Origin of the sequence: Erwinia sp. B116, from assembly GCF_002865965.1 — a bacterium.
Taxonomy (GTDB): Bacteria; Pseudomonadota; Gammaproteobacteria; order Enterobacterales; family Enterobacteriaceae; genus Erwinia.
The window spans coordinates 34,924-77,590 of sequence record NZ_JRZZ01000020.1; the positions used below are offsets into that span (position 1 = coordinate 34,924).

Here is a 42,667-nt window from a genome sequence, read left to right on the forward strand (position 1 = left end):
TGTCGATCGGTTGCTTAACCGCCTGCTGAGCGGCGAACGGCCGCTGGCGGTGCGGCTGCTGGTGATTTACGGCAACCCGCACGCGCTGCGGCAAAACAGGCGCTATCTTGATGTCGATATGAACCGGCTGTTCGGCGGCCGCTGGCAGAAGGTGGCCGACTGCACCGAGGCGCGGCGTGCGCTGCGCCTTGAGCAGGCGGTTGAACAGTTCTGGCAGGCGGGTGAGTCAGCCGGGACGCGCTGGCACCTGGATATGCATACCGCCATTCGCGGGTCTTTGCACCCGCGTTTTGGCGTGATGCCGCAGCGCGTTGGCCCCTGGCCTGCGGATTTTCTGTGCTGGCTGGCCGCCGCCGGGCTGGAGGCGCTGGTGTTCCACCGCGCGCCGGGTGGCACTTTTACCCACTTCACCGGTGAACATTTTCAGGCGGCCAGCTGTACGCTGGAGCTGGGTAAGGCGCTGCCGTTTGGTGCCAACGACCTGGCGCAGTTCAACGCCGCGGACGCCGCGCTGAGCGCGCTGCTGTCGGGTGAAGCCTGGCCGCTGGCGGAGGCCACGCCGGTACGCTATCGCGTGGTGCAGCAGATCACCCGGGCGTCAGAGGCGTTTACCCTGCATATGGGACCGGAGACGCTGAACTTTACCGCCTTCGGGCAGGGTACGCTGCTGGCCGAAGCGGGAGAGCAGCGCTGGGTGGTGGAGCAGCCGCGTGAGAGGGTGCTGTTCCCTAATCCGGCGGTAGCCATCGGCCAGCGGGCCGGGCTGATGCTGGTGGAGGAGAGTGATTATCCGCCGGACCCGCTTTAGCCGGTGCGGTTACCCAGGGCACGTTAAGTCCGACTAAGGAAAAACCATCACTTTTTTCTTCCGTCGGACTTACGGACCTATTACACTCCTCCTTAATTTCTGCACAAACCCGCCACTGATTCATACTCTTTTTCAATTCTTATCATTAATCTTCGTAATCTCTCCACGATCGGCGTGAAGTTGTCTTTTATGCTTGCAGGGCTTTACCTACCCTCTGACTGATTGACGTTCAGCACCGTAAACTTGCTTTCGACATCGCGACAATACGGTCGCCAGAGAACTGAAAAGTAAGGATAAATAATATGCGTAAATTAACTTCTCTCTTCGTTGCTGCTTCACTGGCTCTGGGCGCGGCCAATATTGTTCATGCCGCCGCAGACAACCTGACGCCGCCGCCGGCCGGGGCTGAAAAACCGATGAACCATAAGCCGCCGCGTCCGGACGGCCTGCATCAGTTTAAAGGCCTCAACCTGACCGACGCGCAGAAACAGCAGATGCGTGACATTCTGAAAACGGCGCACAAAGATTTTAAACGTCCTTCGCTGGAGGAGCGCCGTGCGCTGCACAGCATCGTCGCGGCGGACAGCTTCGATAAGGCTAAAGCGGAAGCCCAGGCGGAGAAAATGACGGTCAACGGCAAAGCGATGGCGCTGGCGCGTCTGGAAACCGAAAACAAGCTGTATAACGTGCTGACCGCCGATCAGAAAAAACAGTTCAACCAGAATTTTGAGAAACGTCTGACTGAAAAGCCGCGTCATGAAGGTAAAATGCTGCCAGCCGAAGACTAAACTTCGCGCCGTAAGCAGTCCGGTGCCGCGCTGAAGCCTTAGCCTCGCGCGGCATTAATTGAAACCGCCGGTGTTGCCCACCCGTCCGAGGACGGTGGTCAGCCCCGGCGGTTTTTTTTAACGTTTACCCGAGGGGGATAACCGGCAGCCTGCCGCTGATTAACGGCTTGCAGAGGATTTTATAGCCGTCGCTGTCAAAGCCCGGCGGCGTGCTGGTCAGCGCCGTGGCGTCCGCCAGCTCGCTGACCGAACCGAGGTAGAGCCAGTTGTTAATGACGTGGATCTGCTTCTGACCCGGCCGCTCTTCCACCACGCCCACCGCCCCCGGCCACGGCCAGCACTGCACGCGCAGCGCGTCAAGCGCGACACGCAGCCGCTGCTGGTGGGCCTCCACGCTCTCTTTGCCGCAGCAGGCACCGGCACAGCGCTTCAGCGCCGCGCGGAAGCAGCCGCGCCCGGCGGTCACCGACTCCAGCCCGAGCAGGCCATAGCAGAGCTGGTGCTGGTCGGCGATCTTCTGCAGTGCCTCCAGCGCCGCCCGCCGGCTGGCAAACAGGCCGAACAGATTGGGGGTGTGCGAGAAATCGACCTCGCGTGCCGACACCACCTGCGGGCGCTGGTCATCCAGCCGCAGCGAGCAGAGCTGGCGGTTTTTGCGCAGGCGTTTGTTAAACAGCGGCTGCTGCAGCTTGATCATCTGCGCCTCGAGCAGCAGCGCGCCCAGCTCCCCGGCGGTGGGGATCCAGCTGATGCGCAGCGCCTGCCGCAGCATGCGCGCTTCGTCCGGGGTACGCAGGTGCGACAGCACCCGGCTGCGGATATTGACGCTCTTACCGATATACAGCGGCAGGGTTTCACTTTCACCGTGGAAGATATAGACGCCGGGCAGGGTGGGCAGGTCTTCCAGCCACGGCCGCAGGTGCTCAGGATACTGATAAATGGCCGCTGCCTCGAACGCCAGGCGGGGGCTTGTGGCTCTTCTACTCACACATCACTCCGATTACTGTTTGCCTGTACAGTATAGCAGCAAAAATGCGCGGTGGCAGGCTATGCCGGGTGGCGAAGCGGGCATCGACGATCGTAATGGATTGCGGATTGCGGATTGCGGATTGCGAATGCTGATGACAGATGACAGATGACAGATGACAGATGACGGGTGACACAGGCTGGGGAAGAGATAGCGTGATGCAACGCCGGACACAGGAGCGGCATGGAGGAGGCGAATGGGTAATCTGGCTGAGAGAAGTACGCAGGGCAGAAATTTCCGCCCTGCACAACGTGTTACTGTTTCCAGAAATCGTCAAATACCGTGATCGGCGTGCGGCGCTTATGCTCGGTTTTCAGATACCAGCCTTCGATGGTCTTCGCGGCGTCCGGCTCGATGCTTTCACCCTGCAGATAGCGGTCAATCTGCTGGTAGGTGACGCCGAGCGCCACTTCATCCTGCAGCCCCGGACGATCGTCTTCCAGATCGGCGGTCGGCTGTTTCAGGTACAGGTGCTCCGGGCAGCCCAGCGCCTGCAGCAGCTGTTTACCCTGGCCCTTGTTGAGGCGGAAAATCGGGTTGATATCGGTGCCGCCGTCGCCGTACTTGGTGAAGAAGCCGGTGACCGCCTCCGCCGCGTGATCGGTGCCGACCACCACGCCCGCCGTCATGCCGGCGATGCTGTACTGGGTTTTCATCCGTTCACGGGCTTTCTCGTTGCCGCGCACAAAATCGGACAGGACGATGCCCGCCTCGCGCAGCGCCTGCTCACTGGCCTGCACCGCCGCCTTAATATTGACCGTCAGCACGCGATCGGGCTGGATAAAGGCGATGGCGTCCTGGCAGTCCTGCTCGTCGGCCTGCACGCCAAACGGCAGGCGCACGGCGATAAACTGATAGTCGCCGTTGCCGCTCTCTGCGCGCAGTTCGGTAATTGCCGTCTGGCACAGCTTACCGGTCAGGGTCGAATCCTGCCCGCCGCTGATGCCCAGCACCAGCGACCTCAGGAACGGGTATCTTTTCAGGTAAGCCTTAAGAAAATCGACGCTGGTGCGGATTTCGGCGTCAACGTCGATGGCCGGTTTAACGCCGAGCGCGGTGATAATTTCCTGTTGCAGAGACATCTGATACTCCTCAGATTCAGCGCCACCGGCGGTGGCGGTAAGCAGTTGCGTCTGATTAAGCTAACGCGCATGACGCGAAACAACAATCATCAATCCCTTATGTCTCGCGTCGGTTGCTGAAAAATCAGGCGGACCTGGGCTTTTGCGCCAGCAGGGTGAACATCAGGATCGCCAGCGTGTAGCAGCCGAAGATGGTGGCGGTCATGGTCATCACCGAGGTGCCGCCAATGCCGGTGACCGGCACGCTGATGCCGCCGAGGGTGAACATGGTGACGCCCAGCACCGCCGAGGCGCTGCCTGCCCGGTGGCCCTGGCTCTGCATCGCCAGCGACGAGGCGGTTACCGAAATGACGCCGTTGCTGGCCACGCTGCAGAACAGCGCGATCAGCACTACCGGCAGCGCCGCGCCGCTGATGCCGGCCAGCAGCAGGCTGGCAGAGGCGACAAACGCCAGCGTCAGGCCGGCTTTCAGCACCCTGTACTCACCAAAATGGCGGCTGAGGCGGGCAGCGGTCTGCGAGGCGATAATCAGGCCGATGCCGTTGGCGGCGAAGCAGAAGCTGAACTGCTGCGGAGTCAGCTGGTAGATCTCCTGCAGCACGAAGGGTGACGCGCCGATGTAGGCAAACATCCCCGCCATCATAAAGCCCTGGGTCAGGCAGAAGCCCATAAACGGCCGACAGCTAACCACCTGGCCGAGCGCGGCCCACGCCGAGAAGATGCTGCCCTGGCTGCGCCGCTCGACGGGTAGCGTCTCATGCAGCTTGACGCGGGCGAGGATAAACAGCAGCACCGCAATCGCGCCGATGGTCATAAACAGGCCGCGCCAGTCGAGGAAGGCCATCAGCGCGCCACCCATCACCGGGGCGGCGATCGGAGCCAGGCCGTTGACCAGCATCAGCAGCGCAAAGAAGCGGGTCAGATCGTGGCCGCTGTACATGTCGCGGGCGATGGCGCGCGACAGTACGGCTCCGCCGGCACCCGACAGCCCTTCAAACAGGCGTGCCAGCAGCAGCTGGTTAATATCCTGTGCCAGCGCACAGCCAATCGATGCGATCAGCAGCAGTACCAGCGACAGCAGCAGCGGGCGCAGGCGTCCGTATTTGTCGCTCAGCGGGCCGAAAAACAGCTGACCTACGCCAAGGCCCAGCAGCCCGGCGGTCAGGCTCAGCTGGGCGCTGGCGGTGGAGGTCTGCAGGTCGCTGGCCAGGGAAGGCAGGGCGGGCAGGTACAGGTCAATGCAGAGCGGGCCAAGGGCTGCCAGCAGGCCAAGCGTAATGGCGTAACCCATACGGTTAGGGTGTGCAGATGTCATGATGCCTCGGAATCAAATAGCAGGTGATAAAACTGTTGGTAGAGCGGGTAGAGCTGTTCCGGTGATGCCTTCTGCGGCATCAGCCGCCGCCACGAGGTGCCTTCCACCATCACCGCCAGCAGCTCGACGCAGGCGCGCGCACGTTCATCGCTGAGGTGCGGGTGCTGCTGCTGCACTTTCTGGCAGGCGTGGCTGAACAGGCGGGCGTCGGCGTCGGCCATCATCTGCGCCACCGCCGGGTTGCGGGTGCTTTCAGCGGCGACCTCGAACATCAGCGCCTCATCGTCTTCGTTAAGCACCTGCCGCCAGGCCAGCAGCTCGCACAGGTGGCTGCTGTCGCTGGTGCTCTTCATCTCCTGCAGGCGGAAGTCGATAATCCGCGTAATCATCTCGGCGATGATTGCGTCTTTACTGGTGAAGTAGCGATAGATCTGGCCGACGCTGAGCCGCGCCTCCGTTGCCAGCTGGGCCATGCTGGCGGCGTGAAAGCCGTGCTGGCGGAAGCAGCGGCGGGCGGCGGTAATGATTTCGTCTTTGCGCAGGCGATGGCGTTCATCGCGTGCTTCAGCGGGGGTAACCATCGGTAATGCGCTCCTGCTGGGGGCCGCCCACGCTGAGGCCGCAGCGGCCAGCATGATGCGAACGATCGTTCTCATTTTTTTATTATAAACATCGTGCCGCGCGTGCGATATCATTTTCTGTAACAGATTTGATTAATCTGAATTTGTATTCCAGGATTAGTGGGACATGGATAAAAATGAGGAATAACAAATGCGTAAAATGACGGGATTGATCGGTGCCGCAGTCACTCTGGCAATTTTATCGGGCTGTACTGCCTACGACCGCGCCGAAAGCTATGTCACCAAGCCGGTGGTGCAGGACGTTAAAAAGGGCATGACGCGTGCGCAGGTGCGTGACCTCGCCGGGCCTCCGGCCACCGAGATAACCATGGTTCACGCCCGCGGCACCTGCCAGACCTACGTGCTGAAAGAGCGCGATGGCAAAACCCAGACCTACTTTGTCAGCTACAACGACACCGGTCGGGTGATGAACTACGGCTTCCAGAGCTGTAAAGAGTACGATACCGACCCGCAGACCAATCAGTAACCGCACTCGTCGGTACGTCGCTGAATCCGCGCCGTGCCGCCGTCAGAGCATAAAAATGGCCGCTGTAAGTTCAGCGGCCATTTTTTTATGCCTGTGAATTATAAACCCGGCGGGCGCGGCACTTCCAGATACTGGCCGTCGATATTGCGCCGGTAGTAGTGGCCATCTTCGACGTAGAAGCGTTCGCCGTTGTAGTCCAGCGCGTGCATGCTGCCGCCCCTGTAACGTTCAACCGGTCGGTCAACCACCACGTAGCTGTTATCACGCTCACGCTGATAATATGTGCCGTTCAGCACGTAATAGGTCAGGCCGCCGATCAGCACCGCCGCAGCGGCATCCGGCAGAAATGAGAGCCGTCCCGGGCCGCCGTGGCGCCATTCCGGCCCGCCATGGCCGCCGTCGTGCCAGCCCGGTCCGGGTCCCCAGCCGCCGGGGTGGGCAGTGGCGAGCGTCGGGGCCAGCAGCGTGAAGGCGAGTAGCGTAGTCATCACCTTTTTCATAGGGGGTTCTCCTGTTGCAACTGTCGCCAGCATCGGCGCTTGCCGGCCAAAACACAAGCGCTAACCTTACCGCATTATCTGCTGCTTACAGCGCTTAACGATTCCTTTACCTGACCGCCACGATTGGGCGAAATTAAGATATAAAAAAGCCCGGATGGCGATCCGGGCTGGAGGATAATGCTGTGCGGATAAGGCGATTAACGCTGCGCCAGTTCGGCTTCGTTATCGGCATCGGTCAGCAGGATCTGCTTATCGGTCTGCTTCAGCCACTGGCTGGTCAGGGTACCGGCGGTCATCGAGCCGTTGACGTTCAGCGCGGTACGGCCCATATCGATCAGCGGTTCGATGGAGATCAGCAGCGCCACCAGGGTGACCGGCAGGCCCATCGCCGGCAGCACGATCAGTGCGGCGAAGGTGGCACCGCCGCCCACGCCAGCCACGCCGGCCGAGCTGAGGGTGACAATGCCGATCAGGGTGGCGATCCACAGCGGGTCAAACGGGTTGATGCCGACGGTCGGGGCGACCATTACCGCCAGCATGGTTGGATAGAGGCCGGCACAGCCGTTCTGGCCGATGGTGGCACCAAATGAGGCGGCAAAGCTGGCGATCGACTCGGGCACGCCCAGACGACGCGTCTGCGCTTCCACGCTCAGCGGGATGGTGGCGGCGCTGGAGCGGCTGGTAAAGGCGAAGGTGATCACCGGCCACACTTTACGGAAGAAGCGCAGCGGGTTGACGCCGTTAACCGACAGCAGCAGCGCGTGCACGGCAAACATAATCGCCAGGCCGAGGTAGGAGGCCAGTACAAAGCTGCCGAGCTTGATGATGTCGCTGAGGTTAGAGCTGGCGACCACTTTGGTCATCAGCGCCATCACGCCGTACGGCGTCAGCTTCATAATCAGGCGTACCAGCTTCATCACCCACGACTGCAGGGTATCGATGGCTTTCAGCACCCGCTGGCCTTTCTCTGCGTCATCCTTCAGCAGCTGCAGGGCAGCCACGCCGAGGAAGGCGGCGAAAATCACCACGCTGATGATTGAAGTGGGGTTGGCTCCGGTCAGATCGGCAAACGGATTCTTTGGAATAAAGGAGAGCAGCAGCTGCGGCGCGCTGAGGTCGGCCACTTTGCCGGCGTAGTTAGTCTGGATCGCGGTGAGACGTGCGGTCTCCTGCACGCCCTGCACCAGCCCGCTGGCGTTGAGGCCAAACAGCCAGGTGACAAACACGCCGACAGCGGCAGAGATTGCGGTAGTGAACAGCAGCACGCCGATGGTCAGCACGCTGATTTTACCCAGTGAAGAGGCGTTATGCAGGCGGGCGACGGCGCTGAGAATCGAGGCGAACACCAGCGGCATCACGATCATCTGCAGCAGCTGGACGTAGCCGTTACCGACCAGGTTAAACCAGCTGACGGACTGTTTAATCACGTCGCTGCCTTCGCCATAGACGGTGTGCAGGGCGAGGCCGAACAGTACGCCGACCACAAGGCCAAACAGCACTTTCTTCGACAGGCTCCAGCCCTTACGGCCGGCTTTGCCGACCAGCAGCAGCAGCGCGATAAAGGCGACGAGGTTAACGATCAGAGGAAAATTCATTTCCGGTTCTCCAGAAGGGTGTGCAAAGCAGGTCACGGCTGGCGGCAGTTGATTTGTGCCGCGCAGCAAGTCGTACAGGGGCGGGATGGTATCAGCTTGTTAGCGCATGGCTTATATCCAAAAGGAATTGATTATAACTTTTTGTATTTAATCGCCGAATTATTGCGCTTTCTGGTGATTAATCAGGCTGCTGACGCTGTTCTGCACGCTGCTGACCATGCCGCTGGCCCAGCCATTCTGACCAAAAGGCGCAACCCCCGGTGGAAACCACATCGCGTAGCCGACCAGCGCCAGGCACAGTACCCGCTCCAGCTGGTTGCCTTTCTGGCTGCGCAGGATCGGCAGGCGAAAGCGCCAGCGGCAGGGCCACAGCAGCGGTACGCCGGCCGGGGTCAGCATATCCGCCACGATATGGCTGAGGTAGCCCAGCACCAGCCCCTGAAAGGCATCGGCAGGGATCAGCCAGCCTGCCGGCAGCGGCGTCTGCAGCAGCATCACGCCACCGGCCACCGCCAGCAGGCTGTGGGTAAAGCCGCGGTGGCCAAACGCGCGGGCGATCGGTTTCGACAGCCAGGCCAGCCGCTGCCCGAGCAGTGACTTCGGATGGTCGATATCCGGCAGCAGGCAGGTGAGCAGCGCCGCCGGAATAATATGCCACCAGTCGGCGCTGGCCAGCACCGGCGTCAGTTCAGCGCGCTTGGCAAAGATGGCGCTGGCAATGGCAAAAATAAGATGGCCTTCGGCCGTCATGGGGATCCCTGGCTACATAGCTGTCGATGTATCCAGTATAGGGAATATATACAGTAGAATAAATATGTGACGCTGTAACGAAGAGCAAATATTTTAAGGAGATGTTTCTTAGATTTGCACTGGAGTGACAGCGATGATCCTGGCCACCACCGGGGGTAGTGGCCAGATAATGCCAGCGTGATGCGGTCGCAGCGGCTGACGCTTAGCCTTTCAGGTGCGCGGCGGTCAGCTCGGCCAGCGAACCCAGCTGCACGTCGGCCAGCGCCCAGCGCGCATCCTGACGGTTCTCCGCCGCCGGCACCACGATGGAGCGCATCCGCGCCGCTTTGGTCGCGATCATGCCGTTAAAGGAATCTTCCAGCGTCACGCAGTTGAGCGGATCGATCCCCAGCCCGCGTGCGGCGTCCAGGTAGACCTGCGGATGCGGCTTGCTGTACGGCAGTTCACCGGCGGAGGCCAGTACGTCAAAGTAGCCGCGCAGGTCAAACAGCGCCATCATCCGCTCAAGCATATACAGCGGGGATGCAGAGGCGAGGCCGATTTTCAGGCCTTCGCGTTTGCAAAGCTCCAGCGCCTCTCGCACGCCGGGCAGCAAGGGGCGGGTTTCTTCTACCCGGGCAATCACGCGGGCGATAATCCGTTCGGCCACCTCGGCCTGGGACGGGCCGCTCCACGGCATCGCGTCGTACCACAGGCTGACCACCTGATCGATGCGCAGGCCAAGGGTATCGGGCATACCCTCGGCTTCCGTCAGTGACAGCCCCAGTTCGCTGAAAATTTCCAGCTCGGACTGGTGCCAGAACGGCTCGGAATCGATCAGTAACCCATCCATATCAAAAATTGCGGCCTGTACCGGGCGACGATGTGACATTTTACGGCTCCATTTAACGGTTTGCGTCACCTTAGCACGAAGCGGGCGTTGAAAAAATGCACTGGCGGCGGCTCCCGACGCGGGTGCCGCGTAAAAACAGGCTTTTAGCGGGCACTTTTCTGCCAGTGCAGGTAGACTTACTGCCAGACAACGGACCGACTGGAGAAAGCATGACCTATCAACAGGCTGGCAGGGTTGCGCTGTTAAAGCGCATCGCAGGCTGGATCATTTTTATCCCGGCACTGATATCAACGGTGATTTCACTGCTGGGGTTTATGGAAAAAAGCCGTGAACAACGGGAAGGGATCAACGCGGTGATGCAGGATTTTGCGCACGTGATGATCGATATGATTCGCTTCAACACCGGCTTTCTGCAGGGTTTCTGGGATAATTCGCCGGTGCCGGACTTCAACTCCGGATTGAACGTGCTGTTCTGGGTGATTTACTGGCTGATTTTTGTCGGGCTGGCGCTGCAGGCCTCAGGGGCCCGGATGGGCCGTCAGGCACGCTATCTGCGTGAAGGGCTTGAAGATCAAATGATTCTGGAAAAAGCGCGCGGTGCCGATGGTCAGAGCCGCCAGCAGCTGGAAGAGAAGATTGTCGTGCCGCGCCACACCATCTTCCTGCAGTTCTTCCCGCTCTATATCCTGCCGCTGGTTATCGCCGTTGCCGGCTACTTCCTGTTTAAGCTGTTAGGCTTTATCTGGTAGCCACTGCGCCATGTCAGCCCTCATGCAGAGGGCGCATGGCGTTGCTGTTTCCCCCCTTCATCCGCATCCAGCAGCGCGCCGACGGCCTGTTGCGCTTCACTCATCCAGCTGCCGCCGAACACGTTAGCGCGGTTAAGCAGGTAATAAAGCTGATAGATCGGCTGCCGCTTCCGGTAGTCCGCGGGTAACGGCCACACCGAGTCATAGCCTTCTGCAATCTGCGCCGGCAGGTCGCTGAACCAGGACAACATTGCCAGGTCACATTCACGATCTCCCCAGTAGCAGGCAGGGTCAAACAGCCAGGGACCTTCAGCGCTGCCGCTGCAGTTGGCTGGCCACAGATCACCGTGCAGCAGCGAGGGTTCAGGATGGTGGTTGCTGAGCGCCGCCTGCGCGCAGCTGACAATCAGCTCTGAATTACCATACTGAATGCCTTTTTCCGCGGCCAGCTGCAGCTGCCAGCCGATACGCTGTTCGGCAAAGAATACCGACCAGCGCTTCAGCCAGCTGTTAGGCTGCGGGGAGGTCGTGATGTTGTTATCGAAGTCGAGGCCAAACTGCGGCTGCTCGCTCCACTGATGAAGGCGGGCCAGCTGCGCACCAAGCTGCCAGGCGTTTTCTGCGTTAAGTGGGGTGGGAGCAATGAACTCCAGCAGCAGGAAACTGTGGTCCCGCGAGCTGCCGACGCCGTACACTTCCGGCACGCGCACGGTGCCGGTGCGCGCCAGCAGCTGCAGCTGATCGGCCTCCCAGGTGAAGAGGTCCAGCATCTCGCGCTGGTTGCACTTCACGAACACCTCGCGCTCTCCATATCGCAGTTGCCAGGCCGAATGGACTTCTCCTCCCGGGAGTTCGCGGCGGGCGCTGATTTCCGCCTGACCAAACTGCTCACTCAACAGACGATCGATGGCTGACCACATAGGGCACTCCTTATGATTCGTGAGATTGCACCATCCTAACGCTTAAAGAATAACCAAAACCAGAACTTATGCACGACCCGCACAACTCGTTGCAAAATATCAGCCGCGATCCTGCCGGTAAAAATCCTGCCACAGCTGCACGTCCACGTCGGGCGCGCTCTCCAGCACACGTTCGCCAAGCCCGCGCGCCAGCTGCTGCACCTCTTCTGACGGCAGAGCGGTAATCAGGCCAAAGTTGTTGCTGCCCAGCTCATGCGGGTGACCCTGCGCATCGTTCAGGGTGGTGGTAAAACCGGCAGCGAGCAGCGTGCTGTTCAGCTCCAGCAGGTCGGCAAGGCCACGCTCCTGATAGCGCAAGGTAACGACGTACTGCTGAATGTTCTCCTGGCTCATGATTCACCTCATTGTTAATAAAGATGTTTCCAGCATAGACCATGCGGGCACCCTGCGCAGAAATTTGGCGTTTTTTGCAGCAAGTTGCGAAGGGAAAGGGGGGCGTGATGAGAGCAGATAATTCTTATCAGCCGGCAGGTGTTTTCCTGGTCATTACCCTCTATAATGCGCGCCGTAAATTGGAATGCTCTCATTCCTCAGGTTATTCAGTGAAGATGCTTAGTAAAAAGAGCGATTTAACATATTGTTACGAAACTTACCGTAAATTGCGTTGATCGTCCTTCAAAAAACTTCAGACTCACTCTCTTTTAAAACACTGTCGTACGGGTCACATTTAATGAAAGCGATCAATAAACTGTCTGTAGTTCTGCTGCTCTCCGGTGGCGTGCTGTGTCAACAGGCGCTGGCGGACAATAACGTCTTTACGGTTATGGATGACCCAAGCACGGCGAAGAAAGATTTCGAAGGTAACGCCGCCGCCGGCTACCTGGCGCAGACCGGTAATACCACCAGCTCCTCGGTGACCGCTAACACCAACATGACGTGGTATCAGCCGAGCACCGCCTACAGCCTGTGGGGCAACGCCAGCAACACCTCCTCAAACGACGAACGCGCCTCCGAAACCTATCAGGTTGGCGCGCGTACCCGTTACAACATGAACACCGCTGACTACCTGTTTGGTCAGGCCAGCTGGCTGAGCGACCGCTTCAACGGCTACGATGGTCGTTCTATTCTGGCCGCCGGTTACGGTCGCCAGCTGCTGAACGGCCCGGTGCATTCACTGCGTGTGGAAGCCGGTCCTGGCGTGCGTTATGACGAGTACCACGAAGGTGGCCATGAGACTCAGGCGCTGGCCTACGGTGCGCTGAGCTACCAGTGGCAGCTGACCGATAACACCCGGTTCATTCAGGGTGTCTCCGTGCTGGGCAGCGACGATACCACCGTCAACTCCGAAACCGGCCTGCAGGTCGGTATCAATGAGCACTTTGCGCTGAAAGTGGCTTACAACGTCACCTGGAACCAGAATCCGCCAGCCTCCGCGCCGGACAGAACGGATACCAAAACCACCGTGACGCTGTCGTACGCGATGTAATCTCAGACGGGCCGGATTTCCGGCCCGTTTTGCACTGGCTGTGCTGCCTTTACCCTCCGTCTACCTTCGCACGAGCGTTTCACCGCCTTGCTGCAGCTTTTACGCAATCGACTACGCTTTACTGACTAACGTCAGAGGAGGCTGCTATGTCCCAACATCCGTCAAAAGAGAAGCGCGAAGACCATCATCCGGCGAAGGACGACCCGCAGGATCACGGCGAAATTCCGCGCACCCGCGACGACAGCGAGGATGACAAAAAAGACCCGTATCAGGACCGTTAGTCTGTCCACCTCCACGCCTTTAACCGGGTGGAGGATCTTCCTAAAATCGCCGTGCCTTCCGCGTTGATTCATCCTCCGCTTGTGCCATTCGCGGCGCTGACCGTGCAATTTATCCTTATGAAGTGTAAGATACTTCCTCTTCAAAAGTTCGGCCCTTTCCCGCTTTTGAATCTGTGTACCAGGCTGCGTACCGGATTAGCAATTGTGAGCTAATTCACAGGGCTAGATGTCTGATACTAAAAGAAAACTCGATTATGTAAGTAGCCTCGCGTATGGGTTACCACTGCAATTAAGGATGTTACATGCCAGTTATTACTCTTCCTGATGGAAGCCAGCGTTCGTTTGATCACGCCGTAAGCGTGATGGAGATTGCCCAGGATATCGGGCCAGGTCTGGCGAAAGCCTGTATTGCCGGCCGCGTTAACGGCGAGCTGGTGGATGCGGTTGACCCGATTACCGAAGATGCCCATGTTGCCATCATCACCGCAAAAGATGATGCCGGCCTGGAAATCATCCGTCACTCCTGTGCCCACCTGTTAGGGCACGCGATCAAGCAGCTGTGGCCCGATACCAAAATGGCTATCGGCCCGGTGATCGACAACGGTTTCTACTACGATGTGGATATCGATCGCACCCTGACGCAGGAAGATATTGAGCAGCTGGAAAAGCGTATGCACCAGCTGGCCGAGACCAACTACGACGTCATCAAGAAGAAAGTGAGCTGGCAGGAAGCGCGTGACGCCTTTGCCGCACGCGGTGAAGAGTACAAAATCACTATTCTGGATGAGAACATCAGCCGTGACGATCGTCCGGGCCTGTATCATCATGAAGAGTACGTGGACATGTGCCGCGGCCCGCACGTGCCAAATATGCGTTTCTGCCACCACTTCAAGCTGCAGAAGATTTCTGGCGCTTACTGGCGTGGCGACAGCAACAATAAAATGTTGCAGCGTATCTACGGTACCGCGTGGGGCGATAAGAAGCAGCTGGCAGCCTATCTGCAGCGCCTGGAAGAGGCCGCGAAACGCGACCACCGTAAAATCGGTAAGCAGCTTGACCTGTACCACATGCAGGAAGAAGCGCCGGGCATGGTTTTCTGGCATAATGACGGCTGGACCATCTTCCGCGAGCTGGAAGTGTTTGTCCGTACCAAGCTGAAAGAGTACGAGTACCAGGAAGTGAAGGGTCCGTTTATGATGGATCGCGTGCTGTGGGAAAAAACCGGCCACTGGGAAAACTACAAAGAGGCGATGTTCACCACCTCGTCTGAAAACCGCGAGTACTGCATCAAGCCGATGAACTGCCCGGGTCACGTGCAGATCTTCAACCAGGGCCTGAAATCGTACCGCGACCTGCCGCTGCGTATGGCAGAGTTCGGCAGCTGCCACCGTAACGAACCCTCGGGTGCCCTGCACGGCCTGATGCGCGTGCGTGGCTTCACTCAGGACGACGCGCATATCTTCTGTACCGAAGAGCAGGTGCGCGACGAAGTAAACAGCTGCATCAAGATGGTTTACGACGTCTACAGCACCTTTGGCTTTGAAAAGATCGTGGTGAAACTCTCCACGCGTCCGGAAAAGCGCATCGGCGCTGATGAACTGTGGGATCGCTCCGAGGCTGACCTGGCCGCTGCGCTGAAAGAGAACGGTATTCCGTTTGACTATCAGCCGGGTGAGGGCGCGTTCTACGGTCCGAAAATTGAATTTACCCTGTATGACTGCCTCGACCGCGCATGGCAGTGTGGTACCGTTCAGCTGGACTTCTCGCTGCCGGGCCGCCTGAGCGCGTCATACATTGGCGAAAATAATGACCGTCAGGTGCCGGTGATGATTCACCGTGCGATTCTGGGGTCAATGGAGCGCTTCATCGGGATTTTAACCGAAGAATTTGCCGGTTTCTTCCCGACCTGGCTGGCTCCTGTACAGGTAGTGGTAATGAATATTACCGATAGTCAGTCTGAATATGTTGCAGAACTGACACGAAAACTGCAAAATGCGGGCATTCGCGTAAAAGCAGACTTGAGAAACGAGAAGATTGGCTTTAAAATCCGTGAACATACGTTGCGTCGTGTGCCTTATATGTTGGTCTGTGGCGATAAAGAGGTGGAAGCTGGCAAAGTGGCCGTTCGCACCCGCCGCGGTAAAGACCTGGGCAGCATGGACGTTAACGAAGTGATCGCGAAGCTGCAGAATGAAATTCGCAGTCGCAATCTTCATCAATTGGAGGAATAAAGTATTAAAGGCGGAAAACGAGTTCAACCGGCGCGTCCTAATCGCATTAACAGAGAAATTCGCGCCACTGAGGTTCGTCTGACAGGCGTCGATGGCGAACAGATTGGTATTGTCAGTCTGAATGAAGCTTTAGAAAAAGCTGAAGAAGCAGGTGTTGATCTGGTCGAGATCAGCCCTAACGCCGAGCCGCCCGTATGTCGTATCATGGACTACGGCAAGTTCCTTTACGAAAAAAGCAAATCTTCTAAGGAACAGAAGAAGAAGCAAAAAGTTATCCAGGTTAAGGAAATCAAATTCCGTCCTGGAACCGATGATGGCGACTATCAGGTCAAACTACGCAACCTGATTCGCTTTCTGGAAGATGGCGATAAAGCCAAAATCACGCTGCGTTTCCGCGGTCGTGAGATGGCGCACCAGCAGATCGGTATGGAAGTGCTTAACCGCGTCCGTAAAGACCTGTGTGAAGATATTGATCTGGCGATTGTCGAGTCCTTCCCTACGAAGATCGAAGGCCGTCAGATGATTATGGTGCTCGCTCCCAAGAAGAAACAGTAGGCCCTCAAGTAGTCGTGCCGCGTGCTGAAAGGCGCGCGGCGTGATTCGCCTGTCTGATTCATTTTATTAACAATGCGAAGTGGATATTTTTTAAATGCCAAAGATTAAAACTGTACGTGGCGCGGCCAAGCGCTTCAAGAAGACCGCTTCTGGCGGCTTCAAGCGTAAACACGCTAACCTGCGTCATATTCTGACTAAAAAATCTACTAAGCGTAAACGTCACCTGCGTCCGAAAGGCATGGTGTCTAAAGGCGATCTGGGTCTGGTTATCGCCTGCCTGCCGTACGCATAAGTAATTTTTTAATTCATTCAGAATATTAACAGGAGAGCGTAATGGCTCGTGTAAAACGTGGTGTAGTTGCTCGCGCACGTCACAAAAAAATCTTAAAACAAGCTAAAGGCTACTACGGTGCACGTTCACGTGTATACCGCGTTGCTTTCCAGGCTGTTATCAAAGCTGGTCAGTATGCTTACCGTGACCGTCGTCAGCGTAAGCGTCAGTTCCGTCAGCTGTGGATCGCGCGTATCAACGCCGCAGCCCGCACTAACGGTATCTCTTACAGCCGCTTCATCAATGGCCTGAAAAAGGCTTCTATTGAGATCGACCGTAAGATTCTGGCTGACATCGCAGTATTCGACAAAGCGGTATTTGCTGCTCTGGTAGAAAAAGCGAAATCAGCTCTGGCGTAAGTCAGACTCCCTGAAATATTTCGTCGCGAAGCGCAAGCAGGCTGACGGAAGATGAAGGGAAGAAAGGGGGGCTTGCCCCCCTTTTTTATTGCTCCTAACCGCAGCAAATGATTGACTTTTATTCCATATAACCTTTCAATAGAGCGGTTGATTGTGCCACCGGGTATTACCATGATAAATGCGAACTTCCGTTTCTTTTTTTACTTTAGCACCTGAATGTCGGGGGCTTTTGCGCAGAGAAAAGAAACGAAAATTCGCGCTGAAAGCCTCCCATGTGGAGGCTTTTTTCGTTTTTACACCCGATTACCGGACGAACGGGATCTCCCGTCCTGACCAAAAACAGACCGGCCACCCTGGCTGGAAGAAGAGGAAAGCATGTCACATCTCGCAGACCTGGTGGCGCAGGCGAAAGCCGCCATCAACGGTTCCCAGGATGTCGCCGCGTTAGAAAACGTTCGCGTCGAATTTCTGGGGAAAAAAGGGCATCTCACGCTGCAGATGACCACCTTACGTGAACTGCCGGCCGACGAACGCCCGGCGGCAGGCGCGGTGATCAATGACGCCAAGCAACAGGTGCAGGACGCGCTGGCCCTGCAGAAGGACGCCCTGGAATCTGCCGAAATGAACGCTCGCCTGGCACAGGAGACCATTGATGTCTCACTGCCGGGCCGCCGCATCGAAAATGGCGGCCTGCATCCGGTTACCCGCACCATTGACCGTATTGAGACCTTCTTTGGCGAACTGGGCTTTTCCGTCGAAACCGGCCCGGAAATTGAAGATGACTATCACAACTTCGATGCGCTGAATATTCCGAGCCACCACCCGGCACGCGCCGATCACGATACCTTCTGGTTCGACGCCACCCGTCTGCTGCGCACGCAGACCTCCGGCGTGCAGATCCGTACCATGAAAGAGGGTGAGCCGCCGATCCGCATTATCGCGCCGGGCCGCGTCTACCGTAACGATTACGATCAGACCCACACCCCGATGTTCCATCAGATGGAAGGGCTGATCGTTGATAAAAATATCAGCTTTACCAATCTGAAAGGCACGCTGCACGATTTCCTGAACAACTTCTTTGAGGCTGACCTGCAGGTTCGTTTCCGTCCGTCCTACTTCCCGTTCACCGAACCCTCCGCAGAAGTGGACGTGATGGGTAAAAACGGTAAGTGGCTGGAAGTGCTGGGCTGCGGCATGGTGCATCCGAGCGTGCTGCGCAACGTCGGCATCGATCCGGAAGTTTACTCCGGCTTCGCCTTCGGCATGGGCATGGAGCGTCTGACCATGCTGCGCTATGGCGTCACCGATCTGCGCGCTTTCTTCGAAAACGATCTTCGTTTCCTCAAACAGTTTAAATAAGGACCGGTAAACCAATGAAATTCAGCGAACTCTGGTTACGTGAATGGGTCAACCCGGCCGTTAGCAGCGAACAGCTTTCCGACCAGGTCACCATGGCCGGCCTGGAAGTGGATGGTGTGGATGCGGTTGCCGGTGCCTTCCACGGCGTGGTGGTGGGTGAAGTGGTTGAGTGCGGCCAGCACCCGAACGCCGATAAACTGCGCGTGACCAAAATCAACGTCGGCGGCGAGCGCCTGCTGGATATCGTCTGTGGCGCGGCCAACTGCCGCCAGGGTCTGAAGGTGGCGGTGGCCACCGTCGGCGCGGTACTGCCGGGCGATTTCAAAATCAAAGCGGCGAAACTGCGCGGTGAACCTTCTGAAGGCATGCTCTGCTCATTCTCCGAGCTGGGTATTTCCGACGATCACAACGGCATTATCGAACTGCCGCAGGATGCACCGATCGGCAGCGATATTCGCGACTATCTCAGGCTGGACGACAGCACCATCGAGATTAGCGTCACGCCTAACCGTGCCGACTGCCTGAGCATTCTCGGCGTGGCGCGTGACGTGGCGGTAGTTAACCGTCTGCCGCTGACCGCCCCGGACATCGCGCCGGTAGCGGCTACCATTACCGATACCTTCCCGATCCGCGTTGAAGCCACCCAGGCCTGTCCGCGTTACCTGGGCCGGGTAGTTAAAGGCGTTAACGTCACCGCGGCAACGCCGCTGTGGATGAAAGAGAAGCTGCGTCGTTGCGGCGTGCGCTCGATCGATCCGGTGGTGGACGTCACCAACTATGTGCTGCTGGAACTGGGGCAGCCGATGCACGCCTTCGATCTGGACCGCATCAGCGGCGGCATCGTGGTGCGCCTGGCGGAAGAGGGCGAGACGCTGACTCTGCTGGACGGCAGCGAAGCGAAGCTCAACGCCGACACGCTGGTGATCGCCGATGAGCAGAAAGCGCTGGCGATGGGCGGCATTTTCGGCGGTGAACACTCCGGTGTGAACGCTGAAACTAAGAACGTGCTGCTGGAGTGCGCCTTCTTCAGCCCGCTGTCGATCGTTGGCCGCGCGCGCCGTCACGGCCTGCATACCGATGCTTCCCACCGCTACGAGCGCGGCGTCGATCCGACCCTGCAGCATCAGGCGATGGAACGTGCCACCCGCCTGCTGCTGGACATCTGCGGCGGTGAAGCTGGCCCGGTGATCGACGTGACCGATACCGCTCAGCTGCCACAGCGTGCCTCTATTACCCTGCGTCGTGAAAAGCTGGATCGTCTGGTCGGCCACGTGATTGCCGATGAAGAGGTCAGCGATATTCTGACCCGCCTCGGGTGTGTCGTCACCGGCGGCAACGGTGAGTGGCAGGCCATGGCACCGGGCTGGCGCTTCGATATGGAGATCGAAGAGGACCTCGTGGAAGAGGTTGCCCGTATTTACGGCTACAACAACATCCCTGACGTACCGGTGCAGGCGGGTCTGGTGATGACCCGTCACCGTGAAGCGACGCTGTCGCTGAAGCGCGTGAAGTCGCTGCTGGTGGACAAAGGCTATCAGGAAGCGATCACCTACAGCTTCGTCGACCCGAAAATTCAGGCGCTGCTGCACCCGGGCGAAGAGAACCTGGTGCTGCCAAGCCCGATCTCCGTTGAGATGTCGGCGATGCGTCTGTCGCTGTGGAGCGGCCTGCTGGGCGCGGTGGTCTATAACCAGAACCGCCAGCAGGCGCGCGTGCGTCTGTTTGAGAGCGGCCTGCGCTTTGTGCCTGATACCCAGGCAAATCTTGGCATCCGTCAGGATGTTATGCTGGCCGGGGTCATCGCCGGCAGCCGTATTGAGGAGCACTGGGCTCAGGCACGCGAGACGGTCGACTTCTACGATCTGAAGGGCGATCTGGAGTCGCTGCTGGAATTAACCGGCGAACTGGACGCGATCCGCTTCGTGGCCGAAAGCCATTCTGCGCTGCATCCTGGGCAGAGCGCGGCGATTTATTTACGCGATGAGCGGGTTGGATTTATTGGCGTGGTGCACCCGGAAGTTGAGCGTAAACTGGATCTTAACGGCCGTACGGTGGTGTTCGAACTGGAGTGGAATAAGGTCGCAAACCGCGTCCTGCCTGACGCCAGCGCGATTTCCCGCTTCCCGGCCAACCGTCGTGATATCGCCGTGGTGGTGGCTGAAAACGTCCCTGCAGCAGATATCATCGCGGAGTGTAAGAAAGTTGGCGTAAATCAGGTAGTTGGCGTAAACTTGTTTGACGTGTACCGTGGTAAGGGCGTAAATGATGGTTTTAAGAGCCTCGCTATCAGCCTGATTTTGCAAGATACCAGCCGGACACTCGAAGAAGAGGAGATTGCCGCTACCGTTGCAAAATGCGTAGAGGCACTGAAAGAGCGATTCCAAGCATCCTTGAGGGATTGAACCTATGGCGCTTACAAAAGCTGAAATGTCTGAATACCTGTTTGAGAAGCTGGGGCTGAGCAAACGGGATGCCAAAGAACTGGTAGAACTGTTTTTTGAAGAAGTGCGTCGTGCTTTGGAAAACGGTGAGCAGGTGAAACTGTCAGGATTTGGCAACTTCGACCTTCGCGACAAGAATCAACGTCCGGGTCGTAACCCGAAAACGGGTGAAGATATCCCGATTACGGCTCGCCGTGTGGTGACCTTCAGGCCTGGACAGAAGCTGAAAAGCCGGGTAGAAAACGCCACACCGAAAGAAGAGTGATTTCTGCTATTTAAAAGGCCGCGCAAGCGGCCTTTTTTACATCAGCAATATCAGTATGTTGCTTTAAAATTCAACGATTTAAATGCAATACAAATCCTGATAAGGCCGGGCCAATCCTGATGTTTTGTGCAGAATGTGGACAACTTTAGGGCGGTTGCCACACTGTGGGACAGTGTGGCAGAAGGAAGAGAAGAAGAGTTAAAAAAGGAATTTGGCAGTGGTCATGCAAAGAGCGGCTACACCAATGATGGTGGCTGCAATCCATTTGGTTTGGGATGCGATCTCTTTGTGCATGTCAGTCCTGATGAGCTGCATATCTTCTTTTGTTGCAAAGGTTTCAGAACGCGCTGTAAATTTGGCCGTGTCCAAACGAATTTGGGTCGTATCTTTCTCAAGCTGTTCAACGCGCTTCTCTAATCTTTCCAACATACCTCCGCCTCCGTTGCCTCCGCCATGCTCTGGGAGTGCCGTGCTGTTTGTTAAGTCTGTATCTATTTTATCACCAAAAAGGCTCACAAGGTTATCTGGTGCGTTGTTCATTTTTTGCCTCCCGTTTTTTCAACGGGAAACAGATCGGCTTCTAACCAGAGTACTACCAGGCTTGCCCAATAATAACTTGTAAAGCCGCATTCACTACAAATAACCCGGTACTCACAGTTATCAGGTGATGCAGGTTTTGATTCACTGATTTTATACCAGATAACGTATTTTTTTTCTGCGAAAGACGACGAACCCGCCAGGCTCGCACTGTATGCAGCGTCGTCAGTTTCAGGTACGACCAGGCGCGAACCACCGCAAGACATACAACACTGAGCAACTTTTTTAGCTCTCAGGAATGTCGCAAAAACCTCCGGAGAAACCCGTTCAAGTCGTTTCGTTTCTTCCCTGTCGTGATTCATCGCATATTCTCCAGCGGATTCATTTTACAGCAAAATTCTGACAGTCTGAGCTAACGCGCAGATAGACCATCGTTTAGAGGATGGTGCTGTGTCCCGGGTTTTTTTGCAATACAATGATGTGGCCGCCTTAATCATAAAGTGCGATGCGAATTCGTGGCGGATCACACCGGACAGAACCGTGAATTACAGCGCCTGCTCGGCAGGAAAACCATGGAGGCGGATACCCTCAATGAAGCCGTGGAGTACGGCCGGGCAAAAAAGGACTGCACATGTGCGCTTGTTGCCCGAGGACGACGAATAACCGACGTTTGCCGGAGCATCGGTGTCGCATGTGCAGATGAGTCTACGAGTTAACCGCCGGCCGTGCTGGGAAGATGGTCGCCGATGGCGTCAACCTAAAGACGAAGACGTGATATCACGCGTTCGTGAAGCCGTTACGGACCTTCCGACTTATAGGTTAGAGACTAGGCTGGATCCTGCTGTTAAGGCGGTCAGGGGAAACGTCTCTGCCCGTCGTGAACGTAAAGCGGGTCTATTGGATTATACGCGTGCACAACCTTCTGCTGGAGCGAAAACCGACCACTCCGGCCCGAAAACGGGCACATAAACGGCGCGTGGCCATTGCGGAAAGCAACCGCCGCTGGTTCTCAGGCGGTTTCGAGTTCCGTTGTGACAACAGTGAGGAACTGCGCGTCACGTTGGTACAGGATTGTTTCTATCGCGAAATCATTGACTGGGCCGTAGGAGCAGGTGGCTACGATAAATAAACGGTACAGGACGTAATGCTGCGCGCGGTTGTACGTCAGTTCGGTCAGCAGCTTCGGCTCACGGCGATCGAATGGCTGACAGACAACGGCTCGGCCTATCGTGTCAGGAAAACACGTGCGCTCGCGAGGTTGCTGGTGCTGGATCCATGAACAACGGCGGTGTGAATTCCGGAAAGCTACGGCATAGCATGTAGCTTCGTCGATACAATCAAACTTGACTATATCAGGGGTGATGCCCAAGCCGGACAGCGAAACGGCGGTGCTGAATCTGTCAATAGAGTTCTGTCAATACAATGAGCATCACCCGCACAGTGCACTGGGATATTGCTCACCACGAGAACTTATACGCAGGAAATTCTGCAATCATAAGAGAGAAAAACAATCTTGATATAAATGGGCAAATCAAGGTTTTGATTTAAAATCATTGCATGATTTTTTATAGATGGTAAGATTCGTGGTAAACCTCCAAAACCTTTTTCTTAAATGATTTTTCTTGTCATGAATAATTGGGCGGTATTTTAATATAGCAGGCTATGCATGTGGAGACGAAAAATGTCAGGTAAAGGTATTGATGAAAATGAAATCGAAGAGTGGTTTCAAGAAGAAATTGAAGATTCTGATAAAGATATTTTAACTACAGAAGTGACCATTGAGGAGAAGTTTTCAATCTCTCAATTAAAAGTCATTAGAACATCAATGGATTTTACGCTTCACCATCTGAAACAGTCTTTAGAGGAGGGTGATTATATCAATGCGTCGCCTAAATATCAGCGCCGGCATCGGTGGGATATAAAGAAAAGATCTCAACTAATTGAGTCTTTTTTGATGAATATTCCTGTCCCACCAATTTTTCTTTATGAAAATGATTATAATCAATACGAAATAATGGATGGCAGGCAGCGTATTGATACGCTGAGAAGTTTTATGAATAATGAGTTTTCATTGCGTGGGTTGGAGTTTTGGAATGAATTAGATGGTAAAAGATATAGTGATTTACCGCTGTTAATTCAGAGGGGGTTGGCAAGGAGAACTATAAATGCGGTTGTGCTATTAGCTGAAACAAATGCATATTCAGATGATGATGTTGATATACGTCAAATTCTGTTCAAGCGGCTTAATACGGGTGGTGTTCAACTTAACCCTCAAGAGTTAAGGAATGCACTCTATCCTGGGCGGTTTAATGAATTAATTTCCAAGCTGTCACGTAATATGGTTTTCACGAAAGCTTGGGGTATACCTCCAAAAACTCCCAATGAGAGTACGGATCCATCACAAGAACTTTTAAAAAATACTTTGTTTAGAAGTATGGCCGATTGTGAGCTTGTGCTAAGATTTTTTGGAATAAGGTCGTTAATCACTCAAGGGACACTAGGATCGTTGAGGAGAGTTTTGGATAAAACAGCTAAGCTGTATCAATCTGCGGATGAAGAAGAAATAAACATGTTAGAAGAAATTTTTCTGAAAAGTTTAAATGGACTTCATGACATGTTTGGTGAGGATCTGTTTATCATACCTAAAACTGGTAAATTGAGTCGTCCATTGTATGATGCTTTAATGGTTGCTTATAGTTTAATAAATCCTTTGACCCTTTCTCCTCATGATAGAGTAAGAGAATCGCTAAACTCAATTGCACCAAATTCAGATGAATATAATATCTTAATCGGTAAGGGAAATACAACTGAAGCCATCAAGGAACGTGTTGAGTTGGCTAAGCATATATTGACAAGCTAGGGGGTCAGTGAAATGTATACTACATTATCAGATTTTCATGCTGACCTTGATAAAGTTTCTCGTTTACTTGAACTTACCGGGCAAATTAAAGAGTTCTCTGGGCTTCAAAGTTTGTATCAGCAATCGTCTGGCATGGGTTTTCAATGCGTAAAAAGCGAAATCCAGAGTGTCGAAGTAATCGGAGAAGAAGTTTTAAATGAAAATGGATCTGAGCAGACCAATAAGTCTAGTGCACCAATGGATAGTAATGCTCAGGATATTGCTGCGACATCAGGTGAAGATTTTACTATTAATCAGAGTCAAAAGGAAGTTGATTTGGTGGTTAAGCTTCATTCAACATCGAGAAATAACCATTCTAACTTAGTGATATTAAATGGCACGTTACTTTTATTCATTACTGGGCGATTCGAATCTTTTGTACGTGATACTTTTGAAGAATATTGCAAAAACTTAACAGAAAGAGTGGATAAGTTTTCGGATTTACCTAATGATATGAAGGTGAATCTGATGAAATATACTTCAGAAGTTATATCTAATCCTAGAAGGTATGGGCATGCAGATAATGGCGTTAAGGCTTTCGTTAGAGTAATGAATAACAACTTGCATGATATTTCCCCAGTAGAAATAAACTATCAATGCTTATCTATTACTTCTGAGAATATGAGGGCAGGAGTCCTCTCTGATTTATTTCAACGTGCAGGTGTTAAAAATATTTTGGAGAAGCTATCTCAACAATCAAAACTTCAATTGCATTGGGGTAGTAAAGATTCAGCACTCGTTTCAAAAAGTTCAGAAAAGTATTTGAATTCTTTGATGGAATTAAGGAACTCAATCGCGCATCCGTCAACATCAATTACTTGGCCAGATTCTGAAGCGATAAATAAAGCTCTTGATTTTTTTAGAGTTTTTAGTACTGTTCTGATTGATGTTCTGCCAGTGTTCGAGTTGGATGTCGGTAGTGTACACACGGTGTAAGTTTTAGGGGTGCGTGCTAGTTTGCACCCTATTAAAGACTATATTGATTTGGTTGGATTTAATATTTCAATGTTAAATTATTTTTAAAGCTCAATGACTCCAAGTTGATTTTTAAGAAAAGAACTAATCAAGCAGAGTGTGAAAATCTCTCCGATTAAGGTATCCTTTTTAAGGGCGTCAATGAATTTCAAAAAAACTTTTCTTGATGCGAAGTTAAAGTGTTTTAATTATGGTGGGCATGACTGCTATTTAATTAAAATCATCAGGTTAGAGTTTATTTTATGATAATGATGTGATTTTTTGAAAAAAGTAGTGTGTGGGATTTGTATTTTTATTATGATGTTTGTGGGGTGTTGTTTTAAATTACATAAAGTCATTTTTAATTGGTAATTTGTTATTTTCCTCTAAAATAACTGTTCCTAATTGGTATATTATTCAGAGGGAGCTCAGCCCAGATTTTGCGATGTTGTCGATTGCGAAACCAAACCAAACCAAACCAAACCAAACCAAACCAAACCAAACCTATCACAAACTGTACTGAACGATAACGCTTATATCTTTATTCCCGTAGTGAACGATGTCTGATACAGATAGAAATTTTTTTAAAACTACGATAAAAATCACGTCTGTTAACTTATCGCTGTGCTTATATTGCACTGGGGTGAACGTGTCAGCGTGGTGGACAGAGTACTATGTATTAACCTTTGTTCGATAGAGGGCCTAATTAATAGGTTTGTATTCTACGGTTCCGAAGGTATCGAGTAACTACGAGCAGAACACGGATTACAGCGTATTTTTGAACAGATAATCGGCATGCTTAAGCGATTTGTTGAGTGTTTTCCGGTGACTTCAGTTATGAGTGCACACAGCAGTACTGAATTACTGGAGATGAAGATCAACCAGAAACAGGATGTGAGTTGCATCCCTCTATAGTGTATAGAAGGGCTGCACAAACCAGTGTATCTGCAATTCTCATCGGTAGGAAAAATTGTAGCGATAATTACGGCATTGGCTCTGTGCTGTAAAGATCATCCGATTTTTTACGAAGATAAATGGATATCCATCTGAACCCTAGAATCGCGATGAATTGTTGTTTCGCGCTCAATAAAAGCTGGTGGCCTCTATGGGACAAAATGAAAAACACCACCTTGCAGATGCTTCGAACTATGTCACAGGGCGGGTCAGAGATGTCGTTAGTGGTAGTATAAAATTCGATATTGTTCATCAAATTGTCGCGGCACAAGAGAGCGAGTTACCTGTGGACCAAAACGACCAAGCTCATCATGGATAACATCATTCAAAAAAACTATCAAACGCTGCGTTGGATGACGGCCAAATGCGATTTTTAGCGTGGTATCTCAGCAGTGTATTTACCTCGAATAAATTATATTTAACGGCTCTTGTAGGTGCTGCATGGAATTGACTTCAACGCCAGAATGATGAAATCGATAATGTTAGGTACGTCAGTAGCGTGCGGTGATCTCATTATGGCCGTGTAGGAGGCTGTTGGTATCAGGTAACCACGCTGTATGTGAGTTGCATAGGTTGCCTTAGCCGGAGATGGCGGCGATTCAACAAATCTGCAATCCTTTAATGGGATAAAGGAAGCGTTGTCTTGACAAAAATCAGGGGTAGTTAGATGAAAATAGCTTTTAGAGGTCAGCGATCATCTCCTGATCCAACCCTTCCGGGTTGTTTCGCGTTGTATCTGCGTTAAATTGCTGCCTGTGCATCCTGCAGCGGGCGTACATCCATCTGCTCATTCAGCTAAAGCAATAAGATTATTCAGAATTTTGAGTGTGGATTAGAACTGCTTATAGCACTAAAATGACTTCAAAGGTTGACTTCATATCTCGTCATGTAATCATCGCCAGATACTGACAAAGGCGCGGTTGTTAACCTGCGTGACTGGCTTGAAAGCACAGGAGTTAAGCCATGATCAAAGCATCGACACTCAAAACATCGACCCCCAATACCATGCAGATAGCCGGGCAATCGGCCATTATCACCTATGTAGCGGAGCTAGGCGCGTTTCGCGGGAAGTTCCTGGGTCTGACCGGCTATTGTGACTTTGTCTCGGACAGTATTCAGGGGTTGTTAACAGAAGGCGAGATATCGCTACATGAGTATCTGGAGGATTGCAGTGCAGCGGGTATTGAACCTTATGTACGTCAGGAAAAGGTCAGGACGTTCACGTTGCGCTATCCGGAGTCGTTCGGGGAACGTCTTAATCAGTTCGCCGCGGCGCATGAGACATCGGTCAATACCTTCATTATCGAGACACTCAGTGAGCGCATGAAACACGCCTGACCTTTCTTCGTGTCGTGCAGCAGAAGCGGGGGTTATTCTGTCCTGATTTCATCAACAGCTGCACAATGTTCTCGTCATAGTTCAGGCCCGGTCCCTCTGCTGCCGGGCGGCCTGGCCCTGAAGCGGCAACGGCAAAAAAACGAAGGGAATGTCTCGCACAGGTGGCGGGGGAATAGCCCACGAGGGCTGAGGATGCCCGCAGTGGCCTATTATGCTCATCATTCAGTTCATCCTTTTCCATGTCAATTCAGAGAAAACCTCTCTACAATTAACCCACTGTTTTCTTGCCATAAATCACCATGACGCTGACCCCGTATCTGCAACGCGCTCGCCACCGTGCCCGGCTCTGGCTGCTGGGGCTGGGGCTGTTTTGCCTGCTGATGATCCTGCTCAGCCTGTCTGCCGGTGAGCGCTGGATCCTGCCCGATGCGTGGCTCGGCGACGACGCGCGGCTGTTTGTCTGGCAGCTGCGCCTGCCGCGCACGCTGGCGGTGCTGCTGGTGGGGGCGTCGCTGGCGGTGGCCGGGGCCGTCATGCAGGCGCTGTTCAGCAACCCGCTGGCAGAGCCGGGGTTGCTTGGCGTCTCCGCCGGGGCGGGCGTTGGCCTGGTGGCCTGTATTTTCTTTGGCACGGACAACCCGTGGCTGATGAGCGTCTGCGCTATCGCCGGCGCGCTGCTGGTAACGCTGCTGCTGCTGCGTTTTGCCCGCCGCCACCTTTCGTCCGCTAAACTGCTGCTGGCGGGCGTGGCGCTGGGGATTATCTGCAGCGCGGTGATGACCTGGGCAGTCTACTTCAGCAGCAGCCTCGACCTGCGCCAGTTAATGTACTGGATAATGGGTGGGTTCAGCGGCGTTGACTGGCGCTACCGCTGGCTGATGCTGGCGCTGCTGCCGGTGCTGGTGTGGCTGTGCAGCCGCAGCCGGGTGCTCAATCTGCTGGCGCTGGGGGAGGTTTCCGCGCAACAGCTGGGCCTGCCGCTGCTGCTGTGGCGCAACCTGCTGGTTGCGGCTATCGGCTGGCTGGTCGGGGTTAGCGTGGCGCTGGCCGGGGCGATCGGCTTTATCGGGCTGGTTATTCCGCATATTTTGCGCCTCAACGGGCTGAGCGATCACCGTACGCTGTTACCGGCCTGCGCGCTGGCCGGGGCGGGCGTGCTGCTGCTGGCCGACGTGATTGCCCGCGTGGCGCTGACCGCCGCCGAGCTGCCGGTCGGCGTGGTGACCGCCACGCTGGGCGCGCCGGTATTTATCTGGTTATTATTGAACAACCGTTAAACGGTTACCCTCAACGATGTTCTCGCTGAAACAGGAAAAGATGATGACGATTTATGATACGCAACTGACCACTCTGGATGGGGAAGCTACCACGCTGGCGCAGTGGCAGGGTGAGGTGCTGCTGGTGGTGAACGTGGCCTCTAAGTGCGGCCTGACGCCGCAGTACGAGCAGCTGGAAGCGCTGCATAAGGCGTGGCACGCGCAGGGCTTCAGCGTGCTCGGCTTCCCCTGCAACGCCTTCCTCGGCCAGGAGCCGGGCAGTGATGAAGAGATCAAAACCTTTTGCAGCACCACCTACGGCGTGACCTTCCCGATGTTCAGCAAAATTGAGGTTAACGGTGAACAGCGCCATCCGCTGTATGCGCAGCTGGTGGCGGCTCAACCGCAGGCGCTGGCACCCGAGGGCAGTGGTTTCCTGGAGCGCATGACCAGCAAAGGGCGTGCGCCAGAAGCGCCTGGTGATATTCTGTGGAATTTCGAGAAGTTTCTGATCGGCCGTGACGGTAAGGTACTGGCTCGTTTCTCGCCGGATATGACCCCTGACGACGCGCAGATCGTCACCGCCGTGCAGCAGGCGTTGGCAGAGTAAGTGCTGCTGGAGATCGACAGGGCGGCCATCGAGCGGCGGCTGTTTCCGTTCAGCGCCCGGGTCGGGGCCGGCGAGCTTATCCATCTGGTCGGGCCGAACGGCGCCGGGAAGAGTTCGCTGCTGGCCGCGCTGTCCGGGTTGCAGCCGGCCCGCGGTGACATCCGGCTGTGCGGGCGACCGCTGGGCGACTGGTCGGGCAGCGCGCTGGCGCGCCGGCGGGCGTATCTGCCGCAGCAGCAGCTGGCCCCCGCGCAGATGCCGGTATGGCACTATCTGTCGATGCATCATGGCCCTGGCGCTCAGGCTGACGCGTTTTCGCTGCGCGAGCTGAGCGCAGCGCTGCGGCTGGATGACAAGCTGCAGCGCCCGCTCGGGCAGCTGTCCGGCGGTGAGTGGCAACGGGTGCGGCTGGCGGCGGTGCTGCTGCAGGTCAGTCAGCCCGACGGCGCGCTGCTGCTGCTGGATGAGCCGCTGACCGGTCTGGATATCGCCCAGCAGCACGCCTTCGATGGTCTGCTGAGCCGCGTTATCGCCAGCGGTATTAGCGTGGTGATGAGCAGCCATGACCTTAACCACAGCCTGCAGCAGGCCAGCAGCGTCTGGCTGATGCGTCCGGGTCAGCCCGCGCTGGTCGGCGCAGCGCGTGAAATACTCACCTGCGACAACCTGACGGCGTTATATCAGGTCGCGTTCCGCGAACTGCAGGTTGACGATCGTATTTTTTTAACCACCGGGGGCTGACCGTCCGGCCCGTTTTACCTCCGCGGCGTGGCACAGACAGCGGTGATGAATTCTTTTAGGGAGCGTTTATGCGTTACTGGCTGTTACTGATGGTTATTCTTCTGGCAGGCTGTAGCAGCCGTGCTCCCGCACCGAAAAGCCAGTTGGCCGATCGTATAATGGTCATCGCCCAGCTGAACGATCAGCTTGCCCAGTGGCACGGCACGCCGTATCGCTATGGCGGCATGACGCGGCGCGGTATCGACTGTTCCGGCTTTGTGCTGCTGACCTTTCGCGATCGTTTCGATCTGCAGCTGCCGCGCAGCACCGAGGCGCAAACCGACGTCGGCACGCGCATTGATAAGTCCGATCTGTTGCCCGGCGATCTGGTGTTTTTCAAAACCGGCAGCGGTGAAAATGGGTTGCACGTGGGCATTTACGACACCGATAACTATTTTATTCATGCTTCGACCAGCCGCGGCGTGGTGCGTTCATCGCTCGATAACGTTTACTGGCGTAAAGTATTCTGGCAGGCGAGACGTATCTGATCGCTCTGCCGCTGAAAAAAGTGACAGAATGCTGTTTTAAACAGCATTTGATTTAACAGCACTTATTCAGAAATTTATGAGATTTATTCGCCAGGTGGTCCGATCTCTTCATAAGGATGTTAATTTTTCTTACTTAACTCATATTTCAGTGAAAATCACATTAATCCGAGAAAAGGATTATTTACCCGCTCTGTATATGGATTTTTATTCAGCGTTTTTAGCAGAAAATCTGTGGTAGTCTGACCAGTAGAGACCAGCGTAAGCTGATTAACAGGGTGTCTGAACGGGCCTGAAGCCTGCGCTGGCGCGGTGGGGTGGTCAAATCGACACCGGTAAGGCTGTGGTTACCCTCGCGGAATAATGGCAAAAATCAATGAACATCCATCTGGAAACGGAGTATCGCACCCACCCCCAGTTTTATCCGGTGTACAGCCCGGAGGGGCGGTTACTTTGTACCGAATTACGGGTGAATTTCTGTCACCCGCAGAGCAACGTGGCCATTCCGCAGGCGATGCTGACGCCGCAGCTGGATATATCACAGCGCATTTTACTGCTGCAGAGTCAAATTAACCTGATTGAAAGCGGTGCGCGTTTCTTTAGCATAAATAATATTAAGGTTTCAATTAGCGTCGACGGACTGCTGGCTGATACGCTGCTTGAGAGTGACTTTCTGCTGAAAAAAATGAGCCTGCTGGCAGGGCTGCAGCTGGATATTGCGGAGAGTTTCCCCGGCCTGCATGAAGGCGCAGACAATCCGCGGCTGCGGGCGCTGAGCGACCATTTTTCACTGGCGCTCAGCCACTACGGCGCAGGAAACTTGAGTTCGAAAGCGGTGTTTGACAGCCTGTTTGAACGCATCACGCTGGATCGGGCGCTGATGCAGCGGATGATGAAGCGCGCGTCATTCAGCGCGCTGGCAGGGGTGATCGTTGAGCAGATTACCCCTTACTGCGGCCTGCTGGTGCTGGCCGGCGCTGACGATCTCAGCGACCTGCAAAAGATACGTCATCTGCCGCTTGGCGGCATTGAGAGCGCGCTGTTTCCGGCGGTTCCGGTGGAGTGCCTTGACCAGTTGCTGACCCCACCGCCGTGGCTGGGGTAGCCCGTAACGTCAATAACCCTGATTATTGTCCGTATTTACCCGGCCCCTGGCGCTTTACACTGTCCCTCCTGCCGCGGCGTTGAGTTAAGTCTGCCCGGCCGTCCTGATGGAGGCGTTATGCACTTTGATAATACCTGGCACGATGAACTGCAGGGCTTTTACCGGCCGCTGGCACCCACGCCGCTGAAAAATGCCCGACTGCTGTACCACAGCGCGCCGCTGGCGCAGGAGCTGCAGATCACCTCGCTGTTCAGCGCCGGGGCCGATGCGGTGCTGAGCGGAGAGCGGCTGTTGCCCGGCATGCAGCCGCTGGCCCAGGTCTACAGCGGCCATCAGTTTGGCGTGTGGGCCGGGCAGCTGGGTGACGGGCGCGGCCTGCTGCTGGGGGAGCAGCGGCTGGACGACGGCCGCAAGTTCGACTGGCACCTGAAGGGCGTCGGGCTGACCCCTTATTCGCGAATGGGCGACGGCAGGGCGGTGCTGCGCTCCACGCTGCGCGAGTTTCTGGCTTCGGAAGCGATGCACGCCCTCGGCATTCCCACCTCCCGCGCGCTGAGCGTGGTCACCAGCGATGAACCGGTGTATCGCGAAACCACCGAGCGCGGCGCGATGCTGCTGCGGGTGGCGGAGAGCCATCTGCGCTTTGGCCACTTTGAGCATTTCTACTACCTGGGGCAGCAGGAGCAGGTGCAGCAGCTGGCGGATTACGCTATTCGCCACCACTGGCCTGAACTGCAGCAGGAGGCGGATAAGTATCTGCTGTGGTTCACCGACGTGGTGCAACGTACCGCACGGCTGATCGCCGGCTGGCAGAGCGTCGGCTTTGCCCACGGCGTGATGAACACCGACAATATGTCGATTCTCGGCCTGACGCTGGACTACGGCCCTTACGGCTTCCTCGACGATTACCAGCCGCAGTTTATCTGCAACCACTCCGATCACCAGGGGCGCTACAGCTTTGAAAACCAGCCGATGATCGGGCTGTGGAACCTCAACCGGCTGGCGCATGCGCTCTCCGGCCTGCTGAGCACCGACCAGCTGAAACAGGCGCTGGCCCACTATGAAACCACGCTGATGCAGGCGTGGGGCGAGAGGATGCGCGCGAAGCTGGGGCTGTTCACCGCCGATAAGCATGACAACGATATTCTCACCGGCCTGCTGTCGCTGATGACCCGTGAAGGCAGCGACTATACGCGTACTTTCCGCCTGCTCAGCGACACCGAGGCGCAGCAGTCGGCGTCACCGCTGCGCGACGAGTTTATCGACCGTGAGGCGTTCGACGGCTGGTATAACGTCTACCGCCAGCGGCTGCTGCAGGAGGAGGTCAGCGACGCGCAGCGCCAGCAGGCGATGAAGCAGGTCAACCCGACACGCATTCTGCGCAATTACCTGGCACAGCAGGCGATTGAGCAGGCGGAGCAGGACGAGGTGGGAGAGCTGGCACGGCTGCATCAGGCGCTGTTGCAGCCGTTTACAGACGTGCCAGAGTATGACGATCTGTCGCGCCGCCCGCCGGAGTGGGGCAAAACGCTGGAGGTCAGCTGCTCCAGCTAGCGGCGCAGCGCCACCTGCGGTACGCCTTCAGTCTGGTGCGGGTGCACCATCACGTCGGCGTGATACCAGCGGGCCAGCGTCGCTTCGTCCAGCACCCCGGCCGGGGTGCCTTCCGCTACCAGCCGGCCCTGCGCCAGCAGCATCACCCGATCGGACCACAGTGACGCGAGGTTCAGATCGTGCAATACGCAGCAGACGCTTAACGCGTGCTGCTGCGTGAGCCGGGACAGCAGGCGCAGCAGGTGCTGCTGGTGGTAGAGATCCAGCGCCGAGGTCGGTTCATCAAGGAACAGCCAGCCGCGCGGGCCATCCTGCTGCCACAGCTGCGCCAGCGCGCGGGCCAGCTGCACCCGCTGCTGCTCGCCGCCCGACAGCTGCAGGTAGTCGCGCTGTGCGAGGTTCTCGCAGCCGGTCAGCGCCATCACCTGTTCCACCACGCCGTTCACGTCTTTGCCCGGCCACGGGGCGCGGCCCATCGCCACCACCTGCTCAACGCTGAGCGGAAAGGCCATGCTGCTCTGCTGGCGCATCACCGCCCGCTGCTGCGACAGCCTCGCCGGTGACCAGGCGGCCAGCGGCTGGCCGTTCAGCTGACAGCCGCCGCGCTGCGGGGTAAGAAAGCCGGTCAGCAGCCGCAGCAGCGTCGATTTGCCCGCGCCGTTTGGCCCAATCAGCGACACCAGTTCGCCTGGGTGAAGTGACAGGGTAATATCCTCGATTAGCCAGCGCTGGCCAAGCTGATAGCTCAGGCCGCTGGCGCGCAGTACCTCAGCCATTGACACCTCCGCGACGCCGCAGGATCAGCCACAGGAACCACGGGCCGCCGATCAGGCTGGTCAGCAGCCCGACCGGCATTTCGGCCGGGGTGACCACCGTACGCGCCAGCGTATCGGCCAGCAGCAGCAGCATCGCGCCGCTGAGCAGCGACGAGGGCAGCAGCCAGCGGTGGTCGCCACCCAGCCAGAAACGCATCAGGTGCGGGACCACCAGACCGATAAAGCCGATCACCCCGCTGACCGCTACCGCCGACGCCACCAGCAGCGCGCTCAGCACCAGCAGCGCGCGCTGGGTGCGCGGCACGTCCACGCCCAGGTAGTGCGCCTCTTCCTCGCCGAGCTGCAGCAGGTTCAGCCGCTGCGCCAGCCTCTGTACCAGCAGCATGCAGGGGATCACGATCGAGGCGCAGACCAGCACGGTCGGCCACTGCGCCGAACTCAGGCTGCCCATGCCCCACAGCGACAGCTGGCGCAGCTGCTGATCGGTGCTCAGCCATGACAGTACGCCGACCGAGGCCGCGCACAGCGCGTTGATGGCGATGCCGACCAGCAGCAGGCGGCTGAGGCCGCTGGCCCCCTGACGGCTGAGCATAAAGATCACGGCGGTGACTGCCAGGCTGCCGATAAAGGCGGCCAGCAGCGGTACGTAGAGCGCCAGCACGCCCGGCAGGGTCAGCGACAGCACGATCGAGCAGGCTACCGCCAGCGCGGCTCCGCTGCTGATCCCCAGCAGGCCGGGGTCGGCCAGCGGGTTGCGGAACAGGCCCTGCATCACGCAGCCGGAAAGCGCCAGCGCGCCGCCCACCAGCACCGCCAGCAGCACGCGTGGCAGACGGATGGTGTACCACACCTGCCACAGGCTGCTGTCGGTGCCGGCGTGCCACAGCATCGGCAGCGACAGCCGCATCGCGCCGATGTTGGCCGCGCTGACGGTCAGCACCAGCAGCAGCAGCAGCAGCACGCTCAGCCAGCGCAGCGCGCGCGTCGACATCACGGCAGCGCTTCCGCCGTTTTGCGCAGCTTGAGGATCGCCGCCGGGGTATCAATACCAAAGCCGAGCAGCGCCATATCATCCAGCACCAGCACCTGTTTCGTTTTCCCGGCCGGGGTCAGCGTCATGCCCGGCAGCTTCCACAGATTGTCAGTGCCGCCAAGGGTTTTCAGCCCGTCTTCGGTTATCACGATCAGCTGCGGCGCGCTGGCCACCACCCCTTCCTGGGAGAGCGGCTGATAGCGATGCACGGCGGACATGGCGTTCTGCAGGCCGGCGGCCTGAATCGCCGCGTCGGCGGAGGTACCCTGGCCTGCCGCCATGGTGCCCATGCCCTGGTGGGCGAGGATAAACAGCACTTTTACCGGCAGCGCGGTTTTCGGCACGCTGGCCAGCTCTTTACTGATCTTCTCCTGCAGCGCCTTACCGGCCTCCTCACGGTGCAGGGCCGCCGCCACCGCCGCCACTTTCTCATTGATGGCGGAAATCGCCGGCTTACCGGTGATATCGATCACCCTGACGCCGTTCTGCGCCACCTGCTGCAGCGCCAGCGCTGGTTTCGCCAGCTCGCTGGCCAGCACCAGCGTTGGCTTCAGCGCCAGGATGCCTTCGGCGTTCAGCTGACGCATGTAGCCAACGTCCGGCAGCTTTTTCACCACCGCCGGGTGCAGGCTGGTGCTGTCGCGCGCGATCAGCTGCTGCTGCGCGTCCAGCGCGTAGATAATCTGCGTAACGTCGCCACCGATGCTGATCACGCGCTCCGCCGCCAGCGCGGAGAAGGTCAGGGGCAGGAAACAAAGTGCGGTTAACCAGCCTTTCATGCGGGGGTTTTCTCAGTGCTGATGCGGGTTAACTGTTCACGCCACTGCGCCTGTTCAGGCTGACCCTCGCTGCGCTGGCCGTACAGCTGAGCGATCTGGGTACCGTCGGCGGCAAACAGTTCAAGGCTGGTGACGATGCCGTCGGCGGTCGGTTTACGGGTGATCCAGCTTTCGGCAATCAGTTCTTCCTGCAGGTGCAGGGTAAAGGTGCTGTTAAAGATGTTCAGCCAGTTGTGCATCGGCGTGACCTTCTCCACCGCGCCGGTGAAAATCTGCACGCAACCCCGGTTACCGACGAAGATCATGATCTCGTTGCCTTCGTCACGGGCGATCTCCAGCAGCGCGGCCAGCGCGCCGTTGCTGACCGGCTGCGCCAGGTCGCGGCTTACCGCCTTAAACGCCTGCTGGCGCGAAACGTTGTGCTTCTTCAGCAGGCGGAAGAACTGGTGGACGTCGGTCATCGCCCGCCATTCGTTCTCCAGCGCCGCGCCGTCGAACGCATCAGCGAAAGGCGTCGCGACGGCGGGTTTGACGCTCAGGGTGGCCGGGGAGGCGTCGCGGTAGTCGTCAACCAGCTGCTGCCAGGCGGCGGTATCGGTCTGTCCGGTGGCATAGACCTTGAGCACCGCGTCGCCCTGGTGGTCAAAAAACTGGATACTCTGACGCTCGCCGTGGCCGGTCATCTCCTGCAGGTGGAACACGCTGGCCCACTGGCCAACGAAGACGCGCAGGTCGAGCGCGCGCGGGTTCAGCACGATGCCGGCGTGTTCATTGATGTGGATATTGCTGAAGGTGCCCGACTGCTCGTGCACCGCGTATTCGTTGCGGGTGATGCATTTGGTGTCACCCACTTTTTCCAGCGCGTGCAGCAGTTCGCGCATGGCGGGACGCAGCGCGGTGGCCTGATGCCCGACGCGGGCGGCGGTCAGTTCGGCTTCGCTGATGCCGATTAACGCGGCCAGGTCGCGGGCATATTTTCTCGGGTGCTCGGCTTTCAGTTCGCTGTAACGGTGGTAAATGTCGTGCATTGCTGGCGTCCTCAGAATAATTATTAAAAACATTCATTATCAGAATGATAATCATTATCAATAATTGTGCGCGCCGCGCAAGTAAAATTAAGCGTCGGGAAGGGGGAGAAGCAAGAAGAGTGACGGCTGACCGTAACCGGGCCAGCCGTAAGTCGCAGAAGCGAACGGTGAATCAGAAGCGGCTGTCGACCGCGTCGGCTAACTGCTGCAGCACCGCCTCGCTGTCATCCCAGCCGAGGCAGGCGTCGGTGATCGACTGGCCATAAACCAGCGGCGTGCCCGGCAGCACCTTCTGCGTGCCTTCCTGCAGGAAGCTTTCGATCATCACGCCGGCAATCGCCGTGGTGCCGCGGCGGATTTGATCGGCCATTGAGGCGGCGACTTCCTTCTGCAACCGGTGCTGCTTCAGGCTGTTGCCGTGGCTGAGGTCGATAACCAGCTGCGGCGGCAGATGGCAGGCCTGCAGGCTGGCCGCGGCGGCGGCGATATCTTCCGGGTGATAGTTAGGCTGTTTGCCGCCGCGCAGGATCACGTGGCCGGACGGGTTGCCGCTGGTCTGGTAGATGGTCATCTGCCCCTGTTTATCCGGCGACAGGAACATATGGCTGACCCGGGCGGCGCGAATGGCGTCGATGGCGATCTGCGTATTGCCGTCGGTGCCGTTTTTAAAGCCGACCGGGCAGGAGAGCGCGGAGGCCATTTCCCGGTGGATCTGGCTCTCGGTGGTACGTGCACCGATAGCTCCCCAGCTGATCAGGTCGGCAATAAACTGGCCGATCACCATGTCGAGAAATTCCGTGGCGGTGGGCATCCCCAGCGCGTTGATGTCCAGCAGCAGCTTGCGCGCCAGGTGCAGGCCGTGGTTCAACCGGTAGCTGCCGTCGAGGTCCGGGTCGGAAATCAGACCCTTCCAGCCCACCACGGTACGCGGCTTTTCAAAATAGGCGCGCATCACGATCTCCAGGCGGTCGCGATGCTGTTCGCGCAGCACGGCCAGCCGCTCAGCATACTCCAGCGCGGCTTTCGGGTCATGCAGTGAACAGGGGCCAATCACCACCAGCAGGCGCGGGTCTTCGCCGCTGAGGATGCGGGCAATCCGCTTGCGTGACGCGGTCACATTATCGGCAATCCCGGCGGTAATCGGCAGGCTGGCCTGCAGGGCCGCAGGCGTAATCAGGCTGTCGATGCGCGCGGTACGCAGTTCATCGGTTTTATTCATCAGTTTTCTCGAAAATTTTTTCTTCACAACGGCAGGAGTACCGGGAAGGATTGATCGCTACATTAAAGCAAAGCCTGATGATTTCAACCGGAAGACAACCAGGGATAATGGGCTCCCTGGTGCTGATTCAGAACATGCGCCTTGCCAGACCCATAATGTCGAGGATTTTGGTGGCGATCTCTTCCACGGAAAAATTGGTGCTGTTGAGGTAGCGGATCTGGTGGGTGCGGAACAGCGCCTCGACCTCTCCGACCTCCATGCGGCACTGGCGCAGTGATGCATAACGGCTGTTTTCCGCCCGCTCCTGGCGGATCGCCGACAGCCGTTCCGGGTCGATGCTCAGGCCGAACAGCTTGTTGTGGAAGGGTTTCAGCGCCGCCGGCAGCCTGAGGTTATCCATATCGTCGGCGATAAACGGATAGTTGGCGGCGCGGATGCCAAACTGCATCGCCAGGTAGAGGCTGGTGGGGGTTTTGCCGCAGCGCGACACGCCGAGCAGAATCAGCTGGGCATCTTCCAGCCCGCGCAGCGAGATGCCGTCGTCGTGCGCGAGGGTGTAATCAATGGCGGCAATGCGCGCATCATATTTGCCGAGGTTGCTGGCGGTCAGGCCGTGGGTGCGGTTGGCCACCGGTGCGGGGGCAATGCCCAGCTCCTGCTGCAGCGGCGCGACCAGTGACTGCACGATGTCCTGACAGAAGGCGTCGCTCTGCAGGATGATTTCACGGATCTCCGGGGTAACGATAGAGATAAACACCAGCGGACGCACGCCGGTTTGCTGACAGATGGCGTTGATCTGCGCCTTTACCGCCTGGGCACGCTGCACGGTCTGAACAAAGGGCAGCGTCAGGGTCTGGGTGGTCAACGGAAACTGCGACAGCACCGCATGGCCCAGCACTTCGGCGGTCAGCGCCGTGCCGTCCGAGATATAAAAAACACTGCGTTCCGCGTTCACGTCCATTTTATCTCCATTGGTCGGGTTACCTGCAGACTAATTTAATCGATAGCCGCAATGCAAATGATGATTGCACGGATGATATGAAATAAAAAATTCAAAATAAATTGGCATGAATGTTTTGTTTTTATATGCTGAGTCCCTGGCCTTTATACCTCATCTTTAATTTTGATGCTCGCGGTGGTATGCCATTTTTTCGCGGTAAAAATCAAAAGCATTCTGTTTTGGAATCGTTACCTGTTGCGCAAAATAAACTTGTATAAAAAGTGTTAATTATTTTAACTTGTTGAAATTGATGGGTATATCATGCTTGTTGTGTTGCGCAACGCCTGAGAATAGACGCGAAAAATCTGGAAAATAAAAAACCCTGCTTGCTTGAACGATTCAACACTTTATCTCAAGGCAACAAGTGTGCCAGTCTCATAAAGCAATACGATGTCCTTCATGTTCCCAATTAATTACAAGGATTGCTTCAATGTCCAATAAAGGCGAATTGCCGCTCGTGCTTTGGTACAACCAACTTGGCATGAACGATGTTGATCGGGTGGGAGGCAAAAACGCCTCTCTGGGTGAGATGATTACTAACCTCTCTTCTCTGGGGGTGTCGGTGCCTGACGGCTTCGCGACCACCGCAGAGGCGTTTAACCTGTTCCTCGATCAAAGCGGCGTCAACCAGCGTATCTATGAACTGCTGGACCAGACCAATATTGACGATGTTGACGAGCTGGGGCGCGCGGGTAAACAGATCCGTCAGTGGATCGTGGATACCCCGTTCCAGCCTGAACTCGAACAGGCGGTACATGATGCTTATAACCGCCTGTCAGCCGACGACGCCGAGGCCTCGTTTGCCGTGCGTTCGTCCGCCACCGCGGAAGATATGCCTGACGCTTCCTTCGCCGGGCAGCAGGAGACGTTCCTTAACGTACAGGGCTACGACGCGGTGCTGGTGGCGATCAAACACGTGTTCGCCTCGCTGTTTAACGATCGCGCCATCTCGTATCGGGTGCACCAGGGCTATGACCATCGCGGGGTGGCGCTCTCCGCCGGGGTGCAGCGTATGGTGCGCTCCGACCTTGCCTCGTCCGGGGTGATGTTTACCATTGATACCGAGTCCGGGTTCGACCAGGTGGTGTTTATCACCTCGGCCTGGGGCCTGGGTGAGATGGTGGTGCAGGGGGCGGTCAACCCCGATGAATTTTACGTGCACAAGCCCACGCTGGCCGCCGGCCGTCCGGCGATCGTACGCCGCAATATGGGCTCCAAAAAGATCCGCATGGTTTACGCCGGCTCGAAAGAGCACGGCAAGCAGGTGGATATCGAAGAGGTGCCGGCGGAGCAGCGCGACCGCTTCAGCCTGACCGACGCTGAGGTGCAGGAACTGGCCGCCCAGGCGGTACAGATTGAGCAGCACTACCAGCGGCCGATGGACATTGAGTGGGCCAAAGATGGCCACACCGGCAAGCTGTTTATCGTCCAGGCGCGCCCGGAAACCGTGCGTTCTAACGGCCAGGTGATGGAGCGCTATATCCTACAGGGCCAGGGTAAAGTGGTGGTGGAAGGGCGGGCGATCGGCCACCGCATCGGTGCCGGCCCGGTCAAGGTGATCCACGACATCAGCGAGATGAACCGGATTGAAAAAGGTGACGTGCTGGTGACCGACATGACCGACCCGGACTGGGAACCGATCATGAAGAAAGCCTCCGCCATCGTCACCAACCGCGGCGGGCGTACCTGTCACGCGGCGATTATCGCCCGTGAGCTGGGCATCCCGGCGGTGGTCGGCTGCGGCGATGCCACCGAACGTCTGCACGAAGGCCACCAGGTGACCGTCTCCTGTGCCGAGGGCGATACCGGCTTTGTGTACGACCAGCTGCTGGACTTCGAGGTGAAGAGCTCGCAGGTGGATGAGATGCCGGAGCTGCCGCTGAAGATCATGATGAACGTCGGCAACCCGGACCGCGCCTTCGACTTTGCCTGCCTGCCGAACGAAGGCGTGGGGCTGGCGCGTCTGGAGTTTATTATCAACCGCATGATCGGCGTGCATCCGAAGGCGCTGCTGGAATTTGACCGCCAGACGCCGGAGCTGCAGCAGCAGATCCGCGAGATGATGAAGGGCTTTGACGATCCGGTGGAGTTCTACATCGGCCGTCTGACCGAGGGGATTGCCACCCTGGGTGCGGCCTTTGCGCCTAAGCGGGTTATCGTGCGCCTGTCGGACTTCAAGTCGAACGAGTATGCCAACCTGGTGGGCGGCGAACGTTACGAACCGGAAGAAGAGAACCCGATGCTCGGCTTTCGCGGCGCCGGCCGCTACGTGGCCGACAGCTTCCGCGACTGCTTTGCGCTGGAGTGCGCCGCGGTTAAGCGGGTGCGCAATGAGATGGGGCTGACCAACGTCGAGGTGATGGTGCCGTTTGTGCGCACCGTGGCGCAGGCGAAGGCGGTGGTGGAAGAGCTGGAGCGTCAGGGACTGAAGCGCGGCGAAAACGGCCTTAAGCTGATTATGATGTGTGAAATCCCGTCGAACGCGCTGCTGGCAGAGCAGTTCCTCGAATACTTTGACGGCTTCTCAATCGGTTCAAACGACATGACCCAGCTGACGCTGGGACTGGACCGCGATTCCGGCGTGGTGTCGGAGCTATTTGACGAACGCAATGAGGCGGTTAAAGCGCTGCTGTCGATGGCGATCAAAGCTGCGAAAAAGCAGGGCAAGTACGTCGGCATCTGCGGTCAGGGGCCTTCGGACCATGAAGATTTCGCCGCCTGGCTGATGGACGAGGGGATCGACAGCCTGTCGCTGAACCCGGACACCGTGGTGCAAACCTGGGTCGGGCTGGCGGAGCTGGCGAAAAAGTAATTAACGCTCGGTAAAAACGACAGGGCCACCGCAAACTTAATGCCAGTCAGTTAAATCTGCCTGGCATTTTTTCTTCTTACTATCGGGTAATTATAAGGTTTTTCCTTCATCACTCATTGAGAATGATCTTTCCCGCCGCCCCGGCAGTTTTACTGGCCGCACTCTCATTTATGCATCGTTGACCAGCACCGGGATCCTCCCCGAGACCGCTGCGAGACTGGGAGATAGCAATGTGTCGCTTTTACTGTCCGGTTCTGCGACCGACTTAACGGTCACCTCTGAGAAAAAGCATTTACACACCATCGTGCACAGGGTCAGAGCTGATACCGTTTGCGGCTAATAATAACAGGAGGTTAACGCATGGACGACAATGAAAACCGCTCTTATCATCGCCCGATCTGGGATGATAATGGGCAGGTTTATTTCGAGATCCCTTTCCATCCGAAAGAAAAAAATCACGTGGCGGTCTGCCTTAAGCCGCCGGACAAAGTGATCCCGGTGATTTTTATTCCGGGGGTGATGGGGTCAAACCTGAAAAACCAGAGTAGCGAAGTCTGGCAATTTAGTGCCTCATCGCTTAGAAAATGGCCGGTTGCCAGCCCGGAAAAAAGGAAGTTTCTGCTTGATCCAAAGACCACAACGGTTGACGACAGCGGCGCCATTTTTAACGACGACGCGGACGGGAAGAAATTTCCCTCCCGGCGGGAAAGGGGATGGGGCAGCGCGTTTTACAAAAGCTACGGGGAGGCGCTCGACCGGCTGCAGTA

Annotated in this window: 42 protein-coding genes, 2 pseudogenes and 1 other annotated feature; of the genes and pseudogenes, 26 read left to right on the forward strand and 18 right to left on the reverse strand. The window is 56.5% G+C overall.

Annotation, left to right across the window (positions count from 1 at the left end; translation table 11 throughout):
* Together astE and spy are read left to right on the forward strand one after the other, a co-directional pair.
* Positions 1-808 (forward strand): succinylglutamate desuccinylase (gene astE / locus NV64_RS14355; protein ID WP_101506188.1); only part of this gene is annotated, 808 nt, incomplete at its 5' end.
* Positions 809-1,110: 302 nt separating this feature from the next.
* Complete coding sequence (gene spy / locus NV64_RS14360) at positions 1,111-1,596, forward strand: ATP-independent periplasmic protein-refolding chaperone Spy (protein WP_056234534.1); 486 nt, start codon at positions 1,111-1,113, stop codon at positions 1,594-1,596.
* A 124-nt stretch (positions 1,597-1,720) separates the two neighbouring features.
* Here spy and cho read toward each other — a convergent pair whose 3' ends face one another.
* From cho to NV64_RS14380, 4 genes are all read right to left on the reverse strand, one after another.
* Positions 1,721-2,584: an excinuclease Cho gene (gene cho, locus NV64_RS14365; RefSeq protein ID WP_056234536.1), complete on the reverse strand. Its 864-nt coding sequence runs from the start codon at positions 2,582-2,584 to the stop codon at positions 1,721-1,723.
* Positions 2,585-2,877: 293 nt separating this feature from the next.
* Positions 2,878-3,705 (reverse strand): ammonia-dependent NAD(+) synthetase, encoded by an 828-nt coding sequence (gene nadE / locus NV64_RS14370; protein WP_056234539.1) that lies wholly within the window; start codon positions 3,703-3,705, stop codon positions 2,878-2,880.
* A 124-nt stretch (positions 3,706-3,829) separates the two neighbouring features.
* Entirely contained in the window at positions 3,830-5,020 is a 1,191-nt protein-coding gene (locus NV64_RS14375) for a multidrug effflux MFS transporter (RefSeq protein ID WP_101506169.1), read from the reverse strand.
* On the reverse strand, positions 5,017-5,601 hold the full coding sequence (locus NV64_RS14380; protein WP_056234546.1) for a TetR/AcrR family transcriptional regulator: 585 nt from the start codon (positions 5,599-5,601) through the stop codon (positions 5,017-5,019). Before NV64_RS14380 ends, NV64_RS14375 begins: the two co-directional genes overlap by 4 nt.
* A gap of 190 nt (positions 5,602-5,791) precedes the next feature.
* Here NV64_RS14380 and osmE point away from each other — a divergent pair, with 190 nt between their 5' ends.
* Positions 5,792-6,127: an osmotically-inducible lipoprotein OsmE gene (gene osmE, locus NV64_RS14385; protein WP_056234550.1), complete on the forward strand. Its 336-nt coding sequence runs from the start codon at positions 5,792-5,794 to the stop codon at positions 6,125-6,127.
* A 98-nt stretch (positions 6,128-6,225) separates the two neighbouring features.
* Here osmE and NV64_RS14390 read toward each other — a convergent pair whose 3' ends face one another.
* The 4 genes from NV64_RS14390 to hxpB all read right to left on the reverse strand — a co-directional run bounded on the left by NV64_RS14390 (position 6,226) and on the right by hxpB (position 9,843).
* Positions 6,226-6,627, reverse strand: a complete 402-nt coding sequence (locus tag NV64_RS14390; protein WP_101506170.1) for a DUF6515 family protein — start codon at positions 6,625-6,627, stop codon at positions 6,226-6,228.
* A 197-nt stretch (positions 6,628-6,824) separates the two neighbouring features.
* On the reverse strand, positions 6,825-8,222 hold the full coding sequence (locus NV64_RS14395; RefSeq protein WP_101506171.1) for an L-cystine transporter: 1,398 nt from the start codon (positions 8,220-8,222) through the stop codon (positions 6,825-6,827).
* 159 nt (positions 8,223-8,381) lie between these two features.
* Positions 8,382-8,972 carry a metal-dependent hydrolase gene (locus NV64_RS14400; RefSeq protein ID WP_056234559.1) on the reverse strand — a complete coding sequence of 197 codons (591 nt, stop codon included), beginning with the start codon at positions 8,970-8,972 and terminating at the stop codon, positions 8,382-8,384.
* Between the two features lie 202 nt (positions 8,973-9,174).
* The gene (hxpB, locus tag NV64_RS14405) at positions 9,175-9,843 is read right to left on the reverse strand and encodes a hexitol phosphatase HxpB (RefSeq protein ID WP_101506172.1); all 669 of its coding nucleotides are present in this window, start codon (positions 9,841-9,843) and stop codon (positions 9,175-9,177) included.
* A 170-nt stretch (positions 9,844-10,013) separates the two neighbouring features.
* Between hxpB and NV64_RS14410 the strand changes: the two genes are divergently transcribed.
* Complete coding sequence (locus NV64_RS14410; RefSeq protein ID WP_101506173.1) at positions 10,014-10,553, forward strand: YniB family protein; 540 nt, start codon at positions 10,014-10,016, stop codon at positions 10,551-10,553.
* Between the two features lie 20 nt (positions 10,554-10,573).
* Here the strand turns inward: NV64_RS14410 and NV64_RS14415 are convergent, their stop codons facing one another.
* Both NV64_RS14415 and ghoS read right to left on the reverse strand, forming a co-directional pair.
* Positions 10,574-11,473 carry a fructosamine kinase family protein gene (locus tag NV64_RS14415; protein WP_101506174.1) on the reverse strand — a complete coding sequence of 300 codons (900 nt, stop codon included), beginning with the start codon at positions 11,471-11,473 and terminating at the stop codon, positions 10,574-10,576.
* A 99-nt stretch (positions 11,474-11,572) separates the two neighbouring features.
* Positions 11,573-11,866 carry a type V toxin-antitoxin system endoribonuclease antitoxin GhoS gene (gene ghoS / locus NV64_RS14420; RefSeq protein ID WP_101506175.1) on the reverse strand — a complete coding sequence of 98 codons (294 nt, stop codon included), beginning with the start codon at positions 11,864-11,866 and terminating at the stop codon, positions 11,573-11,575.
* A 337-nt stretch (positions 11,867-12,203) separates the two neighbouring features.
* Here ghoS and NV64_RS14425 point away from each other — a divergent pair, with 337 nt between their 5' ends.
* The 9 genes from NV64_RS14425 to ihfA all read left to right on the forward strand — a co-directional run bounded on the left by NV64_RS14425 (position 12,204) and on the right by ihfA (position 20,781).
* Entirely contained in the window at positions 12,204-12,959 is a 756-nt protein-coding gene (locus NV64_RS14425) for a YdiY family protein (RefSeq protein WP_056234573.1), read from the forward strand.
* A 146-nt stretch (positions 12,960-13,105) separates the two neighbouring features.
* Positions 13,106-13,240: a hypothetical protein gene (locus tag NV64_RS24375; RefSeq protein WP_255354425.1), complete on the forward strand. Its 135-nt coding sequence runs from the start codon at positions 13,106-13,108 to the stop codon at positions 13,238-13,240.
* Between the two features lie 302 nt (positions 13,241-13,542).
* The gene (gene thrS, locus NV64_RS14430; RefSeq protein WP_056234576.1) at positions 13,543-15,471 is read left to right on the forward strand and encodes a threonine--tRNA ligase; all 1,929 of its coding nucleotides are present in this window, start codon (positions 13,543-13,545) and stop codon (positions 15,469-15,471) included.
* 3 nt (positions 15,472-15,474) lie between these two features.
* A complete protein-coding gene (infC, locus tag NV64_RS14435) occupies positions 15,475-16,026 on the forward strand; it encodes a translation initiation factor IF-3 (RefSeq protein ID WP_072166329.1) in 552 nt (183 codons plus the stop codon).
* Positions 16,027-16,120: 94 nt separating this feature from the next.
* Entirely contained in the window at positions 16,121-16,318 is a 198-nt protein-coding gene (rpmI, locus tag NV64_RS14440; RefSeq protein ID WP_004157374.1) for a 50S ribosomal protein L35, read from the forward strand.
* Positions 16,319-16,359: 41 nt separating this feature from the next.
* Entirely contained in the window at positions 16,360-16,716 is a 357-nt protein-coding gene (gene rplT / locus NV64_RS14445; RefSeq protein WP_004157375.1) for a 50S ribosomal protein L20, read from the forward strand.
* A gap of 165 nt (positions 16,717-16,881) precedes the next feature.
* Positions 16,882-17,007: a sequence feature (Phe leader region), on the forward strand.
* 84 nt (positions 17,008-17,091) lie between these two features.
* Entirely contained in the window at positions 17,092-18,075 is a 984-nt protein-coding gene (gene pheS / locus NV64_RS14455; protein WP_056234583.1) for a phenylalanine--tRNA ligase subunit alpha, read from the forward strand.
* A gap of 14 nt (positions 18,076-18,089) precedes the next feature.
* Positions 18,090-20,477 (forward strand): phenylalanine--tRNA ligase subunit beta, encoded by a 2,388-nt coding sequence (gene pheT, locus NV64_RS14460; RefSeq protein ID WP_101506177.1) that lies wholly within the window; start codon positions 18,090-18,092, stop codon positions 20,475-20,477.
* A gap of 4 nt (positions 20,478-20,481) precedes the next feature.
* Entirely contained in the window at positions 20,482-20,781 is a 300-nt protein-coding gene (ihfA, locus tag NV64_RS14465) for an integration host factor subunit alpha (RefSeq protein ID WP_056234587.1), read from the forward strand.
* Positions 20,782-20,979: 198 nt separating this feature from the next.
* Here ihfA and NV64_RS14470 read toward each other — a convergent pair whose 3' ends face one another.
* Together NV64_RS14470 and NV64_RS23190 are read right to left on the reverse strand one after the other, a co-directional pair.
* Positions 20,980-21,321 carry a hemolysin XhlA gene (locus tag NV64_RS14470; RefSeq protein WP_233208991.1) on the reverse strand — a complete coding sequence of 114 codons (342 nt, stop codon included), beginning with the start codon at positions 21,319-21,321 and terminating at the stop codon, positions 20,980-20,982.
* On the reverse strand, positions 21,318-21,680 hold the full coding sequence (locus NV64_RS23190; RefSeq protein ID WP_146005491.1) for a hypothetical protein: 363 nt from the start codon (positions 21,678-21,680) through the stop codon (positions 21,318-21,320). Before NV64_RS23190 ends, NV64_RS14470 begins: the two co-directional genes overlap by 4 nt.
* Positions 21,681-21,851: 171 nt before the next feature.
* On the opposite strand from NV64_RS23190, the pseudogene NV64_RS24095 reads away from it, so the two are divergent.
* From NV64_RS24095 to NV64_RS14520, 11 genes and pseudogenes are all read left to right on the forward strand, one after another.
* Positions 21,852-22,835, forward strand: a pseudogene (locus tag NV64_RS24095) (IS3 family transposase); the annotation flags it as partial.
* A 164-nt stretch (positions 22,836-22,999) separates the two neighbouring features.
* The gene (locus NV64_RS14475) at positions 23,000-24,178 is read left to right on the forward strand and encodes a DUF262 domain-containing protein (RefSeq protein ID WP_199177666.1); all 1,179 of its coding nucleotides are present in this window, start codon (positions 23,000-23,002) and stop codon (positions 24,176-24,178) included.
* A gap of 12 nt (positions 24,179-24,190) precedes the next feature.
* Positions 24,191-25,153, forward strand: coding sequence for a HEPN domain-containing protein (locus tag NV64_RS23195; protein ID WP_146005492.1), 963 nt, complete (start codon positions 24,191-24,193; stop codon positions 25,151-25,153).
* 1,123 nt (positions 25,154-26,276) lie between these two features.
* Positions 26,277-26,444 carry a hypothetical protein gene (locus NV64_RS23440; RefSeq protein ID WP_158239898.1) on the forward strand — a complete coding sequence of 56 codons (168 nt, stop codon included), beginning with the start codon at positions 26,277-26,279 and terminating at the stop codon, positions 26,442-26,444.
* Positions 26,445-27,088: 644 nt separating this feature from the next.
* A complete protein-coding gene (locus NV64_RS14490) occupies positions 27,089-27,463 on the forward strand; it encodes a type II toxin-antitoxin system HicB family antitoxin (protein WP_101506180.1) in 375 nt (124 codons plus the stop codon).
* Between the two features lie 299 nt (positions 27,464-27,762).
* Positions 27,763-28,740, forward strand: a complete 978-nt coding sequence (gene btuC / locus NV64_RS14495) for a vitamin B12 ABC transporter permease BtuC (protein WP_101506181.1) — start codon at positions 27,763-27,765, stop codon at positions 28,738-28,740.
* 43 nt (positions 28,741-28,783) lie between these two features.
* Positions 28,784-29,329 (forward strand): glutathione peroxidase, encoded by a 546-nt coding sequence (locus tag NV64_RS14500; protein ID WP_101506190.1) that lies wholly within the window; start codon positions 28,784-28,786, stop codon positions 29,327-29,329.
* On the forward strand, positions 29,330-30,070 hold the full coding sequence (btuD, locus tag NV64_RS14505; protein ID WP_101506182.1) for a vitamin B12 ABC transporter ATP-binding protein BtuD: 741 nt from the start codon (positions 29,330-29,332) through the stop codon (positions 30,068-30,070).
* A 68-nt stretch (positions 30,071-30,138) separates the two neighbouring features.
* Positions 30,139-30,597, forward strand: a complete 459-nt coding sequence (locus NV64_RS14510) for an NlpC/P60 family protein (protein ID WP_056234597.1) — start codon at positions 30,139-30,141, stop codon at positions 30,595-30,597.
* Between the two features lie 373 nt (positions 30,598-30,970).
* On the forward strand, positions 30,971-31,699 hold the full coding sequence (locus NV64_RS14515; RefSeq protein ID WP_056234600.1) for an EAL domain-containing protein: 729 nt from the start codon (positions 30,971-30,973) through the stop codon (positions 31,697-31,699).
* A gap of 117 nt (positions 31,700-31,816) precedes the next feature.
* Positions 31,817-33,253, forward strand: coding sequence for a YdiU family protein (locus NV64_RS14520; RefSeq protein WP_101506183.1), 1,437 nt, complete (start codon positions 31,817-31,819; stop codon positions 33,251-33,253).
* On the opposite strand, the gene NV64_RS14525 is transcribed toward NV64_RS14520, so the two are convergent.
* From NV64_RS14525 to NV64_RS14550, 6 genes are all read right to left on the reverse strand, one after another.
* The gene (locus tag NV64_RS14525) at positions 33,250-34,029 is read right to left on the reverse strand and encodes a heme ABC transporter ATP-binding protein (protein WP_056234606.1); all 780 of its coding nucleotides are present in this window, start codon (positions 34,027-34,029) and stop codon (positions 33,250-33,252) included. The two genes, NV64_RS14520 and NV64_RS14525, sit on opposite strands and share 4 nt — an antisense overlap.
* Positions 34,022-35,020: an iron ABC transporter permease gene (locus NV64_RS14530; protein ID WP_199177667.1), complete on the reverse strand. Its 999-nt coding sequence runs from the start codon at positions 35,018-35,020 to the stop codon at positions 34,022-34,024. The genes NV64_RS14525 and NV64_RS14530 overlap by 8 nt, the downstream gene beginning before the upstream one ends.
* A complete protein-coding gene (locus tag NV64_RS14535) occupies positions 35,020-35,841 on the reverse strand; it encodes a hemin ABC transporter substrate-binding protein (RefSeq protein ID WP_101506185.1) in 822 nt (273 codons plus the stop codon). The genes NV64_RS14530 and NV64_RS14535 overlap by 1 nt, the downstream gene beginning before the upstream one ends.
* Positions 35,838-36,869 (reverse strand): hemin-degrading factor, encoded by a 1,032-nt coding sequence (locus NV64_RS14540; protein ID WP_101506186.1) that lies wholly within the window; start codon positions 36,867-36,869, stop codon positions 35,838-35,840. Before NV64_RS14540 ends, NV64_RS14535 begins: the two co-directional genes overlap by 4 nt.
* Before the next feature lie 172 nt (positions 36,870-37,041).
* On the reverse strand, positions 37,042-38,088 hold the full coding sequence (locus NV64_RS14545; RefSeq protein WP_056234616.1) for a 3-deoxy-7-phosphoheptulonate synthase: 1,047 nt from the start codon (positions 38,086-38,088) through the stop codon (positions 37,042-37,044).
* A 127-nt stretch (positions 38,089-38,215) separates the two neighbouring features.
* On the reverse strand, positions 38,216-39,049 hold the full coding sequence (locus tag NV64_RS14550) for a pyruvate, water dikinase regulatory protein (protein WP_101506187.1): 834 nt from the start codon (positions 39,047-39,049) through the stop codon (positions 38,216-38,218).
* Positions 39,050-39,518: 469 nt separating this feature from the next.
* Between NV64_RS14550 and ppsA the strand changes: the two genes are divergently transcribed.
* Together ppsA and NV64_RS14560 are read left to right on the forward strand one after the other, a co-directional pair.
* Complete coding sequence (gene ppsA / locus NV64_RS14555; protein WP_056234623.1) at positions 39,519-41,900, forward strand: phosphoenolpyruvate synthase; 2,382 nt, start codon at positions 39,519-39,521, stop codon at positions 41,898-41,900.
* 360 nt (positions 41,901-42,260) lie between these two features.
* A pseudogene (locus NV64_RS14560) lies at positions 42,261-42,667 on the forward strand (hypothetical protein); the annotation flags it as partial.

Bases quoted from the DNA above. Each gene is read 5' to 3' on its own strand.
- NV64_RS14375 (WP_101506169.1), bottom strand. From the start codon at position 5,020: ATGACATCTGCACACCCTAACCGTATGGGTTACGCCATTACGCTTGGC.
- spy (WP_056234534.1), top strand. From the start codon at position 1,111: ATGCGTAAATTAACTTCTCTCTTCGTTGCTGCTTCACTGGCTCTGGGC.
- NV64_RS14470 (WP_233208991.1), bottom strand. From the start codon at position 21,321: ATGAACAACGCACCAGATAACCTTGTGAGCCTTTTTGGTGATAAAATA.
- NV64_RS14415 (WP_101506174.1), bottom strand. From the start codon at position 11,473: ATGTGGTCAGCCATCGATCGTCTGTTGAGTGAGCAGTTTGGTCAGGCG.
- rpmI (WP_004157374.1), top strand. From the start codon at position 16,121: ATGCCAAAGATTAAAACTGTACGTGGCGCGGCCAAGCGCTTCAAGAAG.
- thrS (WP_056234576.1), top strand. From the start codon at position 13,543: ATGCCAGTTATTACTCTTCCTGATGGAAGCCAGCGTTCGTTTGATCAC.
- NV64_RS14475 (WP_199177666.1), top strand. From the start codon at position 23,000: ATGTCAGGTAAAGGTATTGATGAAAATGAAATCGAAGAGTGGTTTCAA.
- NV64_RS14400 (WP_056234559.1), bottom strand. From the start codon at position 8,972: ATGACGGCCGAAGGCCATCTTATTTTTGCCATTGCCAGCGCCATCTTT.
- NV64_RS14525 (WP_056234606.1), bottom strand. From the start codon at position 34,029: ATGGCTGAGGTACTGCGCGCCAGCGGCCTGAGCTATCAGCTTGGCCAG.
- NV64_RS14545 (WP_056234616.1), bottom strand. From the start codon at position 38,088: ATGAATAAAACCGATGAACTGCGTACCGCGCGCATCGACAGCCTGATT.
- osmE (WP_056234550.1), top strand. From the start codon at position 5,792: ATGCGTAAAATGACGGGATTGATCGGTGCCGCAGTCACTCTGGCAATT.
- pheS (WP_056234583.1), top strand. From the start codon at position 17,092: ATGTCACATCTCGCAGACCTGGTGGCGCAGGCGAAAGCCGCCATCAAC.
- NV64_RS14540 (WP_101506186.1), bottom strand. From the start codon at position 36,869: ATGCACGACATTTACCACCGTTACAGCGAACTGAAAGCCGAGCACCCG.
- btuC (WP_101506181.1), top strand. From the start codon at position 27,763: ATGACGCTGACCCCGTATCTGCAACGCGCTCGCCACCGTGCCCGGCTC.
- ppsA (WP_056234623.1), top strand. From the start codon at position 39,519: ATGTCCAATAAAGGCGAATTGCCGCTCGTGCTTTGGTACAACCAACTT.
- NV64_RS24375 (WP_255354425.1), top strand. From the start codon at position 13,106: ATGTCCCAACATCCGTCAAAAGAGAAGCGCGAAGACCATCATCCGGCG.
- NV64_RS23440 (WP_158239898.1), top strand. From the start codon at position 26,277: ATGGGACAAAATGAAAAACACCACCTTGCAGATGCTTCGAACTATGTC.
- NV64_RS14410 (WP_101506173.1), top strand. From the start codon at position 10,014: ATGACCTATCAACAGGCTGGCAGGGTTGCGCTGTTAAAGCGCATCGCA.
- NV64_RS14550 (WP_101506187.1), bottom strand. From the start codon at position 39,049: ATGGACGTGAACGCGGAACGCAGTGTTTTTTATATCTCGGACGGCACG.
- ghoS (WP_101506175.1), bottom strand. From the start codon at position 11,866: ATGAGCCAGGAGAACATTCAGCAGTACGTCGTTACCTTGCGCTATCAG.
- hxpB (WP_101506172.1), bottom strand. From the start codon at position 9,843: ATGTCACATCGTCGCCCGGTACAGGCCGCAATTTTTGATATGGATGGG.
- NV64_RS14515 (WP_056234600.1), top strand. From the start codon at position 30,971: ATGAACATCCATCTGGAAACGGAGTATCGCACCCACCCCCAGTTTTAT.
- NV64_RS14490 (WP_101506180.1), top strand. From the start codon at position 27,089: ATGATCAAAGCATCGACACTCAAAACATCGACCCCCAATACCATGCAG.
- NV64_RS23195 (WP_146005492.1), top strand. From the start codon at position 24,191: ATGTATACTACATTATCAGATTTTCATGCTGACCTTGATAAAGTTTCT.
- NV64_RS14425 (WP_056234573.1), top strand. From the start codon at position 12,204: ATGAAAGCGATCAATAAACTGTCTGTAGTTCTGCTGCTCTCCGGTGGC.
- rplT (WP_004157375.1), top strand. From the start codon at position 16,360: ATGGCTCGTGTAAAACGTGGTGTAGTTGCTCGCGCACGTCACAAAAAA.
- NV64_RS14530 (WP_199177667.1), bottom strand. From the start codon at position 35,020: ATGTCGACGCGCGCGCTGCGCTGGCTGAGCGTGCTGCTGCTGCTGCTG.
- NV64_RS14395 (WP_101506171.1), bottom strand. From the start codon at position 8,222: ATGAATTTTCCTCTGATCGTTAACCTCGTCGCCTTTATCGCGCTGCTG.
- NV64_RS14390 (WP_101506170.1), bottom strand. From the start codon at position 6,627: ATGAAAAAGGTGATGACTACGCTACTCGCCTTCACGCTGCTGGCCCCG.
- NV64_RS14535 (WP_101506185.1), bottom strand. From the start codon at position 35,841: ATGAAAGGCTGGTTAACCGCACTTTGTTTCCTGCCCCTGACCTTCTCC.
- NV64_RS14510 (WP_056234597.1), top strand. From the start codon at position 30,139: ATGCGTTACTGGCTGTTACTGATGGTTATTCTTCTGGCAGGCTGTAGC.
- pheT (WP_101506177.1), top strand. From the start codon at position 18,090: ATGAAATTCAGCGAACTCTGGTTACGTGAATGGGTCAACCCGGCCGTT.
- NV64_RS14380 (WP_056234546.1), bottom strand. From the start codon at position 5,601: ATGGTTACCCCCGCTGAAGCACGCGATGAACGCCATCGCCTGCGCAAA.
- ihfA (WP_056234587.1), top strand. From the start codon at position 20,482: ATGGCGCTTACAAAAGCTGAAATGTCTGAATACCTGTTTGAGAAGCTG.
- nadE (WP_056234539.1), bottom strand. From the start codon at position 3,705: ATGTCTCTGCAACAGGAAATTATCACCGCGCTCGGCGTTAAACCGGCC.
- NV64_RS14520 (WP_101506183.1), top strand. From the start codon at position 31,817: ATGCACTTTGATAATACCTGGCACGATGAACTGCAGGGCTTTTACCGG.
- NV64_RS23190 (WP_146005491.1), bottom strand. From the start codon at position 21,680: ATGAATCACGACAGGGAAGAAACGAAACGACTTGAACGGGTTTCTCCG.
- NV64_RS14500 (WP_101506190.1), top strand. From the start codon at position 28,784: ATGACGATTTATGATACGCAACTGACCACTCTGGATGGGGAAGCTACC.